This is a genomic window from Micromonospora sp. LOL_021, from assembly GCF_048060215.1.
Lineage (GTDB): Bacteria > Actinomycetota > Actinomycetes > Mycobacteriales > Micromonosporaceae > Micromonospora_E.
Map to the genome: position 1 here is coordinate 1 of NZ_JBHMIN010000030.1, position 57,105 is coordinate 57,105.

The window sequence follows — 57,105 nt, forward strand, 5'->3', positions numbered from 1 at the left end:
CCGTCAACACCGTCGGCTCCACATACGCGCCGCCGTCGCGGGCGTCACCGAACGACGGCACACCACCACCGGCCAGTACGTCGGCACCCTCGACGCGGGCCAGATCGTAGTAGCCGAGCACCTTCTCCCGGTGGCCACGCGAGATCAACGGCATCGTCGCAATCGACTCGTCGGCCGGCCAGCCGTACCGGACGTCCCGGGCCGCCGCCGACAGCCGGTCCACGAACTCGTCGAACACCGGCCGCTGCACGTACAGCCGCTCGGTGCACAGGCACACCTGACCGCCGTTGGTGAACGACGACCGCACCGAGCCGGCGACGGCGGCGTCCAGGTCGGCGTCGGCGAAGACCAGACCGGCGTTCTTGCCGCCCAGCTCGAACGACACCGCCTTCACCCCGTCAGCCGCCGCCCGCATGATCGCCGACCCCGTCGCCGACTCACCCGTGAACGTGACCGCGTCCACCCCCGGATGAGTGGTCAGCCACTCCCCCGCCGCACCCGGCCCGAACCCGTGCACCACATTGAACACCCCATCCGGTACACCCGCCGCCGCCATCACCTCCGCCAACAACGTCGCCGACGCCGGCGTCTCCTCCGACGGCTTCACCACGACCGCGTTACCGCACGCCAACGCCGGAGCCACCTTCCAGGTGAGCAGCAGCAACGGCAGATTCCACGGCACAATGACCGCGACGACACCGACGGGTTTACGGACCGCGTAGTTCAACGCCCGACCACCTGACGGCGTCACCGTCGTGAACGACTCCGTCGGCGCCGTCGCGGCAATCTCCGCGAACGCCCGGAAATTCGCCGCCCCACGCGGAACATCCAAACTCCGGGCCTGACTGACCGGTTTGCCAGTGTCGGCGACCTCGGCGGCGACCAGATCGTCGAAACGGCGGTCCAACTCATCGGCCACCGCCCGCAGCACCCCGGCCCGCTCCCGCTCACCCATCCCACCCCACGGCCCGCCCAGCGCCGAACGGGCCGCCGCGACGGCTGCGCCGACCGTCGAGGAATCGGCCTCAGCCACCTCGAACACCGTCTCCCCGGTCACCGGCGACACCTTCGCAAACCGCTTCCCCGCGTCAACGAACCGGCCGCCGACGAAACTGCGCAACAGGCCAGGGCCGCCGGCGGCCGGCCGGCCGGCGTACAGGTCGGGGTGCCACAGAGCGGGCGACGTCGGTGCGATGGCTGCCATGTTCAACCTTCCGTTGCCGGTACGGGGATGCGTCGGGGTCAGTCCGTGGTGGCGACGCCGCTGCCCTGGTCAGCGACCAGGGCCACGACGGCAGCGTCGACTGTCGCTTCGCCGGTCGCGGCGGCGGCTGCCTCATCCGTGGCGACCAGGACGGTGCTGCCGGTGCCGGCGTTCATCAGGTCGACGGCGACCCGCTGCGGCCCGTCCGGGTGCTCGCGAATCAGCACCAGGCGGCGGCCCTGAAGGGTCGCGACGATCCGGTCGGGCCAGACCTTGCCGAGCACTTCTGCGAGGATCATCAGCTGTCACCCTGCAGCGGCGCCATGACGGCCCGGATCCGGGTCGACTCGCCCTCCTCCAGCAGCGCCGAGGTGGCCGGATGCGGCTTGGGGTAGATCTGCGAGCTGCGCAGATCACCGTGTTGGCGGATGGCTGCCTCCCCGGCTGACACTGCCTGCCGTACGGCTGCCAGGGTGCCCTGCACAGCGGCGGCGAGATAGCCGCTGGTGACCCGTTCGACGGCGATGCACCGTACGTCCGCAGTCTTGATCATGGCTTCGATCCCTGCGGAGAGGGCGACGATGCCCCGGGTCTCCACGATTCCGATCGCCTTCTCTGAGGACATGACACTTCTCCTTCTGGCTGTGTCGCCGGCAGGGCCGGCTCAGTTGCCGACGAGTCCGGGGTCGATGGCCAGCGCGGTGACTGCGTCGCAGGGGCTGGCGAAGACGATGGACCGGACCGGGCGGCCGGTCTTGGCTCGGGCGGTCTCCTCGCCGATGTCGACGGCTTCTTCCACGGTGGCGAGGTCGCCGCGGACCGCCACGGCGACGATTCCGCCGCCGAGGCGTACGACTCCGGTTACTTCGACCTCGGTCGCCTTGACCATGGCGTCCACCGCGTCGAAGATCGGAATGAATCCTTCGGCTTCGACGAATCCCGCAGCGGCGTTACGCATCGGGTTCCTCCTGTCGTTGGTGTTTCGGGTGCCCGCTGGTCGGGCTGTCGGTCATGCGGTGCGGGCCGGCGTCGTTCACGCGGGTGCCGGCAGATTCCAGGACAGGACGGCAGCGCCGGTGCCCCACAGTGGTCCGTAGCTGTGCAGTTGCGCCGGGGCTGCGGCGACTCCGGTGCCGGCGAGGAAGGCGAACGCCCGGAACTGGCTGTCGGCCTGGGCCTGGCGGGCGTAGTCTTCGCGGACCGCGAGGACTTTGTCGGTGTCGCCGGCGGTCAGCATCTGCAAGATCCGTTCGTTCCACCGGTCGTGTGCCGGCTCGGCGATGCGGTCCTGGTCCGGCTCGATCCACTGCTGGATGAGGCCGGAGGACAGTCCGCTGACCACCACCACCGCCGCCCGGACACCGGCGTCACGGGCGGCTTCGGCGCCGGCGCGGCCGACCTGGGCCAGGGTGTCGGCGTCGGCGTACAGGTTGCACGACACCTGCGCCCAGCGCAGGGTGCGCTGCGGGTCGAGCAGCGTGGAGGTGACGATCGTCCCGGTGTCGATCGGGAAGCCCTGGTAGCGGGTGCGGCGGGCCTGCATGCCGTCGGCGTCCACCCGGGCCGCCCAGCGTTCGGTGAACTCGACGTCGAAGCGCAGGTCGTAGCTGAGGTGGCCGTAGTCGTAGGCGTACCAGTTCTCGTCGGTGTGCGCCCCACGCGGGTTCGGGTCGCACTGGAACTGGTGGCCGAGCACGGTGAACCACTGGGTGGACAGCAGCAGGACGACGTCCGGTTCGAGGGCGCGCAGCTGGTCGCCGACCGTACGGGCGGAGTCGGCCAGCGCCGCCCAGCTGGTGGCGGGCTTGTCGGCGAGCAGGTGCGGCATGCCGGGCAGCAGTACGCCGGCCTGGATTCCACGGTCAGTCATCGACGTTCTCCGGTGTCCACTCGACCACCGCGTTGCCGGTTCCGATGATCGTGCCGTAGCCGAGCACGTCACCGGCGATGTCCGGCCAGCCGAGCGCGGACAGCAGCCAGGTGAGGCTGCCGGCCTTCGTCTCGGACGCGGTGGCTTCGATGTGTTCGGGGATGAGTTCGCGCAGCCGGCTGGTCGGACCCTGGCGGATCGTCTCCAGCAGCTTCATGTCCCAGCGGTACTGGTGGTTGTTGTACGGGTGCTCGCGTTCCATGTCCTCGGGCAGCTGGGGTTCCTCGTGCCAGTGCAGGTGGGACAGGGAGTTGGAGGCGAGCAGCACGGCGCGTCGGCCGGTGTTCTCGATTGCCCGGCGGGTCGCCTCGCCGAGCACCTCCATCTGGCCGAGGGACGCCTCGGAGTAGAAGTACGGGTTGTTGTTGGCCGACAGCGACACCACTGGGATGTCCCAGTCGGGGTTGACCATGTGTAGTGCGCCGATGGTGGCGTAGTCGACCCGTACCCCGGGATCGCGCAGTTTGCTGGTGACCAGGCCGAGTTCGGCGGCTTCGTCGGCGATGGCCTCGGCGAGGGGTACGTCGGTGTGGAAGTCGTAGTGGTAGCGGAACAGATGCGGGAAGATCGGCTCGACGGAGACGCCCCGCGGGTTGGGTACGCAGTTCACGTGGTGGCCGACCATGGTGATCCAGTGCGGGGCGTGCACGATCAGCACGTCGGGCCGGTGCACGTCGCGGATCCGGCGGCGGAGTCGGTGGTACGCCCAGCGCAGCACTTCCCAGCCGCCTTGTGACCGGGGTTCGTTCTGCGGCGGGTTCTCGCCGTAGATCAGGTGCGGCGGGTGCGGGCTGAGATAGCCGGCGACGATACCGGGTCGGCGGCCTGCCGGGGCGGGGCGGACAGCGTCAGCGGAGTCCGGTTGCCGGGTACGGGTCGTGGTGCCCCGGGTCGGTGCGGGTAGTCGGAACACCTTGCTCATCGCGGTCCTCCTGTCGGGGTCGGGGCGTCGCGCAGGACCCGCAGCAGGCAGCGGTCACCGGGCTGGGCGCCGAGAATCCGCAGCCCGTCGTCGTCGAGCGCGGCCTGGTGCCGAGCGACGCCGGGGTCGTGGCGCACCCAGGCACGCAGCGGTGCGGGGTGGGTGCCGTGCAGTTCGATCAGCGCGTCGGCGGGCATGCCGTCGGCGGGGTTGGTGTAGACGAGACGGCGGCGGCCCCGCTGACCGGTGTAGGCCGGCTCGGCGGTGGTGGTGACCTGGTACCAGCGACGTGCGGCGCGGGCCTGGTCGCGGGCGGCACCGGTGGCCGCTTCGTCGAGAAGACCGGTGCCGTCGCACACCACGCCGTAGCGGTCGAGGGCCTGGTTGGTGGTGAGGTAACCGGCTGCGACGTCGGCGGCCACCAGGTCGGGGTCGCGGGTGAGCGGGTCGCCCCAGCCGCCGCCGCCAGCGGACTCCATCACCAGCACGTCGCCTTCGCGCATCCGGTGTCCGGCGACCTTGCCGGGGGTGTCGAAGTCGATCCGCCGACCGTCGCGGCGCAGGTAGGTGACGGTGGGGGCACCGGGCGCGCCGGTGCAGAGTCCGTACGGCGCGACGGTGGTGCGGTCGGTCTGCACCGAGTAGGCGCCGCTGCTGGCCAGCAGCCGGGTGGCGCGCCGGGCACCGAGGCCGCCGCGGTGCCGGCCGGCGCCGCCGGATCCGGTACGCAGTTCACACGCTTCGATGAGGATCGGGATCTCGGTTTCCAGCCGTTCGACGGACTGGATGGTGGAGATGTCGCCGAGGTCGACGGGGTTCATCGCGCTCGGGCCGTCGGAGCCGAGGAAGCCTCCGTTGCCGCCGGCCGGGTAGTCGTAGTAGAGGTACGGCTGGCCGGTGTGTTCGTCGACACCGCCGATCAGGTTCTGGAAGGTCGTACCGAACTGGTCGGCGGCGATCAGGTCCGGTGCGACCTGGCTGAGCGCGGCCATCACCGCGGAGATCACCCGCTTGCGGACCTCGCTGTGCGCGTTGGCCGGTGCCGGGTAGGTGACGTGTACGACGGTTCCCGGGTCGGTACGCACGGTCAGTGGCCGGAAGGCGCCGTGGTTGACCAGCCCGCCAGGATCCAACGCGGACTTGACGGCGATGAAGACCCCGGCGGTGGTCATCGCGAGCGACGAGTTGACGACGGCGGCGACCTGTGGAGAGGAGCCGCGGAAGTCGGCGACGAGTTGGTCACCGGTGATGGTCAACGCGCAGCGCACCAGCGCGGCGTCGTACTCGCCGTCGGTGTACAGGTCGAGGTAGTCCTCGTAGTGGTAGGTGCCGTCCGGCAGGTCGCGGATCTGGTCGCGTAGTCGCCGCTCGGTGCGGTCCATGTTGGCCTCGACGCAGCCGAGAATCAGGTCGCGGCCGTACCGGTCGACGAGTTCGCGTAGCCGGCGCTGCGCGGTGTGGCAGGCGGCGATGCTGGACTCCAGGTCTCCCTGACGTTCGTCGGCCATCCGGACGTTGGCGAACAGGATCCGCGTCGCGGCGACGTTGGGCTGGCCCGCGTCGACCAGTCGGATCGGCGGGACCCGCAGCCCTTCCTGCAGAATCTCGGTGGCCTTCCCGGAGACGCTGCCGGGTGTCATGCCACCGATGTCGGCCCAGTGCATGCGGACGCAGGGGAACAGGAACAGTTCTTCCTCGACGAACACCGGGCTGATCAGGGTGACGTCGTTGAGGTGGCTGCCGCCCCGGTACGGGTCGTTGACCAGATAGATGTCACCGGGCCGGAACTCGTCGCGGTAGTCGGCGAGGATCTCTTTCACCGATGCCGGCATGGCGATGACGTGACCCGGCATGTCACGGCCCTGGGCGACCATCTCGCCGTCCGCGTTGAACAACGCGCACGAGAAGTCCTGCGCGTCGGCGATCACCGGGGAGTGCGCCGTGCGGAAGATCGTCTGGCGCATCTCCCGCACGATCGAGATCAGCCCTTCGGTGACGATCTCGAGATCGATCGGGTTCAGGGACATGCGGGGCCTCGCAATGCTGACAGGGACGGGCACCTACTGATGGGCGGGACCGGGGTGGTTCTGGAGGTACTTCTCGGAACACCGGGTCAGATGGACCCACCCACCGGGTTGACCCGCTCATCGAATGGACCATCATGTGAGCCTTGTGTTATATTATGAACCTATCAACTTCAGGGATGGGAAGGCAAGATGTCGTCTGTCACCGACCCGGGCCGCGAGTCCGGCACCCAGGCACTCGACCGCGCGCTGGCCGTGCTGCTCGCGTTCCGGCGCGACACCCCCGAACGCAAGGTCAGCGACGTCAGCCGGGAGCTCGGGCTGCACAAGTCGACCGCCAGCCGGTTGTTCCGGGCGCTTGCCGACGCCGGCTTCCTGCAGCGCAACGAGGAGACCGGCGCGTACCGGCTGGGGGTCACCGTGTTCGACCTCGGCGCCCGCTTCCTGGCCGGGCTCGACATGCACGCCATCGCCCGACCGCTGCTGCACCAGCTGGCCGAGGAGCAGGGCGAGTCGGTCAACCTGGCCATCCGCGACGGCCTGGACGCGATCTCGATCGACCTGGTGACCGGGTCGCACAGCCTGCAGCTGGTCTCCCGGCTGGGCCGACGCATCCCGTTGTGGTGCAGCGCCGCCGGCAAGGCGCTGTTGATCGACATGGACGACGACCAGGTCCGTGAGCTGCTGGCCGATGCGGGCTGGACCCGGCTGACCCGACGTACGATCACCGACATCGACGTCTTTCTGGCCGATCTCGCCGGGGTACGGGAACGCGGCTGGGCGCTCAACGACGAGGAGAGCGAGGACGGTCTGCGGGTCGTCGGCGCGCCGGTGCGGGACCGGCTCGGCGCGGTGACCGCGTCGATCAGCGTCTCCGGCCCGATCTTCCGGCTGGACAGCCCGCAACGGGTCGCCGCGCTCGCCGCCGCCGCGGTCCGCACCGCCGACGAGCTGTCCCGCCAGCTTGGCCACGGCGTCGGACAGATCTGGGGGAGTTGACCGGCGACCGGCTCAGAAGTGCTGCTGCACGACATCCGGATCTACCTTCACGTGCAGCAGCACTGGCCCGGTCAACGGCAGCAGCGCGTCGAACGCCGCCGAAACGGTTGCCTCGTCGTGCGCCTGGTACGCGCTGACGCCGAGCGCGCCGGCCACCGCAGCCAGGTCCCGGTGCGGGAAGCGGGCGATCCCCGGGTCAGCGCCGGCCGGTCGCAGCTTGCGCACCTCCGCCCCGTACGCGCCGTCGTCGAGCACGATCACCAGCACCGGGGCGCCGACCCGGGCCAGGGTGTCCAGCTCACCCAACGCGGTCAGCAGACTGCCGTCGCCCTCGAACGCCACCACCGGGCGGTCCGGCCGGCCGAGCGCGGCGCCGATCGCGTACGCCACGCCGACGCCGATACTGCCGAACTCCCACGGCGCGACCAGCGACCGGTCCACCGCTGGCGAGTCCAGGTAGAGGTTGGGCCAGCCGCCGAAGTGGCCGACCCCGACGACCGTCGTGCGGGGCAGCGGCAGCCGACGGGCGCAGATCGCCATCAGCCGGCGGGGGTCGACGTGCCGGGCACCTGCGGGCTCCGGGCCGAGCTCGGCGAACGGGTCGGCGTCGCGAATCGCCCGGGCCAGTCGCGGCGTACGCCAGCCGTGCGGCTCCGGCCCGGGCCGCGCCGACTCCAGCGCCCCGGTCAGTGCCCGGGCCACCAGCGCCGCGTCGCCAACCAGCCCACCGTGCACCGGCCAGCGGGCACCGATCGCCGCCGGATCCCGGTCGACGCTGTACACCTGCGCGGCGTCGAACAGCTGTCCGTGGTCGGCGGTCCACCGGTTTAGGCCGGCACCGAACGTCACGACGAGATCCGCCTCGCGCAGCACGTCCCGGGTCAGCGGACGGGCCAGCCCACCGGCGACGCCGAGGGCGTACGGATGGCCCGCGAACAGGCCGGCGGCCATCAGGCTGGTGACCAGCACGGCTCCGGCGTGGTCGGCCAACGCGGTCAGCTCCGGTCCGGCGTGCACCGCGCCCCGGCCGGCGAGGATCACCGGGCGACGGGCCCGACGCAGGCGGTCCGCCAACCCGGCGACCGCCGTCGGGTCGGGTGCCAGTGGTAGTGGTCCGGCCGGCGCGACAGCGGCCCCGAGCGGTACGGCCGGCCGGTCCCCGGCCGGTTCGTCCTGCAGGTCCAACGGGATGTCGAGGACCACCGGCCCCGGTCGCCCCACGGCCTCGCGCACCGCGGCGGCGACGTCGCGCGACACCGTCGACGCGCCGGTCATCGACACGAAGGCACCGGCGGTGGCCAGGGCGAACGGCTGCTGCGGAAAGTTCTGCACGTGCAGTGGGTCACTCGCCGGGGTGTCCCCGGCGAGCAGCAGCAGCGGTGTCCCCGCCTGCCGGGCGATGGTCAACGCCGGACCGGCGGCTGCCAGGCCCGGCCCCTGGGTGACCGTGGCCACCGCGCACCGGCCGGTGACCCGCGCCCATCCGTCGGCCATCATCACCGCGGCGTTCTCGTTACGGGCCGCCACGAACCGGACCCCGTGCCGGGCGACCAGGTCGGCCACCAGGAACATGTTCGCGTCGCCGAGCAGGCCGAACACGGTGTCCACCCCGTGCTCGACCAACGCGTCCGCGATCGCCTGGTAGACCTTCACCGGTCCGCCTCCGGGTGCCGGTCCGCCACCGGACGGCGGTACGGGCCGGCGGGACGCAGCGCGACGCTCAGCGCACCCAGATAGGAGTCGGTGGCCACCGCGTCGAAGCGCGGGCCGGCCAGCCGGGCGGTCCGTTTGGTCATCGACCGGCCCAGCGCCGGCACCGCCAGCAGCCGGTGGGCCAGTTCGGTGCCGGCGTCGGCCACCCGGTCGGGCGGCACCACCTCGGTCACCAACTCCAGCTGGTGCAGCCGGGCCGCGTCGATCCGCTCGCCGAGCAGCAGCCAGCGTTTGGCCCGGTCGGCGCCGACCAGGTCAGCGAGGATGGCCATGCCGCCCCAGGTCAGCGGGATACCGAAGGCCACCTCGGGAAACGTGAAGAAGCAGGTGTCGGCGGCGAGGCGCAGGTCGCTGGCCAGCCCGAGGATCGCCCCGGAGCCGATCGCCGGCCCGTTGAACGCGGTCACCGTGGTCTGCTCCAGGCGGTACCAGCGCTCAACCAGCTCGGCGGTACGCCGCTGCACGCCCATCGTGATGGCGGCGTCGAGGGTGGCCAGCTCAGCCAGATCGGTGCCGGCGCAGAAGGCGGTGCCGGCACCGGTCAGCAGCACCACCTCGACGGTGTCGTCGCGGCCGAGGTCGTGCAGCACCTGTTCGAACTGCCCGAGCATGGCCAGATCGAAGCTGTTGCGCCGAGCGGTGCGGTCCAGAGTCACCACCGCGAGCCGCCCCGCACGCTGCAGGTGTACCGATGTCACGTCGCCTCCGATTGCAGTAGGGCGCGGTCGACCAGGGCCGCGGCGTGTCCGACGTAGCTGAGCGGATCGAGCAGCCGGCTCAGCTCCGCCGCCGGCAGAGCCGCCCTGACCTGCGGATCGGCGCGCAGCAGCTCGGCGAACGGCCGATCATGGTCGAGGCTGTCCCGCACGATCCGCATCACCAGGTGGTGCGCCTGTTCCCGGCCCAGTGAGCCGGCCAGGCGCAGCATCACGGACTCCGACAGCACCAGGCCGCCGGTGGTGGACAAGTTGACGCGCATCCGGGCGGCATCGACGCGGAGCCCGGCGAAGACCTCGTTGAGGCGCTGTAGCGCGCCCCCGACGAGGATGAAGCACTCCGGCACCAGCTTCCACAGCGCCATTCCGACGCCCATGTCCCGGTCGTCCTGGGACACCATCGTCTGCATCGCCAGCGGCACCTGTGCACGGACCGTGCCGGCCGCGGCGATGACCGCCTCGCAGCGGATCGGATTGCGCTTGTGCGGCATCGTGCTGCTGCCCACCTGGGTATCGCGCTGCGGCTCGTGTGCCTCGCCGATCTCGGTACGGCCGAGGAAGTACACTTCGCGGGCCAGCTTCTCGGCGGTGGAGGCGACCAGCCCGAGCAGGGTGAGACACTCCACCACCCGGTCCGGGGTGGCGTGCCAGGGGGTCGGTGCGACGCCCAACCCGAGCCGGTCGGCGACGGCACGTTCGATGTCGAAGGCCCGTGGCCCGTAACCGGCCATGGTGCCGGCTGCCCCGCCCATGCTGACCACCAGCAACCGGGGCCGGAGCTGGGCCAACCGCTCCCGGTGGCGCTGCAGCTCGCTCTGCCAGACCGCGCAGCGCAGCCCGAACGTGGTCGGCAGGGCCTGCTGACCGTGGGTTCGGGCCGCCATCGCCGTGTCCCGGTGCCGCAGGGCGAGCCGGCGCAGTACGCGGACCAGTTCGTCGATCTGCCGGCTGACGATGTCCAGTCCGGCTCGGGCGCGCAGCACGAACCCGGTGTCCATGACGTCCTGGGTGGTGGCGCCGAGATGGACGTAGCGGCCGCCGTCGCCGGCCGCCCTGGTCAGGGCCCGTACCAGTGGCACCAGCGGATGCACGGTGTCGGCGGCGTCGGCGGCCACCGCGGCCAGGTCCAGCGACTCGACCCGGGCGGCGGCGGTGATCTGCGCCGCCGCACCGGCCGGAATGACGCCAGCGTCGGCCTGGGCCCCGGCGAGTGCCGCTTCCACATCGAGCCACGCCTGCATCAGCTGCCGGTCGTTGAACACCCCACGCATCTCCGCGTTGCCAAAGAAGCTGGTCACCGTCAACGAGTCGAGGAAGCAGGAGCTAAGCGGGTTCACCGTGCCACCCCGTCGACCATGGCCGCGACCGCCCGCCGGTCCACCTTGCCCGACGGCAGCAGGGGCAGTTCGGTCACGACGTGCCAGTCGGTCGGCACCTTGTGCCGGGACAGGCTGCCGGCGGCGGCCGCGGCCAGTTCGGTGCGGTGCAGGGTCGCCCCCGGGGCAGCGACCACGACCGCGACCACCTCCTCGCCCCAGCGCGGGGACGCGACCCCGACGACGCACGCCTGCGCGACGCCCTCGCAGGTCAGCAGGAACGCCTCGACCTCGGCCGGGCTGACGTTCTCCCCGCCCCGGATGATCAGGTCCTTCACCCGGCCGGTCAGGGTCAGAGTGCCGTCGGCGGCGAGCCGGCCCAGGTCACCGGTGCGCAACCACCCCTGCGGGTCGTACGCCGCCCGGTTCGCCGCCGGATCGTCGAGATAGCCGGGGCTCACCGACTCGCCGCGGACCTGCAGTTCACCTTCTGCTCCGGCGGGCAGCGGCCGGGTCGACCCGCCGACGTCCACCGCGACGATGCGGGCCCGCAACCCGGGGAGTACCCGCCCGACGGTGGAGCCGTCCGGTGGGCAGCTGCCGTCGTCGGGGTCGACGCTGATGGTCGGACCGGCCTCGGTCTGCCCGTAGACGACCGCCAACCGCCGCAGCCGCAACGTGTCGCGTACCCGCGCGCGCAGTGCGGGCGGGCAGCTGGCACCACCGAGGAAGCCCAGGCGCAGCGCGGCCAGGTCCCACCGCCGGGGCTGCTCGTCGAGCCGGTCGGCGAGCATGGTCGCCATCGTCGGGACCAGTTGAACGACCGTGCACTGGTGCCGGTGCACGACGTCGAGCACGTCGTCGGGACGGAACCGCGGCACCGGGAACAGCTGCGCCCCGGTGACCGCAGCCAACACCACGCCGCTGCTGAGGCCGGCGGCGTGGGCGAACGGCAACGGACAGCAGATCCGGTCGACCGAGCCGATCCCGGCGGCCTGCGCCGTCCAGGTCGCGTTGCGGACCAGGTTCCGCCCGGTCAGGACGACCATTTTCGGGGTGCCCGTCGATCCCGAGGTGAACTGGACGTTCAGCGGGGCGTCGGGGTCGCGGGCCGGCTCCGGCGGCGGCCCGGCCCAACCGGGCAGGCCGGCGAGTGCGTCACCGGCCTGGTCCGCCGGCAGGAAGGTGACCGGCCCGGTCGCCGCGCGCCGGGCGGACGACGTCACGTCGCGGTCCCGGATTTCTCGCGCGGCGAACAGCCGGACCGGCCGGGTCCGACGCAACGCGGCGGCCAGCTCCGGCTCCGTCGCGGCGGGGTGCACGGTGACCAGGGCGGCTCCGCGCCAGGCCGCGGCGGCGAGCAGCACCAGCCAGGCGATGCTGTTCTCGGCCCAGACGGCGATCCGGTCGCCGCGGCCGACACCGGCGGCGGCGAGCACGCTGGCGGTCCGGCCGGCGAGCGCCGCGTACTCGCCGGCGGTGACGGCGGGCCGGCCGGCGACGGCGAACAGCGGCCGGTCCGGCTGTCGCCGGGCCTGTCGCAGCAGCACGGCGTCGTACGCCGGCAGATCGACAGGAGCCATCAGGCGCGCTCCAGCAGCAGGTTCCCGTGCGGATCCACCCGCCCCGACCAGCCGGCGCCGACCACTGTGGTGCTTCCGCTCTCCCGGACGACCGCCGGGCCGCTGACCCGTACGCCGGCGGTCAGCTCGCCACGCTGCCAGACGGCGGCATCGGTCCAGCCGTCCGGCCCCCACACCGGCATGGTGACGGGCTCGGGCGCCGGGCCGTCAGGTGGCGCGGCGAAGGTCACGGCGGGCTGTGGCCCGAACGCGGTGAGCCGGCAGTTCACGATCTCGGCCGGGTGCTCCGAACGCAGGTAGGCGTACCGCTGCTGGTAGGCGGCATGGAAGGCGCGGATCAGATCGGCGGGCTCGTCGGGCAGCTCGTCCAGCGGCACGGCCAGGTCGAAGCTCTGGCCACGGAAACGCATCCCCAGCGACAGCCGGAAGGTGACCTGGTCGGCCTCCACCGCGTCCTCGGCCTTGAACTGGTCGCGGGCGGCCGCCTTCAGCTCCTCGACCAGCGTGCGGGCCGTCGCCAGGCCGGCGGAGTCGGCGGGGACCAGCGCGGTACGGACGTAGTCGTGACGGGCCCGGGCGGCGACGAAGCCGAGCGCCGAGAAGTTTCCCGGTACCGGCGGAACCAGTACCCGTGGGATTCCCAGCTCGTCGGCGAGTGCGGTGGCGTGCATCGGTCCGGCACCGCCGAACGGCATCAGCACGAATTCCCGCGGGTCGTGGCCGCGGGCCACCGAGATCTCCTTGATCGCGCTGGTCATCTTGACCGTGGCCAGGCAAAGGATGCCGTACGCGAGTTCGGTCTCGGTCAGGCCGTCACCGAGTTCGGCGGCCAGCCGCCCGAGAGCGGCACGCGCCGCGTCGAGCTGCGGGGTGACCTCGCCGCCCAGCCGCCCGTCCGGGTCGAGATGGCCGACCACCAGGTGGGCGTCGGTGGTCGTCGGTTCCGCGCCGCCCCGGCCGTAGCAGGCCGGACCGGGATCTGAGCCGGCACTGCGCGGGCCGACCCGCAGCTCGCCGCCCCGGTCGCGCCAGGCGATCGAGCCGCCACCGGCACCGATCGTGTTGATCTCGATCTGGAAGGTCCGGTTCGGATGCCCGGCGATGGTGCCGTGGTTGGTCATCAGCGGCACGCCGCCCTTGATCAGACAGACGTCCGTGCTCGTGCCGCCGATGTCGCAGGTGATGACGTTGTCGAAGCCGGCCAGGCCGGCGACGTACGCGCTGGCCGCCACGCCGCCGGCGGGGCCGGACAACGCGAGGTTGATCGGCAGCCGGCCGGCCTGGTCGGTGGAGACCACGCCGCCGCTGCTGGTCATGATCGCCAACGGGTGGCGGTAGCCGCTGCCGGCCAGGGTCGAGCCGAGGCCCGACAGGTACTCGCTGACCGGACCTCGGACGCTGGCGTTGAGCACGGTGGTGGCGAACCGCTCGTACTCGCCGTGTTCCGGGACCACTTCGGCGGAGATGCTGCAGGCCAACTGCGGGTGGCGACGGCTGATCCGGTCGGCGGCGGCCCGCTCGTGCCCGGCGTTGCGGTAGGAGTGCAGGAAGCAGATCGCGACGGCGGTGGCCCCGGAGGCGGCCAGCCGGTCGGTCACCTCGTCGAGACCGGTCATGTCCAGCGGGACGGCGATGTCGCCGGCGGCGGTCACCCGTTCCTGGACGGTGTGCCGCATCCGGCGTGGGGTGAGCGCCGGGCGGGCGGCCTCCTTGACGCTGTACAGGCGGGGACGGTGGCCCAGGCCCATCTCCAACACGTCCCGGAAACCCTCGGTGGTGATTACCGCGACCGGTTCGCCGGCACCTTCCAGCAGGGCGTTGGTGACCCTGGTGGTGCCGTGCACGAACCGCTCGACGTCCGACAGGTGGACGTCGAGCTTGGTCAGGCCGTCGAGGATCGCCGCCGCCGGGTCCGCCGGGGTGGACAGCGTCTTGGCCTCGGCGAGCCGGCCGGTGGCCGGTTCGTACACGATGACATCGGTGAAAGTTCCGCCGATGTCGACGCCGATGCACAGCATGAGAGAACCTTTCGGTCAAATGGGTCACGTCACCGGGGCGGGTGCCGATTGCGTCGACCCGCGCCCGGAACCCGAACCGGTCAGAAGGTGACGCCGTAGCGGCGCAGGCTGGCGCGGGCGACCGTGCGCAGCACCCAGTCGAACAGGTAGCCGAGCAGGCCGAGGGCGATGATGCCGACGAACACCCACTCGGTCTTGGCGTAGTTGCGGGCGGTCCAGATCAGCGAGCCGAGGCCGCTCTGCGCCGCGACGATCTCCGCGGAGACGATGGTGAGGAACGAGTTGCCCATCGCCAGTCGGGCGCCGGTGACGGCGTACGGCACCGTGGCGGGCAGGATCACCGAGGCCAGGGTGCGGACCGGCCCGGCGCCCAGCGCCCGCGCCGCCCGCAGTTTCAGCTCGTCGACGGCGAGCACCCCGGCGAGGGTGTTCAGCGCCACGATGAAGACCGTGGTGTAGAAGATCAACGCGATCTTCGAGGCTTCACCCGGGCCGAGCCAGATGATCGCCAGGGTGACGAAGGCGATCGGCGGCACGAACCGGAAGAACTGGATGTACGGGTCGAGCATCAGCCGCAGCAGCCGGCTGCGGCCCATCAGCAACCCGACCGGCACCCCGATCAGTACGCCCAGCCCCCAGCCGCTCAGAATGCGCTGGCTGGACGCCCAGACGGAGTCCCACAGCGTCCCGTTGGTCGCCAGCTCCACCGCCCCCTGCCCGGTCAACCGGGGTGAGGGCAGGAAGAACGCGGTGTAGTTGCGGCTGACCAGATCCCAGATGAGCAGGCCGAGCAGCACCGACAGCACCGACAGCACGACGCGGGTGTGTCGACGCCGGCCGGCGAAGCGGCGTGGGCGGGGCCCGGCCGCCCGGGCCGCCGGTGGACGTTGCACGTCGACGGCCATCAGCCGCCACCTCCGTTCAGGCCGTGCCCGTCGTCCAGACCCTGGGCGCGCAGGGTCTGGGCGACCTCGGTGCCGATGTCCTCGCGCAGCGCGCGGAACAGCCCGGCGGCGGCCGGATCGGTCAGTTCCCGCGGCCGGGGCAGGTCCACCGGGTACACCTGCTTGATCCGGGCCGCCGGGCCTGCGGTCATGGTGACGATCCGGTCGGCGAGCAGGATCGCCTCGCCGATGTCGTGGGTGACGAACAGGATTGTGGGCCGGGACTGGCGCCAGATGCGGTCGAGTTCGGCCTGCATGACCAGCCGGGTCTGGGCGTCCAGCGCGCCGAACGGCTCGTCCATCAGCACCACCGACGGCTCGTTGGCCAGCACCCGGGCGAGCTGGGCCCGCTGGCGCATGCCGCCGGATAGTTGGCTGGGGAACCGGTCGCCGCTGTGGCTGAGGCCGACCATGGTCAGGTAGCGGTCGACGATCCCGGCCCGCTGCGCACGCGGCACACCCCGCATCCGGGGGCCGAACGCCACGTTCTGGCGTACGGTCAGCCACGGGAACAGGGCCTCGGCGCTCTGAAACACCACGCCCCGGCTGACGTCCGGGCCGGTGACCGGCTCGCCCGCGCACAGCACCTGCCCGGCGGCCGGCCGGACGAACCCGGCGATCGCGTTCAGCAGGGTCGATTTGCCGCAGCCGCTGGGGCCGAGCAGGCAGACGAACTCCCCGCCGGCGATGTCGAGCGTCGCCCCGGCGACCGCCTCGAAGTCGTCGAAGCGGATGTCGACGTCGCGGACCTGCACCGGGGAGCCCGCCGGCCGGGGACCGGATTCCGATCCCCGTCCGGTGGAGGTGGCTGTCCGCCCGGTCACGCCACGCCCCGGATCATCACCTCGGCCGGGTCGGCCGGGTCGGACACGATCCCGCTGTCCTGCTGGAACTGGGCGATCTCGGCGTAGCGCTGCAGGTCCTCGTCGGTGAAGTCGCGGACCTGGCACTGCACGCCGTCGAGCAGTTCGACGGCCTCGGCCGCGGGCACCTCGATGGCGTTCTCGGTGGCGGTGCCGGCGACCTGCGGATCGGCGGTGATCTGCTCACATGCCTCGCCGATGGTGTCCACCAGGGTGGCGGCGGCCTCCTGGTTGGCCTCGTACCAGGCTCCGTCCACCCCGATGATCAGGTTGTAGACGTAGCCGACGTCACCGCTGGTGAGCAGGATCTTGCCGCCGCCCTCGACCCCGCGCGAGGGCCACGGCTCCCACATGATGTAGCCGTCGATGTCGCCGCGCTGCAGCAGCGCCGGCATCTCCGCTGGCGAGGAGGTGACGAACTCGACGGCGTCGCGGCTGATGTCGAAGCTGTCGAGGATCTTGTTGGTGGCGTACTCGTTGACCGTTCCGGTCACCACGCCGTACCGCGAGATGTCTGCGACCTCGCCGATCTCGTCGCGGACCACGAGCTTGATGAAGTCCGGCGACTGGGAGAAGACCGCGATGCCCTTGACGTCTCCCCGGGTGGCCCGGTTGAGCAGGCTCGATTCGGTGCTCGCGGTGACCTGACCCTCGCGGGCGAGGATCGCGTCGAGGCCACCGGTGCCTTCCTGGTACTGCGTGACGGTGACGTCGAGGCCGGCCTCGGCGAACAGGTCCTGCTGATCGGCCAGGTAGATCGGCGAGTACGCGGGATCGACGCCGACCCCGAAGTCGATGGTCGTCGTCTCGGCCGGTGTGCCGGGTTCACTGCCCGGGTCCTGATTCTCGGCACAGGCCGCGGCGACGGCGGTGACCAGCAGCGCGGCGCCGACCACCCGCAAGGTACGCAATCTCATGGCTAACCCCAGTTCATTGCGACTCATATTGTGGTTCTAGGTTCTTAATCTGAGACGCTACTGGGCACCACGAGAGGCGTCAAGGGTGCGACCAGGCCGGCGAACGGAGCCCATCGACCGACGAAGGTCACCTCGAGTAGTCAAAAACGGGAAACAGATGCCCAGTTCAGGCCACGGCACGTCACAGAAACTCGACGGGCCACTACCGAGAGTACCTAGCCGGTGGAGATGTACCACCCAGCCTCGATGTGGAACCGGAGCTTCGGTAAGGCTACCCTTCATGGAACGCGGGACTCGCCGACCGACGCCGAGGAGCAGCCAAAATGACCGACCTCGCAGAACTGCCGGTGACTGTGCCCGGACCCGAACCGCGCGAAACCCGACCTACCGGAAATGCACCCCGGCTACGGACCAGGGCACTGCGGCTCGGGTACGGCCACCAGGTGGTCGTCCCGCACCTGGACCTGGACATCGTCGACGGATCGGTCACCGCGATCGTCGGGCCGAACGGCTGCGGAAAGTCGACCCTGCTCCGCGCCCTCGGCCGGCTGCTGCGGCCCACCGCCGGGGAGGTACTCCTCGACGGCGAGCGGATCCAGCGGTTGCCGACCCGGGAGGTCGCCCGCCGACTCGGCATCCTGCCGCAGGCTCCGACCGCGCCGGACGGGCTCACCGTGGCCGATCTGGTCGCACGGGGCCGCCAGCCGCATCAGACCTGGCTGCGCCAGTGGTCCCGGGCCGATGAGGAGGTCGTCGCCCAGGCACTGGCCTGGACCGGCCTCACCGACCTGGCCGAGCATCCGGTGGACACGCTCTCCGGCGGCCAGCGGCAACGGGCCTGGATCTCCATGGCGCTCGCCCAGGGCACCGACATCCTGCTGCTCGACGAGCCGACCACCTATCTCGACCTGGCGCACCAGATCGACGTACTCGAACTGGTGGACCGGCTGCACCGGGAGGGCGGCCGCACCGTGGTGATGGTGCTGCACGACCTCAACCTCGCCGCGCGCTACGCCCGACATCTGGTCGCGATGAAGGACGGACAGGTGCTGGCCAACGGCGCACCGGGCGAGATCCTGACTCCCGAACTGGTCCGGGAGGTGTTCGGGCTGCGGGTGATGGTCATCGAGGACCCGGCCAGCGGCACCCCGCTCGTCGTCCCACTCGCCGCCGGCGCGGCCCGCGCCTCCACCATGGATCGGAAATCTATTCCGGTGATTCGTGCCGTTACGCACTGACGGGTCGGGTCGAGGGTACTGTTTGGCCGGGAACGCGCACCGACCGAAAGAGAGACCCTCCATGGCATACCCCGTGGTCACCACTGGTGACGTCTCCCGGCTGCTGGACGACCTGGTGGACCGGGTGCCGCAGGCGCAACAGGCGGTGGCGCTCTCCCCCGACGGCATTCTCCTTGCCTGGTCCAAAGGGGTCGACCACGAGCTGGGCGAACAGCTGTCCGGCCTGGTGGCGGGCCTGCGCGCCCTCGCTGTCGCGGTCGGTCAGCACGCCGACACCGGCCGGGTTCGACAGATCGTCGTCCAGATGGGTACGGCGTTCCTGTTCATCGCCGCGACACCGGGTGGTGCGATCATCGCAGCCGTCTTCGACGCCGGCTCCGACATGGACTCGGTGGCCTACGAGGTGGCGCTGTTCGCCGGCCGGGCCGACCGTCACCTGCCGGCGTTTCCCGCACCGGAGGAGGCCCCCGAGACCGCCGTCCGCACCGCTCAGGCGCTGCTGCACGGCGGTCAACCGACGCTCGGCGCCCATGCCGCTGAACGACACGATCTTCCGACGCGCCGCTGAGCCGGCTCCGGCGCCGCTCGCCGAGGCGGCGCCCCCGCCCGGCGTTGGGGGGATCCGGCTACCGTCGGGTCACTGTGAGGTCGGCGACCCCGGCGGCGGCGTTGACGTCGTAGCGGTCGGTGGCCTCGTCCCAGTCCGTCGAGATCACCGACTCGCCGCCGGCGACCCCGTCGCTCCGTTCGCCGTCCAGGTCGACGCTGCCCGCGCCGGAGCCCAGCCGGATCCGCACCGGCGTCCGCTCCGGCAATTCGATCCGCCAGGTGCTGACGCCGCCGGACATCCGGACGACGACCGTGCCGGACGGCTCCGGCAGCGCCAGGTCCAACGTGCTGGCGCCACCTGCGACGTCCACCTGGGAGACCCGGGCACCGGCCAGATCGAGCCGGGTGCTGGTCGCCCCGCCCAGCACCCGGAGCGACCAGAGCAGGTCGCTGTGGACGGTGACCCGCAGCTCGCCGGCACCGTCGTGACCGGTATCGGTCAGCCCTACCCGGACCACGCCGTCGGAGGTGGTCACCTCCGGCGCGGCCGCACCGCCGACCGGGGTCTCCGCCCGCAGCAGCTGATCACCGAGGTCAGCGGCCACCACCTGAATTTCTGGTGCACCGTCGGGGATCTCCAGCCGTGCCTCGGTCCACCCGTCGCGCGGGGTCTGCACCGTCCACGCCACGTCGCCGTCGGTAGCCGGGCGTGAGCCCACTGCGTTCACCACCACCGCCACGATCGTCGCCGCGACCAGCAGGGCGGCGACCACGGCGACGGCGATCAACGCCCGGCGCGACGTCCCGGGTGGCGTACCGCCCGGCAGGTCGGTGGACGGTTCGTTGCTGGCTGCGGTTGGTCGCACGGCTCCCCACTCCAGTTCCTGCCCGCCGGTGGAGCGGCGGGGTCTCGCGGCCCGTCGATGCGGCGGACGGTGCCCCTGCTACCCGGTTGCGGGACGGGGCAATCCTAGGCCCGCCGGGCGGGCCTGGACCCGCTGCCCGGTCACCGGACCCGCCGGCCGGTCATCGGCCCAGCAACCCCGTCACAGGCCCAGCAGCCGACGCAGGTAGTCGGTGAGGAACCGCCCGTCGGGATCGAGTCGCTCACGGACGGCGAGGAACCGGTCCGCCTGCGGGTAGCGGGCAAGCAGGTCCCGACCTTCCAGCCGGTGGATCTTCGCCCAGTGCGGCCGACCGTCATGGGCCAGGAAGATCGGTTCGACGTCGGCGAAGAACTCGCGGTACGGCAGCGTCGCGTTCTGGTGCACCGAGATGGTGATGCTGTCCCGACCGTACGCCGGGCTGAGGAACGCCTGATCGGCAGCCACGTACCGATAGAGCACCCGCCAGGCGGCGTGCTGCCGGTGCCGGGTCCGGATCCGGTGCCGGACCTCCCGGAAACAGGCCGGACCGGCCGCAGCCGGAACGAAGTACTCGATCTCGTGGAACCGCAGCGACCGCCGCTTGATCAGCGCCGCGTCGCTGGAACCGGTCCGTTCCTCGGTGCAGCCGCTGCCGGGCAGCGTGTCCGGGCCGGGATCGTCGGTAACCGGGTTCACCGTCCGCAGGTGCGCGTCGTCGCGCCGCGGATACCAGTAGAAGTCGACGTTGCGGTTGATTTTCAGCAGCTCGTCGAACGTGGTCAGGCACGCCTCCACCGGCAGGCCCCACTCCCGTCGCCGGGCCTGGAACGCGGGGACCAGCCGGGTCCGCAGCGCGGTGAACACACCCAGCACGCCGAGCGATACCTGGGCGGCCGGCAACAGGTCGGGGTCGCTGTCGGCGTCGATCTGCACCAGTTGTCCGGCCGCAGTGACCAGTCGGACCCCGGTCACCTGGGCGGACAGGTTCGGCAGGCCCAGGCCGCTGCCGTGGGTACCGGTCGAGACGGCACCGGCGAACGCCTGGGTGTCGACGTCGCCGAGGTTCGGCATCGCGAGTCCGTGGTGGCGCAGTTCGCGGCCCAGGTCGTGCAGCCGGGTGCCGGCACCGACCCAGATCTGCCGGTCGTGCGGTGGTTCGAGCACTCCGGCGGGCAGCCGGTCCAGGCTGAGCAGGACGTCCCCGGTCTGCACGAGCGGCGCGGACGAATGCCCGGCACCCACCGGCCGTACCGTCGCCGCCTGCTCGGCGGCTGCACGCAGGACGCCGCACAGCGCGGCGACCGACTCCGGCCGGGCCACCGCGGCCGGCTCGAAGGTCAACCCACCGGACCAGTTGCGCCAGGTCGTGGTACCGGTGACGGGCGCCGACGTCACAACGCCGCCCGCAGCGGGTCGCCGGGGCGTCGGGTGCGGCGGTGCGGCCGGGCCAGGTCACGCCGGCCCCGGCCCAGCGCGTCCAGCAGCCCCCAGCGTCCCGGGATGTCATGCAGCTCGATGTGTCCCATTCCCTCCGGAACGGCCGGGTCGATGATCAGGTCGCCGTCGTACGGGTCCAGACCGAGCAGTACCCGAAGGAACAGCAGCGTCGCGCCGGCCGAGGTGGCATGCGGGCTGCCCGCGGCGGAGTACGGGACGGGGTACTTGGTCAACGACCGGTCGTAGCCGGCGAAGCACTCCGGCAGCCGGGCCCCGAAGTACTGCGACGCCTCCAGCACCGCCCCGGCCACCCGGGCCGCCTCCTCCCGGTAGCCGTACCGCCACAGTCCCCAGGCGATCAGCGAGTTGTCGAACGGCCAGACCGATCCGGTGTGGTAGCCGACCGGGTTGAACCGGCGCGCCCCGGTGGCGAGGGTGCGGATCCCCCAGCCGCCGAACAGTTGCGGACCCATCAGATGCCGCACGACCGACCGTGCCTTGGTGGGTTCGGCAATACCGCTCCACAGCAGATGACCGATGTTGGAGGTGAGCGAGTCGACCCGGCTGCCGTCGGCCTGCAGCGCATGGGCGTAGTAGCCGCGGTCGGCGATCCAGAAGTCCCGGTTGAACCTGTCCCGCAGCTCGGCCGCCTGCTGTTCGAGCCGGTCCGCGAACGCGTGGTCACCCCAGCAGACCCGGGCCAGCCGGGCGCCACGCAACCGCGCGTCGTACACGTAGCCCTGGATCTCGCAGGTCGCCTGCGGGAACGCCGCCTCCCGCCCGTCGTGGAAGCTGACCGCGCCCGGTGAGCACTTCCAGCTCTGGTTCAACAGCCCGGTGCGGGCTGGCCGGGGCCCGTACCAGACGTAGCCGGTGCCGACCAGGTCGGCGTGCCGATCGATCCAGTCCAGTGCCGCGCGGGCCTGGAACTCCATGTCGCATACCAGCGCGGTGTCGCCGGTCCACCGTTCGTACTCGTCGAGCAGCACGATGAACAGCGGGGTGGTGTCGGCGGCAGAGAAGTCCGAAGCGTGCGAGACCTCGTTGAACAGCGCGGCCTCGGCGTACCGGCTCTCCTGGGGGATCTTGCCGGGCTGCTCGGCCCGGAACGGATCCTCGCGGGTGCCCTGCGCCAATGCCATGATCGCCAACGCGGGCACCGCAGTGGCGGGCAGGAACGGTAGCGCCTGCAGGCAACTGATCAGGCTGTCCCGCCCGAAGAACGTCATGAACCAGGGCATCCCCGCAGCCGGCAGCATATCGCGAAAATTGACCCCTTTGTACCGCAGCGCCGCCAGGTCGACGACGCTCTGCCGGTACGCCTCCCGCAACGGTTCGTGGTCGCAGGTCAGTTTCGGTGCCCGGGCCATCCACTCGTCGAGTTCCCGGTGCACTTCGGGCTTGGGCCGCTCGGCGTAGCTGCGCAGGCTCTCGCGCAGGTCCCGGTTTCCGGCCCCCCGGACGAAGGTCTTCACCGTCAGGTCGGTGCACCAGGTGTCGTGGGCGTCGAGGGCCAGCTCGAAGGTCATGCCACCGGGATCGATGCGGGCCGGCACACTGCTGGTCAGGATCGTCTCACGGAAGTAGGTGCCCCGTTCGTAGCAGAACCGCAGCGCGTCGGGCTCGGCCGTGACAGCGATCTCGCGGTCGGTGTGGTAACCGTCCTTGACCTCCAGGACCTCGGCGAAGTCGGCCGCAGCGTCGATGCGCAGGCTCAGCCGGACCGGCTCCTCCCGGTGGTTGAGTACGGCGATCTGCTCGGTGAACGCGTCGCCGATCCAGCGGTGCCGGAACACCGAGATGGTGGCGTCCACGTAGTGCGTCGGCTCGCCCGGCACCTGGAAGAACCGCGACTCGAAGTACTGCAAATCGTCGATGGACAGGGTGTTCATCCGTTGCCCGTCGACGGTCAGCCGCCAGTAGGACAGGAAGCGGGTGTCGTAGAAGAACAGCCCGAACGGCGCGGACGGTACCGGCTCGACGTCTCCCCGCCGGTCACTGACCATGAACAAGTTCCCGTAGAGGATGCTGACCGGCTTCGCGGTGGCCGGGCGGGCGCCGACCGGCTCGGCGACCGGCCGGGCCCTCGACGCCGCACCGGCGCTGTCCGCGTGCACCGGCAGCAGCCGACGGAAGGTCAGGAACAGCGGCAGATCGCCCCGGACCGACACACCGTTACGCAGCAGCAACGAGATGGAGTTCTCCCGGCCGTCAATCAGTGCCCGGAAGGTCTCCTCCGAGGCGTCGATGGTGCAGTCGACCCGCTTCGGGTCACGTTCGAGTACGGCATGTCCGTCGCGGTACGTCACCGACCAGCTACGAACGCCTCCGTCCGGGGCGGTGAGGTTGAACCGGATGGTACCGCTGGCCGGTGGCGGTAGCCGACCGTCGCCGCGCGCCTGGAGACCGTCGAAGAACTGACCGATCACGTCGGTCATCGCGGCTCCCCTCAGTCGTCCTCCGTCGGTCCACCTGACGCCAGCATGACCCGTCCACCACCGGCGAGGGATCACCCAGGACGGGTGATCAGTGACCGACGGGAGACGGCCAGGAAACCCAGGATGCCGAAAGTAACCAGATGAGGCAGAATGACTACGGGCCGTATCGATGGCGCGGCATCTTGCCGAAGCGAAGGAGGCCAACGACGTGAGTCACAACCGCACAGCCGCCGGGATGCGCTACTGGCAGACCGGCCGCGGCCGACAGGATGTCCTGCTCGTACACGGGTGGTGCTGCAACCACCGGTTCATGAAGCCCCTCGCCGCCCATCTGGCCAGCTGGCGGCGGCGGATCATCTCGGTGGACATGCGGGGGCACGGCGCGAGCCCCGCCGGAGACCGCGGCTTCAGCGTTCCCGAACTCGGTGCCGACCTGCGGGACCTGATGGTCGAACTCGAGATGGACGACGTCGTGCTGATCGGGCACAGCATGGGCGGGGTCTGGTCGTTGGCCGCAGCCGCGCAGGCAACCGACCGGGTCGCGGCGCTGCTGCTACTGGACGCGTCGGTGGCCGTGCCGCCCGGCACCACGGAGCAGGTGGCCGCGCTGGCGGAGTCCATCCGCGGCGAGGACCCGCGCCAGGCCCGGATCGACATCATCCGGTCGTTCTTCGTTCCCGAGTCGGATCCTCGGCTGGTCGACTGGGCGATCGACCAGATGCTGCGGCCGAGTGACACCGTCGCCGCCGCCACCCTCGACGGTCTCGCCGATTTCGTCGAGGCCGGTGGCGACGCCGCGCTGACCGCGTGGGGACGCCGGCTGCTCTACATCGGTGGCCCGGCGCCGTTCGCCGATTACGGACGGCTGCGGGAGCTGGTTCCCGAGGCGGTGATCGGGCAGGTGGTCGGCTCCGGCCACTTCTTCCAGTTCGAGGTGCCGCGGCAGACCAACGCGATGGTCAGCCGCTATCTGCGGCTGTGGGGACCACCGTCGTGGTGATCCGCCAGCAGGGCCTTCACCGAGTCCGTCAGGTCGTAGCTGGGTGACCAGCCGAGCACCTGCCGGGCACGGCTGATGTCGGCGCACATCCAGGGGACGGCGGCGGACCGGTTCACCGTCGGGGAAAACTCCCCCGTACCGAGTTCGCCGCTGTGACCAGCGGCCCTGGCCAGACAGGTGACCGCGTCCCGGACCCCGACCGGCCGCCCGCTGCCCACGTTGAACAGCCGGTGCGGCAGGCGGGTGGCGAGCGCGGCGGCGCGGACCGCGGCGGCGATGTCGCGCAGGTCGACGAAGTCGCGTACGGTGTCCAGCAGCCGCACCGCCAGCGGTGACCGCCCGCCGTCGCGCAGCAGAGCGGCCGCCCGCCCCAGCGCACTGTCCACCGGTAGGCCCGGCCCGACCGGGTTGAACACCCGCAACGTGACGACCTCGACCCGTCGGTCGGTGCTGACCAGTTCGCCGAACTGGGTAGTGGCCAGGTGGCTGAACCCGTACGGGCTCACCGGCTTGGCCGGGTCGTCCTCGCGCACCGGGCGGCCACTGGGCACGACGCCGTACTCGGCGGCGGAACCGAGCCGCACCAGCCGGGTGCCGGGCACGACGTCGGCCATCGCCTCGGCGAGCGCGGCCACGGCCAGCAGGTGGATCCGGATCAGCTCTGCGTTGTCTCCGACGGTACGGCCGGCGCAGTTGACCACGACGTCCGGCCGGACGGCCGCGAGCAGCCGGGCGAGTTCGGTGACGCCCGTCGTGGCGAGATCACAGTCGGCCCGGGTTGGTGCGGACACCACCGCGTCCGCAGTGAGCGCCGCGTGGATCTGCCGGCCCAGCAGTCCGGTGGAGCCGAAGAGCAGGATCCTGGTCCGGCTCAACTGCGGCACCGGCCGGCCCGGTCACCGCCGGGTCGACGGGAGGTTGCTGCCGAGCCGTCGGGCGCGGCGGCCAAGACCGGGCTGGCTGGGACCGCACCGGCCGGGACGGAGTCCGGCGGCGTCGGGGTCCCGGTGAACTCGTGCCAGGTCACCGCCCCCGGCGCGGCGATCCCTTCCCGGCGCAGCACCACCCGGACGGTCTCGACCATGATCCGCAGGTCGAGCCGGAGACTGCGGTTGTCCACGTACTCGATGTCGTAGGCGAACTTGTCCTCCCAGTCCAGTTCGTTGCGGCCGCGGACCTGCGCAAGGCCGGTGATTCCGGGTCGCACCTCGTGCCGTCGGGCCTGCCAGGGAGTGTAGATCTCCAGGTACTTCACCAGGTGGGGACGCGGGCCGACCAGGCTCATCTCACCGCGCAGTACGTTCCACAACTCCGGCAGTTCGTCGAGGCTGGTGGCGCGCAGCCAGCGGCCGACCGGCGTCAGCCGGTCGGCGTCGGTGACCAGGCCGCGGGCCGGATCCACCTCGAGCATGGTGCGAAACTTGACCATCTCGAAGAGTTCGCCGTCCCGGCCGGGGCGTACCTGCCGGAAGAACACCGGCCGACCCAGCGTGACGAGGATGAGCAGGGCGACCCCGGCCAACAGCGGCGCGCCGACGACCAGGGCGGTCACCGCGCCCACCACGTCGAGCACCCGCTTGACCCGGTCGTAGCGGCGGGGACGACTGGTCGGAATCGTCGGTTCGGCTGCGAGGCAGGCCGCTGGCGAGGTCATGGACGGGCCTCCGGAAGTAGCTACTCAACTGACAAAAGCTTTGTAACAGAATGAATACGACTAAGCGTGTCGTTCACCGTAAATCGGAACATTGGTTGATCCGATACCGTCGGCTCGGCTGACGACGGGACCGGGCCGGGGTCGGTCGGTACGCTGATCAGCAGGTCAGCTGCACCGACCAGGCCGACAGAGGGAGGGACGCGTGCCGCTGCGACGCCAGGGTTTCGACGGGCCGGCCGGGCTGCGCGAGTTCAACTCCGCGCTGCGACACACCTTGGTGCAGCAGACCGTCACCATCCGCGACCCGAACCGGTTCCGGGCCCGCATCACCGAGGTGCCGCTGGGACGGCTGCGGCTCATCTCCGCCACGGTCGGCGCGCTGCACTCCTCGCGTCGCCCGCACGACACCACCGGACGCGACGCCACTGACGGGGTGTTCCTGCTGCTCGGCCAGCGAGCCACCGGCAGCATCACGCACCGGCGCGGCACCGATCCGATCGGACCGGACCGGCTGGTCGTCGTACCCGGCTCGGAGGCGTTCGACGTCGACTATCCGGCACCGGCCCACGTACTGTTCGTTGCGCTGCCCCGCGCACTCGTCACGGCCCGCTTCCCCGGCCTCGACGGACCGGTCCGCTCCGCGATATTGGACCCGGTGGGTCGGGCACTGTGCCGGCAGCTGCCGCATCTGATGAGCGCGGCCGCAGCCGCCGGCACCGGGCAGCGGCTGGAGGTCGCCAGCATGGTCGACACGGTCCTGACCGCCACGCTGCACGGCGCCAGCGTCGACGTCGAATCCGACCCGGTGGCCGCGCTGCGCGTGGCGGCGGAGCGGCTGATCGAGCACTCGCTGGCCGAACCGGCGCTGTCGGTGCCGTGGCTGGCCCACCGGCTGGCGGTGTCCCGACGACAGCTGCATCGTGCGTTCGCCGCCGGCGGCACCACCCCCTTCCGCTGGATCCGGCAGCGTCGGCTGCACGCCTGCGCTCTCGCGCTCGCTGGGTCCGACGTCCCGGTCGCGCAACTCGCCCACCGGTACGGCTTCGCCTCGGCGTCGCATCTCGGAGCGCTCTTCCGCGACCGGTACGGCGCCCCGCCCGCGCGGTGGCGCAGCGAACACCGCACCGGCCGACCAGCCGGCCATCTCGGCCCGGCCGGCCATGGCGGGCAGGATCTCGACAGCGATCTGGCGCGACGCCGATAACCCTCCGTACGCCGGCCGGCCTACCGTCGGGTCCACCGACCCAGACGGAGGCACCCGAGATGCGTTTCGTTCTCGTCCACGGTTCCTGGCACGACGGCAGCTGCTGGGACGGCGTCCGGCAGGCGCTCACCGCCGCCGGACACGAGGTCCACGCACCCACCCTGCCAGGCAACGGCGCCAACGCCGATCCGACGGTGACGTTCGCCCGGACCGCCGGCGCCGTCGCCGAGCTGATCCGGCGGGCCGACCTGCGGAACGTGGTGCTCGTCGGGCACAGCCTCGGCGGCGCGGTCGTACAGGCCGCCGCGGTCGCCGTACCGGACCGGCTCCGCCGCCTGGTGTTCCACAACGCGTACGTCCTCGCCGACGGCGACACCGTCTTCCAGCATGTGCCACCGTCGGCCGCCGCCGCCTTCACCAGCCTGGCCTCTCCGGATGGCACCCTGATGCTGCCGTACGAGGCGTTCCGCTCGTTCGTCAGCGGTGCCGACGAGCAGACCGCCCGCGCCGCCTACGCGCGGCTGACGCCGGAGCCGTTGGCCCGGGCCGCGGAACCGGTCGCGCTGCCCGGATTCGCCGACCTGCCGGTCCCCCGTTCGTACCTGTACGCGGTCGACGACGTCGCCTTTCCGCCGGACGAGTTCCGCTGGCATCCCGGCCAGTCGCAGCGGCTCGGCGAGTTCCGGCTGGTCGAGATGCCGGGTTCGCACGAGGTCCTGTTCACCGATCCGCAGTTGCTGGCGGCGAAGCTGGTCGAGGCGGCGGCGGACTGACCACCCGGACCGGGTGCGGAAGCGAACGGGAGGCGGGCCATGGAGCTGCTGGACGGGTCGATCACCGAGCTGGCCGCGGCCGTACGGTCCGGCCAGGTGCACGCCCGGGAGATCGTCGACGCGGCGGTACGCCGCATCGAGCAACGCGACACCGGGCTCAACGCGGTGGTGGCGGTCGACTCCGGGCCGGCGCTGCGTCGCCTGGCCGCCGCCGGTGGCCGACCGGTCGGACCGCTGGCCGGGCTGCCGTACCTGGTCAAGGACCTGCACGCCGAGGTCGCCGGCTTTCCGTTGACCCGGGGCAGCCGGCTGGCCGTCGGCCTGGCACCGGCCGGTACGAGCACGTTGCTGCGCCGGCTGGAGCAGGCGGGAGCGCTGATCATCGGACGGACCAACTCGCCGGAGTTCGGACTGAACATCACCACCGAGCCGGTGCTGCACGGGCCGACCCGCAACCCGTGGCGGCCGGACCGGTCCGCCGGTGGCTCCAGCGGCGGCGCGGCGGTGGCGGTGGCCGCGGGGATGGTGCCGGCGGCGCACGCCAGCGACAGCGGCGGGTCCATCCGGATCCCGTCGGCCTGGTGCGGCACCATCGGGTTCAAGCCGACCCGGGGCCGCAACCCGGCCGGGCCGTACCGGTTGGACGACTGGTCGGGGCTCAGCCACGAGCACGCCATCACCCGCACCGTCGCGGACGCCGCGTTGTTGCTGGCGGTCGGCAGCGGGCTCGCCGCCGGCGAGCCGTACCCGGTGGACGGTGTCCAGTGGACCGGTCCGGTCGGTCCGGCGGGCCCCGGCCGGGCCCTGCGGGTCGGGCTGCTCACCGAGGCACCCGAGGGCACCCCGGTGCATCCGGCGTACCGGGCTGCCGCCGAGTCCGTCGCCGCCGAGCTGGCCGCCGTCGGTCACCGGGTCGTCCCGGTCGGGCCGGTGGAGCCGGCCGGCCGGCTCGGGCCGGTACTCGGTGCGGTCATCGCCGGTCATCTGGCCGCCGCGGTCGACGAGATCTGCGCCGCCACCGGACGGTCCGCCGGGCCGGACACTCTGGAACCGGCGGTGCTCGACCTCGTCGAGCAGGGCCGACGGGCCGACGCCCGCACCCAGATCCGGGCGACCCTGGCGCTGCGCCGGCTCGCCGGTGAGCTGGCGGCCGTCCTCGACGGCGTGGACCTGCTGCTCAGCCCGACCACGGCGCGGCCGGCACCACCGCTCGGGCAGTTGCACACCGACCGGCCGGCCGGCGAGCTGTTCCGGGAGATCTTCGCGATCTCCCCGTTCGTGGGGATGTTCAACGTGACCGGCGGACCGGCGATCAGTCTGCCCTGGGGGCGCGACGACGCCGGAATGCCGATCGGGGTGCAGCTCGGCGCGCAGCCGGGCGACGACCTCACCGTCCTCGCCGTGGCGGCGGCGTTGGAGGCGGCCCGGCCCGACCTGGTCGGGCCCGGCCCCGCCCCGGCGGCCCCGGGTCACGGCGTCCCGGCCTGACCCTGGCCGACCGCCGTTGCCGGGCAGACCCTGGCCGACCCGGCGTTGCCGGTCAGGCCTACCCCATTCGCTGCGGCCGGCGCAGCCAGGCAGACAGCCATGTTCGGGTGGGCGACCGGCGGACGGCCGGTGGATGAGCGGATCCCAGCTGCGGCCGACTTACGGGTCCCGGAGCGGCACCGCCGGTTCCGCAGGTCAGCCGAGCGGTCAAGATCCAAATTCGTTCGACACCCCTCTTGACATCCAACAAAGCCGGGCGTAAACAAACCTGAAGCAAAACGAAACGGCGGTGAAACCACATGTACGCCGAGGAACGGCAGCAGGAGATCGTCCGGCTGGCGCGAGCCGACGGGCGGGTCGACGTGACCGCGCTCGCCGAGTCACTCAACGTGACCGCCGAGACGATCCGGCGCGACCTCACCACCCTCGAGCGGGCCGGCGTGCTGCGTCGGGTGCACGGCGGTGCGATCCCGGTCGAACGGATCGGCTTCGAGCCCGCGCTCGCCGCCCGGGACGCGGTGCTGACCACCGAGAAGGAACGGATCGCCAAGGCCGCGCTGGCCGAACTGCCCCACGAGGGCGCGATCATCCTGGACGCCGGCACCACCACCGCCCGGCTGGCCGCGATCCTGCCGGCCGACCGGGAACTCACCGTCGTGATCAACTCTCCGGCGCTGGCCACCGTCCTCGGTGCCCGCAGCAACCTCAACGTCCTGCTGCTGGGCGGCCGGGTACGCGGTCGCACGATGGCCACCGTCGACGACTGGGCGCTTCGTCCACTCGCCGACGTCTACGTCGACGTGGCCTTCATCGGCACCAACGGCTGTTCCGTCGAGCGTGGCCTGACCACACCGGACCCGGCCGAGGCGGCGGTCAAGCGGGCCATGATCGGCGCCGCCCGCCGGTCGGTCGTGCTGGCCGACCACACCAAGATCGGCAACGACTACCTGGCCCGGTTCGGCCGGCTCGCCGACATCGACACGTTGATCACCGACAACGGCCTCAACACGGACCTCGTCGCCGAGGTGGAGGCGGCCGGGCCACGGGTGGTGCGGGCATGATCCTCACGCTCACCCTCAACCCCAGCCTGGACCGCGCCGTCGAGATCGACGACCTGGTCCGCGGCGAGGTAATCCGGGCCACCGGCACCCGCCTCGACCCCGGCGGCAAAGGCGTCAACGTCTCCCGGGCGCTGCTCGCCAACGGCGTACCGTCGGTCGCCGTGCTGCCCTGCGGCGGCGACGAAGGCGGTCAACTCGTCCGGCTGCTGGCCGCCGAGGGGGTCGAGGTGGTCGCCGTGCCGATCGCCGGACGGACCCGGTCCAACATCACCCTCGCCGAGCCGGACGGCACCGTCACCAAGGTCAACGAGCCCGGGCCGACCCTGAGCCGGGACGAGTTCGACGCGATCACCGCCCGGCTGCTGGACACCGCGCACCAGGCCGACTGGGTGGTGGTCTGCGGCAGCCTGCCACCGGGGCTGCCGGTGGACAGGTTCACCGCGCTGTGCCGGCAACTGCTCGACGCCGGGCTGCGGCTCGCCGTCGACACCAGCGGCCCACCGCTGCGGGCCGCCGCCGAGGCCGGAGCCGACCTGGTCAAACCCAACCGGGAGGAGCTGGCCGAGGCCGTCGGGCGGCCGCTCGACGGCCTCGGCGACGTGGTCGACGCCGCCCGACAGGTCCGCGCCTGGGGCGCCGGCACCGTGCTGGCCAGCCTCGGGGCGCAGGGCGCCGTGCTGGTCGACGCCGACGGGGTGCGCACCGGCGACTCCCCCGTCGACCAGCCGCGCAGCACGGTCGGCGCCGGTGACGCGCTGCTCGCCGGTTTCCTCGCCGCCGGCGCCAGCGGGCCGGGCGCCCTCGCCGAAGGCCTGGCCTGGGGGGCGGCGGCGGTCAGCCTGCCCGGCAGCCGGATGCCGGGGCCGGCCGACCTGCGCCGGCACACCGTACGGCTGCACCCCCGACCGGACGACCTGCAACAACTCGTCACCCAAGGATGACCCGTCACCTCGATACCCCAGACCGATCGCCTACTCCCTACCCCCGCACATAGAAGGAGCAGCAGACCATGGCCACCGACTACACACCCCAGGTGCAGGGCACCGGGGTAAAGGCCACGATCCAGAGAATCGGCGGCTACCTCGCCGGCATGGTGATGCCCAACATCGGCGCGTTCATCGCCTGGGGTCTGATCACCGCACTGTTCATCCCCACTGGATGGATCCCCAACGCGACCATGGCCGAACTGGTCGGGCCGATGATCTCCACGCTGCTGCCGATCCTGATCGGCTACACCGGTGGCCGGCTGGTGCACGGCCAGCGCGGCGCGGTCGTCGGCGCGGTCGCCACTGTCGGCATCATCGTCGGTGCCGACGTACCGATGTTCCTCGGTGCGATGATCATCGGCCCGCTGACCGCGTACCTGCTGAAGCTCTTCGACGGCCTGGTCGAGGACAAGATCCCGGCCGGCTTCGAGATGCTGATCAACAACTTCTCCGCCGGCATCATCGGCGGCGGCATGGCGCTGGTCGGCATCTGGGTGATCGGGCCGGTGGTGCAGGCCGTCACCGACGCCGCCGGCTCCGCGGTGGACTGGATGGTCGGCCACAGCCTGCTGCCGTTCGTGTCGATCCTGGTCGAGCCGGCCAAGGTGCTGTTCCTCAACAACGCGATCAACCACGGCGTGTTCGGTCCACTGGGCGTCGCCGAAGCGGCCACCGACGGCGACTCGATCCTGTTCATGATCGAGTCGAACCCCGGGCCGGGCCTCGGCCTGCTGGTCGCCTTCCTGCTGTTCGGGCCCCGGCTGCTGCGGGCCAGCACCCCGGCGGCGATCATCATCCACTTCCTCGGCGGCATCCACGAGATCTACTTCCCGTACGTGCTGATGAAGCCGCGGCTGATCCTCGCCATGATCGCCGGCGGCGCGGCCGGTGTCTGGACCTTCATGGTCACCGGAGCCGGCCTGGTCGCCACCCCGTCGCCGGGCAGCATCTTCGCCTACATGGCGGTCACCCCGCGAGGCGGCTGGTTCGGCGTCCTGCTCGGCGTGATCATCTCCGCGGCGGTCTCCTTCGCCGTCGCCTCGGTGCTGCTCGGCTTCGGCCGCGGCGAGGGCAAGGAACCAGTCGAGGAGAACACCGGTCCGCAGGCCGCCACCACGGACACGCCCGCCGGTGCGCACGCCTACCACGCCACCTCGACCACCGGTACCCACCGGCCGACCGCCACGGAGGCATGACGATGGCCACCATCGACGCCCAGAGCATCCGCAAGGTCGTCGTCGCCTGCGACGCCGGCATGGGCAGCAGCGTCATGCTCGCCAGCCAGCTGCGCAAGCAACTCAAAAAGCAGCAGGTGACCGTCGAGCACACCCCGGTCAACTCCATCCCGGCCGACGCCGACGTCATCGTCTGCCACCAGGGGCTCGCCGACCGGGCCCGCACCAGCGCGCCCGGCAAGGTGGTCGTCCCGGTGCAGATCTTCCTCGGCGACCCGGCCGTCGCCCGGCTGGTAGCCGTGGTGCAGCAGGGCGGCCAACTCGATGGCTGAACCGCAATCGGACCCCGGCGCTCTGCTCGAGCGCCGGGCCGTCCGGCTGAACGAACAGGCCGGCGACCGGGTCGCCGCCGTGCGCCGCTGCGGCGAGGTGCTGGTCGAGCTCGGTGCGGTCACCGAGGAGTACGTCGCCGCGATGCTGCAGCGCGAGCAGTCCGTCTCCACCTACGTCGGGGAAGGTGTGGCGATCCCGCACGGCACCCTGGCCGGCAAGGAGGCGGTACGCCGCGACGCGCTCGCCGTGCTGCGCTTCCCCGACGGGGTGGACTGGGGCGGATCCCCGGTGACCGTCTGCGTGGCGATCGCGGCGCGCGGCGACGGCCACGTGGAGCTGCTCGCCGCCCTCGCCCAGATTCTGCTCGACCCGGAACAGGCCCGCGAGCTGCGTGAGGCCACCGAGATCGACGACGTGCTCCGGCTGCTCGCGCCGGTAGGAGAGGAGAGCTCCACATGAAGGTCGTCCGGTTCCACTCCCCCGGCGACGTCCGGATCGAGGAGGCACCGCAGCCGCAGCCCGGCCCCGGCGACGTGTTGATCCGCGTCCGGGCCTGTTCGACCTGCGGCACCGACGTCAAGATCCGCAACTTCGGTCACCACCACATCGCCCCGCCCCGGGTGATGGGCCACGAGATCGCCGGGGAGGTCGTCGAGGTCGGCGCCGAGGTCGCCGGATGGCAGACCGGCGACCGGGTCCAGGTGATCGCGGCCATCCCGTGCGGCACCTGCGGCGAGTGCCGGCGCGGCCGGATGACGGTCTGCCCCAACCAGGAGTCGATGGGCTACCACTACGACGGTGGGTTCGCCGAGCACATGGTGGTCCCGGCCAAGGTGCTCGCCGTCGACGGGCTCAACCGCATCCCGGACGGGATCAGCTACGCCGAGGCGTCGGTGGCCGAGCCGCTCGCCTGCGTACTCAACGGGCAGAACCTGGCCCGGGTCGGCCCGGGCGACGACGTCGTCATCATGGGCTCCGGACCGATCGGCTGTCTGCACGTACGGCTGGCCCGCTCGCGCGGCGCCGCCCGGGTCTTCCTGGTCGACGTCAACCGTGAACGGCTCGACCTGGCCGCCGCGCTGGTGCATCCCGACGCCACTGTCTGCGGTGCCGAGACCGACGTGATCGACGAGATCAAGAAGTTGACCGACGGACGGGGCGCCGACGTGGTGATCACCGCGACCGCCGCCGGCGTCGCCCAGGAACAGGCGTTGCAGATGACCGCCCGACAGGGCCGGATCAGCTTCTTCGGCGGTCTACCCAAAGACAAGCCGGTCATCGCCTGCGACTCCAACCTGGTGCACTACCGGGAGCTCACCATCGTCGGCGCCAACGGCTCCAGCCCGTCGCACAACGCCGAGGCGCTCGCCCTGATCGCCAGCGGTGCGGTACCGGTCGCCGATCTGATCACCCACCGGTTGCCGTTGGACCGGGCCCTCGACGCCTTCGACGTGGTCGCCCGAGGCGAAGCCATCAAAGTCACCATCGAGCCCTGACCCAGGAACCCATCGAGCCCTGACCCCCACCAGGGACAAAGGAGGCAGACATGCCTACCCGTACCGTCACCGTCGGCTCCGCCAGCGGGCTGCACGCCCGGCCCGCCGCGTTGTTCGTCGCCGCCGCCGCCACCGCGCCGGTGCCGGTGATGATCAGCACCGCCGGTCGGCCGGCGGTGCCGGCCCGCAGCATGCTCTCGGTGCTCTCCCTCGGCGCGAAGCAGGGGACCGAGGTGACCCTGGAAGCCGACGGTGACGGCGCCGACGCCGCGCTCGACGAGCTTGCCGCGTTGCTCGCCCGCGACCTCGACGCCGAACCCGAGGGCGACGGCGCCGGTGCCACGGCGGCCGGTCGTGGCTGAGCTGCACACCGGGCTCGGCGTCAGCACCGGGCTGGCCGCCGGCCCGGTGCACCGGGTGGCCGAGGCACCCCGGCTGTCCGCGCCGGTGCCGGTTGACGACCCGGCCGCCGAGGCGGACCGGGCGGTTGCCGCCCTGGTGGCGGTCGCCACCGAACTCGGTCGGCGGGCCGGCACCGCGACCGACCCGACAGCGGCGGAGATCCTGCGGGCGCAGGTGATGATGGCCGAGGACCCGGTACTGCACGATGCGGTACGGGCCCGCGTGGGCGAGGGCGCCGACGCGGCGCACGCCATCGACGCCGCGCTCGCCGAGCACCGGGCGGCGTTCGCCGCCGCTGGCGGGTACCTCGCCGAACGGGTCGCCGACCTGGACGACCTGCGCGACCGTGCGGTCGCGGTCTGCCTGGGCGAACCGATGCCCGGCGTGCCCGACCCGGGCGTGCCGTTCATCCTCAGCGCCCGGGACCTGGCCCCGGCCGACACCGCCGGGCTCGACCCGACCCGGGTGCTCGCCCTGGTCACCGCGGCCGGCGGGCCGACCAGCCACACCACCATCGTGGCCCGGGCGCTCGGGTTGCCGGCGGTCGTACGGTGCCCGGGCATTCTCGACGTGCCGGACGGCACCCTGGTCACCGTGGACGGCACCACCGGCGACGTCACCGCCGGGGTCGACGACGACACCGTCGCCGAGACCCGCCAGCGGGAACAGCACCGGCGGGCGGAACTGGCGGCGACCAGCGGCCCGGGACGCACCGCCGACGGGCATCCGGTGACCCTGCTGGCCAACGTCGGCTCCGCCGCCGACCTCGTCGACGATGTGGAAGGCGTCGGTTTGTTCCGCACCGAACTGCTCTACCTGGACCGCGCCGAGCCGCCCGGTCACGACGAGCAGGTCACCGCGTACGCGAAGGTGTTCACTGCCGCCGGTGACCGCAAGGTGGTGCTGCGGACCCTGGACGCCGGCGCGGACAAACCGTTGCCGTTCCTGCACGCCGGCGAGGAGCCGAACCCGGCGCTCGGCGTACGCGGGCTGCGGACCGCCCGGCGCCGCCCCGAGGTGCTGCGCACCCAGCTCGACGCGATCGCACAGGCAGCCGGGGCCACCGGCGCCGAGGTGTGGGTGATGGCGCCGATGGTGACCACGTCGGCGGAGGCGGCCGAGTTCGCCGAGCTGGCCCGCGCCGTCGGGCTACCCACGGTGGGCATGATGGTGGAGGTCCCGGCCGCCGCGCTGCGGGCCGAGGCGCTGCTGCGGCACGTCGACTTCCTCAGCATCGGGACCAACGACCTGAGCCAGTACGCCTTCGCCGCCGACCGGCTCTGCGGCGACCTGGCCGACCTGCTCGACCCGTGGCAGCCGGTCCTGCTTGAGCTGATCGCCGGCTGTGCGCAGGCCGGCGCTGCCGCCGGCAAACCGGTCGGGGTCTGCGGTGAGGCCGCCGCTGACCCGGCCCTGGCCGTGGTGCTGACCGGGCTCGGGGTGTCCAGCCTGTCGATGTCGGCCCGGTCGGTGCCGGCGGTGCGGGCCGCGCTCGCCGCGCACACCCTGGAGGACTGTCAGCGGCTGGCCCGGGCCGCGCTGGCCGCGCCGGACGCGGCGGCCGCCCGCGCGGCGGTCTCAGCCGGCCCGGCCGCCGGCTGACCGCCGGTCGACGTTGACGCGGCTGCGGGCCGGCCGCAGGATCAATCCATGAGTCGGACGATCGTGGTCACCGGAGCGCGACGCGGCATCGGCGCGGCCCTCGCGACCGGTCTCGCCGCGCCCGGGACAAGCCTGGTGCTGCACCACCTGGCCGCCGCCGACGAGGCAGAGGCCGTCGCCGCGCGCTGCCGCGCGGCCGGCGCGCGCACCCGGATCGTCGAGGCGGACCTGTCGGTCGCCACCGAGGTGCTGGCTCTGGCCGAGGCGGCCGGGCCGGTCGACGTACTGGTCAACAACGCGGCGCGGGCGTCCAACGTCTGGATCGACGAGTTGCCGCTGGCCGAATGGGAGGCGACGTTCGCGGTCAACGTCACCGCCCCGATGCTACTCAGCCAGGCCTTGGCGGCGGGGATGCGGGACCGTGGCGGCGGCCGGATCATCAACGTCACCTCGGCCACGGTCCGGCTCGGTGGCCCGTCCGGGCCGTCGTACGTGTCGAGCAAGGCGGCGCTGGTCGGTCTCACCCGTTCGCTGGCCCGCGCGTTCGGGCCCGACGGCACGACGGTCAACGCGATCTCGCCGGGCGCGATCCGTACTGAGGGCGAACGGGAACTCGCCGGCGACGCCCCGGTCGACGAGGCCGCAGTCGACGCCGCGATCCTGCACCGGCAGGCGGTGCAGCGCCGACTCGACCCCGACGACATCGTCTCCACCGTCCGCTTCCTCGCCAGCCCCGACTCCGGTGCGGTCACCGGCCAGGTGATCGAGGTCGGTGGCGGGCTGGTACACCGCTGACCCGACTGGGACAGGCGTTCATCCGCTGGTCAGCGTCCCTCGACGGTGCTGTTCACCTGTGCCGGCGATGCTCCGGCTCGTCGAATCCCCGCAGCGTGGAGGCATCGTGTCCAGACCGATCTGGCAGTTCACCGCGATCGTCGCGGTCCTGACCCTACTGATGGGCGCGGCGGCGCCGTCCGGGGCGAGCGCCGGCGCCAGCGCCGCCCCGGTCCTGCTCACCGAACCGTTCCTGCAGTCCCCAGCGAAGAACTCCGTCCGGGTCGTCTGGTTGACCGAGTTCGCCGGTCGGCACCACGTCGTGGTGGTCGGTCACCGGGCTGGCCAGCTCAACCGGGCCGAGCTGCGGGCCGCGGCCACCGGCGGCAAGATCCGGGGCGTACGGGTGTTCCGAGCCCGGACCGGCGAGTTGTCCCGGGTGGCGGAGGACGCCGCCTCGCAGATCCCGGAGCCGCCGACGCAGATCACCCGGCGGCACATCTGGCGGCACGAGGCGACCGTACGCGGGCTCGGCGTAGGCAGCCGGACGCCGTACCGGGTGGTGTCGATCGACCGTGGCGCGATGGTTGCTTCCGACACCTACACCCTGGCGCCGGCCGCCGCCCCCGGCCAGGCACAGCAGATCCTGCTGACCAGCGACCACCAGTCGATGCCGAACACCCCGGCGAACCTGCAGAAGGCGGTCGAGACCGTCGGCCGGATCGACGCGGTGTTCCTCGCCGGGGACCTGGTGAACGTCCCGGACCGGGCCTCGGAGTGGTTCGACGACCAGCGCGGCGGGGCGTTCTTCCCGGCGCTGCAGGGGCGGGCGTCACGGACGGTCAACGGGGTCACCTGGACCGGCGGTGAGATCCTGCAGCACGCGCCGATCTTCCCGGCGATCGGCAACCACGAGGTGCAGGGCCGCAGTGGGCTGCCGACGCTGAACGAGTCGTTCAACGCACCGGTGCCGCGTGAGGTGGCCGAGGCGGCGTACCGCAAGGTCGCCCGGCAGGTGAACCCCCGGAACAACCGCAAGATTAAGGAACGCTGGATCCTGGAGAACTCGTTCAACACCGAGACCTACGAGGAGATTTTCTCCCTGCCGACCAGCGGGCCGGGCGGGGAGCGCTGGTACGCGACGACCGTCGGTGACGTCCGGTTGATCTCGCTGTACGCCACCCGGATCTGGCGGGGCACCGGTATCGCCGCCGACCCGGCGAACTGGCAGCGGACCCGGTACACCGAGGCACCGGCGAGCACCGACGACCTGCTCGCCCAGGGCTGGGGTTCGCACATCTTCGAGGAAATCGGCGTCGGCAGCCGGCAGTACCGGTGGTTGCAGCGTGAGGTGGCCAGCCGGCAGTTCCGGGACGCGAAGTACACGGTGGTGATGCTGCACGAGGGCCCACACGGGCTGGGCGACAACGTCAACCCGCCGTTCACCGACCCGGTGCGCACCGAGCAGACCGACGCCGACGGCAACACCCTGGTCCGGTACGACTACCCACGGGCGGACAACGTGCTGACCCGTGACGTCGCCCCGCTGCTGGAGTCCGCCGGGGTGAACCTGGTGCTCAACGGCCACTCACACCTGTGGAACCGGTTCACCGCCCCCTCCGGTACCCACTACCTGGAGACCTCCAACGTGGGCAACTCGTACGGTGCGTTCCACCCGCTGTCGGGCCGGTCCCGGCCGGTCCCGCCGGCGCCGTGGAACCCGGACAACTACCTGGCCCAGGGCAACCCGGGCGGGCTGGAGCCGCAGGTGCCGACAGTCGCGCCGCTGACCGACCCAGCCGGTACGCCGTTGCCGTTCGTGCAGAGCAACGACTACTCGGTGTTCAGCGTCCTGGACACCGGCACCGGCGAGGTGACCAGCTACCGCTACGACATGCGTACCCCGGACGTCGCGCCGGTCGTGCTGGACCGGTTCCCGCTCGGCGCCTGATCGGCGGCGGTCCCGCCGTCGGTGGATCCGACGGCGGGACCGCAGGCCGTCCGGTTCAGTTAACAGCCCGCACGTAGGACCGACCGGCGACGGAGGCGTCGGTGACTGTCGCTGCGGCGCGGGCGAACAACTGGTCGACCCGGGCCGCCTCGGCGGCACTCGGATAGGCGTTGCGGCAGGACACCGGGGCGCTGCTGCCGGACATCAGGTCGGAGCAGAGCCCGGTGCGCCGGTCCGGCAGCCCGAGAATGTGTCCCCACTCGTGGGTGGCGATCCGGGTCCGGTCGTAGCCCTGGTCCGCTGCCTGGGTACCCATGTAGATGCGGCCGGCGCCCAGCCGGGTGACGTACGCCCGGGGCCAGCCGCTGTCGACGTAGATGACGACCGACGCCGGGCTGCCCGGCTGCAGCCGGACGTTGTCCACGCTGCTGTTCCAGATCTGCGCGGCCTGGGCGAAGTTGGTCGCGAACTGGCCGGCGCGGCTCGCGTCGTAGTAGATCGTGGTCACTGCGGCCGAGGCCGGCGCGGTGGCCACGACCTGGACACCGATCAGCGACAGGATGCCGGTGACCGTCGCGAGGATCGCCTGGACGGTGCGTTGTCTTGCCATGGCATGGCTCCTTGGAAACGGGCCGCGATACCGGCTGGCATCGACTGGCATCGCTCACCGTAGACCGGCTCAATCGACACACACCTATCACATTTCGCTCATAGCGCGTCCCACTGGCCGAGCCTCGCGGCGCACCCAGCAGGGCGGGCCCGACGTGACGACTCGCACAGCACGGACCCCCGGCGGCAAATGACGGCTTGAAGAAGTCTTCAATTGCATACATGTCAGTGCCGCTCTACCAGAAGAAGGCCGAGTTCTTCCGGATGCTCGGGCACCCGGTGCGGATCCGGGTGCTCGAACTGCTCGGCGAGCGCCCCCGCCAGGTCCGCGAACTGCTCGCCGAGATCGACGTCGAGGCGTCCAACCTGTCCCAACAGCTCGCGGTGCTGCGCCGGGCCGGGATCGTGGTCTCCAGCCGGGACGGCGCCGCGGTCACCTACGCACTGGCCGGGCCGGACGTCGCGGACCTGATGCGGGCGGCCCGGCGGATCCTCACCGAGATGCTGATCGACCAGACCGAGCTGCTGGCCGAGCTGCGGGAGGCGTCCCCCGACGCCGCCTCGGGCCGCCGGTGAGCGCCACCGCCGTACGCCGCCTGTTGCCACAGGTGACCGACTGGCGGGCGGTCCGCCGTCAGCCGGGCCGGGACCTGCTCGCCGGGCTCACCGTGGCGGTCGTGGCCCTGCCGCTCGCCCTCGGCTTCGGTGTCGCCTCCGGGCTGGGAGCCGCCGCCGGGCTGGTCACCGCCGTCGTCGCCGGCGCCCTCGCGGCGGTCTTCGGTGGGTCGAACCTGCAGGTCTCCGGGCCCACCGGGGCGATGACGGTGGTACTGGTGCCGATCGTGGCGCAGTTCGGGCCTGGCGGGGTACTCACCGTCGGGATGCTGGCCGGGCTGATCCTGATCCTGCTGGCGCTGGTCCGGGCGGGTCAGGTCGCCCGGTACATGCCGGCCCCGGTGATCGAGGGCTTCACCGCCGGCATCGCCGGGGTGATCCTGCTGCAGCAGATCCCGACGGCGCTCGGCGTGCACGTCCAGGGCGAGCGGGTGCTTGCGCTGGCCGGGCAGGCGGTGGCGGCGTTCGTCCGACAACCGCAGTGGCCGTCGCTGCTGATCGCCGCCGCCGTCGCCGCTGCGATGCTGGCCGGAGCACGGTGGCGGCCAACCGCGCCGTTCTCACTGCTCGCTGTCGCTGCGGCGACCGTGACGACGGCGATGTCCGGGTCGCCGGTGCAGACCATCGGCGTACTGCCGGCCAGCCTGCCGGCACCGTCGCTGGCCTTCCTCGACCTGGCGGCGGTGCCGGCGCTGGCGACCGCAGCGATCGCGGTCGCCGCCCTGGCCGCCCTGGAGAGCCTGCTCTCGGCCACGGTGGCGGACGGCATGTCGGTCGGGCAGCGACACGATCCCGACCGGGAACTGTTCGGCCAGGGCGTGGCCAACCTGGTTACCCCGCTGTTCGGCGGGGTCCCGGCCACCGCGGCGATCGCCCGAACGGCGGTCAACGTCCGAGCAGGCGCCGCTTCCCGACTGGCCGCGCTGTCGCACGCGCTGATCCTCGCGCTGCTCATGTTCGTGGCGGCTCCGCTGGTCAGCCAAGTCCCGTTGGCCGCGCTGGCCGGGGTGCTGATCGCCACCGCCATCCGGATGGTCGAGGTGAGCGCGCTGGCCGCACTGGCCCGAGCCTCGCGTTCCGACGGGCTGGTGATGGCGCTCACCGCAGCGACCACCGTACTGCTGGACCTGGTCACCGCCGTGCTGGTGGGCCTGGTCGTGGCCGGCGGGCTGGCGCTGCGCAGGATCGCCCAGGCGGTACGGCTGGATCGGGTGCCGCTGGACACCGGCGACCACCACGCCGAGGAGCAGGCGCTGCTGGCCGAGCACATCGTGGCGTACCGCCTGGACGGGCCGCTGTTCTTCGCCGCCGCCCACCGGTTCCTGCTGGAGCTGTCCGAGGTCGCCGAGGTACGGGTGGTGATCCTGCGGATGTCGCGGGTGTCGACCATCGATGCCTCCGGCGCGTTGGTGCTGCGCGACGTGGTGCAGCGGCTGGAGCGACGGGGCATCACCGTCTATCTGTCCGGGATCCGGGACGGACACCACAAGGCGCTCATTGCGTTCGGGCTGCTGCCTCGGCTGAGCGGACTCGGCCGGGTATTCCCCGACACTGCGGAGGCGATCGCCGCCGCCCGAGCCGTCCTCGGCCAGTTGGACAGGACCCGCGACGACAGCGTCAACCCTTGAGGCCGGTGTGTGCCAGGCCCTCGATGAACTGCCGCTGGGCGATGACGAACACGATGAGCACCGGGATCGCGGTCAACGACGCCGCCGACAGCTGCACGTTCCACATCGGCCCGCCGTACGCGTCGACGAGCTGGGTCAACGCCTGCGGCAGGGTGAACTCCCCCGGGTGGACAGGAACACGATCGGCTCGAGGTAGAGGTTCCAGCTGTGCAGGAAGGTGAAGATCGCCACCGCGCCGAACGCCGGGCGAGCCAACGGCAGCGCGATCCGCCAGAAGAACATCACCGAGTCGTCGTACGCCCGTTGCCCGGCGTACCCGACAACCGCCGATCGGCGGCGCCGGCGTTCGGCACCGACCGCGGCCGGTGGTTCATGTTACGAAGCCGGCCAGCGGGGCAGCACCAGGATCGCGGTGGCCGGGGCGATGTGACAGCCGTCCGGGGCGGCCGCTGGCTGGTGCGGTGAGGGGCGCCCCCGTTCCGCGCCCCTCACCGCACCAGCGGCATCGAGGTCGGCCACTCCAACGGGTTGGTCAAACCTCAAGTCGTGATCGTATACTGACTCGGCGTATGGTCGTCAACCGATATTAACCGACAACACCAACGTGGCTAATCTTAGCTGCCGTTCCCAACCAGATCTTAGCTGTAGTTCCCCAGATCTCAGCTGCACATCCGACGGAGGTAGCCGTGACGGGCGGCACCACCCCCCCTGGCGGATCGGGATCCAGCCTGGCCGACAAGCTCAACCTGCTCTTCGAGACGGTCCGGCCGGCCCGCCGCGACCCGTACACCTCGCGGGAGGTGGCCGACGCCATCCGGGACCGGGGAGGCTCCATCTCCGACGTGTACATCTGGCAGCTGCGCACCGGGCGGCGGACCAACCCGACCAAGGAGCATCTGGAGGCGCTCGCCGACTTCTTCGACGTGGACCCGGCGTACTTCTTCGACCGGCGCCGCTCCGGCGAGATCGAGCGGGATCTGCATGCGCTGCAGGCGATGCGCAACCTCAAGGTACGCGCGGTCGCGACCCGGCTGAGTACGCTGCCCGAGGCGCAACTCGACGCAGTCGGCGACATCCTCGACCGGGTGGTCCAGGCGCTTCAGACCCGCCACGCCGAGGGCGGCCCAGGCGGCGACGGACGGCAGGACCCGTGATCGTCATGCAGTGGCGACGGACGGACCAAGCTGAGGGAAGCACGGACATGAAGTCATCCCCGCTGCGCCGGACCTGCCGCGACCGGCTGCGTCAGCTCGAGGAACAGGGCCTGCGGATGCCCCGGCCGTTCGACGCGCCGCAACTGTGCCAGCGGGTCGGTGCGGTGCTCGGCCAGCGGATCACCCTGGTCGGCGTGCCGATGCCCGCCGGCGCGCCGTTCGGCCTGACCTTCTTCACCGACGCCGGTCACGTCGTCGCCTACGAGGAACGCACCAGCCGGGTGCACCGGGACCACATCATCGCCCACGAGATCGGCCACATCCTGCTCGGCCACCGCGCCCTCGCCCTCGACGACCAGCAGGCCAGCCAGCTGCTGATGCCGGCGCTGCGCCCCACCCTGGTGCACCGGGTACTCGCCCGGACCGGGGTGTACAGCCGGGGCGAGGAGCAGGAGGCCGAGATGATGGCGACCATCCTGCTGGAGGCCGCCGCCCGCGAGACCGACCTCGGATCGGCACCCGCCCGCGACGATGCCGGGCCGGTCACCGACGCCGCGTTGGAGGCCCGGCTGCGGCACGGGCTCGAACCACCGCCCCGGTGAGCGCCGATGGACACCCCGCTGTACGTGGTCTGCGCGGCCGCCGGCTGGCTCGCCTTCGGCTACAAACTGGGTGACCTGCGGCGGGACCGCGACAACCGGGTGCTGCGGGCGATGGTGTACGCATTCTGTTCGTTCGCCGCCGGAGTGACCGTCGCCGTCCGGCCGGTCGCCGAGGCGGTGGACCGGATCACCGGGCTGCCGAACCTGGCCAAGCTGCTGGCGCACGCCGGAGTGATGGGGGTCGCGGCCAACTCCGAGATCCTGCTGCTGTTCCTGGCTCTGCCGCCGGCGGTCGCGACCCGCCGGGTCCGGCGTCGGGTGATCGCCTCGGTGACCGCGTTCGGGCTGCTCACCGCGCTCTGGGCGACCACGTTGGCCGGTGCCGCGCCGGTCCGGTTGGTGGTCGAGGACGCCGGTCATCCGGCGGTCGCCGGCTATTTGGTCGTCTACCTGATCGTCTTCGTCTGCTACGCCGCCGACCTGGCCCGGCTCTGCTGGCGCTTCTCCCTGGTCACGCCACGCCGGTGGCTCCGTCGTGGACTGCGGATCACCGCGTTCGGCGCGGCCGCCGCACTGCTGTACTGCGCCACCAAGGCCGGTTACCTGGTCGCCTACCGGGTCGGCCGGGAACCGGCCGGCGAGCCGCAGATCGCGGCGGTCCTGGTGACCGTCGGCGCGCTCAGCATGCTGATCGGTCTCACGCTGCCGACCTGGGGTCCCACCGTGGACACCGGCCGGGGCTGGTGGCGGCGGCACCGGTCGTGGCACCGGTTGACACCACTGTGGCGGGCGGTCAGCGCGGCGCAACCGCACCTGGTCCTCGACGACCGGGCCCACCACCGTCGGGTGGCGCTGCGCGACATCGACTACGCGCTGCACCGCCGGATCACCGAGATCCGGGACGGCCGGCTGGCGTTGCGCCCGTACATAGACCGTCGGATCGCGCCGACGGCCGACCGGCTGGCCGCAGCCGCCGGCCTGGCCGGTCCCGACCGTGCGGCGCTGGTCGAGGCGGCGATGATCGCCGCCGGGGCGCGCCGGGCCGCGACCGGCGGGCCGGTGCGCGAGCCGGATTTCTCCGAGCCGCACGATCCGCCGAACGGCTATCCTGGCGAGGTCGCCTGGCTGGGTCGGGTGACCGATTGGTTCAGCCGCTCCCCGCTGGTCGACCAGGTGCTGGCCGCCGCCGCGTCGTCGCCCGAGCCACGGCCCGCGCCACCACCGCCACACCGATCCTGAACGGGGCCTTCGTGCAGCCGCACCGCTACGCCAACCTCCGGCGTAACCGATACGCCAACCTCCGGCGGATCCGCACCCTCGACCCGCAACGCGACTACCTCGAGATCTATCAGACGATGGTGCGCTACGAGTTCCCGTGGGACAGCAAACTCGGCCTGAACCTGGCGTTCAACCGCTCCTTCTCGCTGCCCCGGGTCGCCGCCGTGCACGTGCGCACCGGGGAGCTGCTGCACCGCACCCGCAAGCGGATCGACGACACCGGATTGCTGATGTACGAGATGATGCTGCACGGTCTGGACGCCCCGCGCGGTCGCGACGCGATCCGGCGGACCAATCAGATCCACCGCCACTACGACATCGCCGACGACGACTACCGCTACGTCCTCGGCTGTCTGGTGGTCGTCCCGATCCGGTGGCTGGAGCGGTACGGCTGGCGGCGGCCCTGCTGCCACGAACGGACCGCCACCTACCACTACTACCGCGAACTGGGTCGACGGATGGGCATCCGGGACATCCCGGGCTCCTTCGGCGAGTTCGCCACCTGGTTCGACGACCACGACCGGACGCACCTGCGCTACAACGACGACGCCGCGGTGATCGAGCGGGCCACCCGAGCGCTGCTGCGCGGGAAGATCCCACGGTCGCTCGCGCCGTTCGGTGACGCGTTGGTCGCCGCCATGTACGACGAACGGCTGCGGGCCGCGACCGGGGTGGCCACGCCGAACCCGGCGGTACGCGCGGGTCTGCACGGCGGGCTGCTGCTGCGCGCCGCGCTGCTGCGCTGGGCCGGCCGGCCGCGGCGGACCCCGTTGTTCGCCGACGGTATCCACACACCTACGTATCCGGACGGGTACGACATATCCCGGCTCGGCCCGGTCGCGACGGAACCCAGCCATCCCACCCACGGACCGCGGTAGTCGATCGAACACGCCGGGTCGATCGCGTCCGGTGGATGTGGTCACAGTCCGGGTACGGGTCCGACCATCAGCGCGACGCACCCTTAACATCCCGTGCATGACGGTGCCATCCGAGAGCCTCGACCCGGCCGCTGGATTTTCACCGGCCACGCCGGACGACTGGCGACGGCTCGCGCTCGGCGTCCTGCGCAAGTCGGGCGCCGCCGGCCCGGACACCCCGGCCGAACAGGTGGACGAACTGCTGGCCACCACCACCTACGACGGCATCCGCCTCGCCCCGCTGCACACCCGGCCGGCGGCCCCACCGGACATCGGGGTGCCCGGAACCGCACCGTACGTGCGCGGGGCCCAGGCCCGACGCGACGGCGGCGGCGCGGGCGGCACCGAACCGGCCGAGACGGTGGCCGGCTGGGACGTCCGGCAGCGGTACGCCGACCCCGATCCGAAGGCGGTCCGGGAGGCGGTGCTGACCGACCTCGCCAACGGTGCCACCTCGGTCTGGGTCGACCTGACCGCCGGTGGGCTGCGCGCGACCGACCTGCCGGAGGCGCTCGACGGGGTCCACCTCGACCTGGCCCCAGTGGTGCTCGACGCCGGCGCGGACAGCGTCGCCGCAGCCGAGGCGCTGCTCGCGCTCGCCGACGACCGGGGTGTCGAACGCGGTGCCCTGGCCGGCTGCCTGGGCGCCGACCCGCTCGGCTGGCAGGCCCGCACCGGCCAGCCCGGTGACCTCGCGCAGCTCGGCGTCCTCGCCGGGTACGCCGCCCGGTCACCAGGGCTGCGCGCGGTGACGGTGGACGCCACCGCGTACCACGACGCGGGCGGCAGCGACGCTCAGGAGATCGGCTGCGCCCTGGCTACCGGGCTGGCCTATCTCCGGGCGCTCACCGACGCCGGGCTTGACCTGCCGACCGCCTTCGGGCAGCTGGAGTTCCGCTTCGCCGCCACCACCGACCAGTTCGCCACCATCGCGAAGCTGCGCGCCGCTCGGCAGGCCTGGGCCCGGATCGGGCAGCTCTGCGGGGCGCCCGAGGCGGGTCGGCAGCGGCAGCACGCGGTGACCTCCGCAGCGATGATGACCGCGCGGGACCCGTGGGTGAACATGCTGCGCACCACGGTGGCCTGCTTCGCGGCCGGGGTCGGCGGGGCGGACGCGGTCACCGTGGCACCGTTCGACGCCCGGCTGGGGCTGCCGGACGGCTTCGCCCGGCGGATCGCCCGCAACACCCAGTCGGTGCTGCTCGCCGAGACGCACCTCGGTCAGGTACTGGACCCGGCCGGCGGGTCCTGGTACGTCGAACAGTTCACTTCGGACCTGGCGGCGACCGCCTGGGACTGGTTCACCGAGATCGAGCGGGCCGGCGGTGCCGCCGCCGCGCTGTCCGCCGGGCTGATCGCCGACCGGGTCGACGCCACCTGGCAACGCCGGGCCGACAATCTGGCGCACCGACGGGACCCGGTCACCGGGGTCAGCGAGTTCCCCGACCTGGACGAGCGGCTGCCCGCCCGTACCCCGGCACCCGTACCGCCCGGCGGCGGCCTGCCCCGCCGGTTCCACGCCGGGGCGTTCGAGGCCCGGCGGGACCGGGCCGACGCGTACCTGGCGGCCACCGGCGCCCGGCCGAGCGTCTTCCTGGCCACCCTGGGGCCACTCGCGGCGCACAGCGCCCGCGCCGGGTTCGCCGGCAACCTCTTCGCCGCCGGTGGGATCGCCACCACCCGGGGTGGCGACCCGGCCGACGACCCGGCGGCGATCGCCGCCGCCTTCGCCGCCGACCCGTCCACCGTGGCCTGCATCTGCGGCACCGACGCCAGCTACCCGGCGGCCGCCGGGCCGCTGGCCGCCGCGCTGACCGCCGCCGGGGCCCGACGGGTCTGGCTGGCCGGCCGGCCCGCCGGCCACGACCACGTCGACGGCTACCTGTACACCGGCTGCGACGCGACGGCCGTCCTCGACGCCACGTTCGACGACCTGGAGGTCCCCCGATGATCCCGGACTTCTCGCAGGCCACACTGCTGCCGCCGGACGGTCGGGGCGGCGTCGGCGGGTTGGCCGCGGCATCGGGGGCGCAGCCACCCGGTCCGACCTGGCACACGCCGGAGGGGATCGACGTCGCGCCGCTGTACACCGCAGCGGACACCGCCGACCTGACCTTCCTCGACACGGTGCCCGGCGTCCCGCCGTACCTGCGCGGACCGTACCCGACGATGTACACCACCCAGCCGTGGACGATTCGCCAGTACGCCGGGTTCTCCACCGCCGAGGAGTCCAACGCCTTCTACCGGCGCAACCTGGCCGCCGGGCAGAAGGGCCTGTCCATCGCCTTCGACCTGGCCACCCACCGGGGGTACGACTCCGACCACCCCCGGGTCGCCGGAGACGTCGGGATGGCCGGGGTCGCGGTGGACTCCATCCACGACATGCGGCAGCTGTTCGACGGCATCCCGTTGGACCGGATGAGCGTATCGATGACCATGAACGGCGCGGTGCTGCCGGTCCTGGCGCTGTACATCGTCGCCGCCGAGGAACAGGGCGTACCGCCGGAGAAGCTCACCGGGACCATCCAGAACGACATTCTCAAGGAGTTCATGGTCCGCAACACCTACATCTACCCGCCGGGGCCGTCGATGCGGATCATCTCCGACATCTTCGCCTACACCTCGGCGCGGATGCCCCGGTTCAACTCGATCTCCATCTCCGGCTACCACATCCAGGAGGCCGGAGCGACCGCCGACCTGGAGCTGGCGTACACCCTCGCCGACGGCGTCGAGTACCTGCGGGCCGGGCAGACCGCCGGGCTGGCGGTGGACACCTTCGCGCCCCGGCTGTCGTTCTTCTGGGCGATCGGGATGAACTTCTTCATGGAGGTCGCCAAGTTGCGGGCCGCCCGGCTGCTGTGGGCCCGGCTGGTCCGCGACGCCGGCGCCACCAACCCGAAGTCGTTGAGTCTGCGCACCCACTGCCAGACCTCCGGTTGGTCACTGACCGCGCAGGACGTGTTCACCAACGTGGTCCGCACCTGTGTCGAGGCGATGGCAGCCACCCAGGGGCACACCCAGTCGCTGCACACCAACGCCCTGGACGAGGCGCTGGCGCTGCCGACCGACTTCTCCGCCCGGATCGCCCGCAACACCCAGTTGCTGCTGGCCCAGGAGTCCGGCACCAACCGGGTGATCGACCCGTGGGGCGGCAGCTACTACCTGGAACGGCTCACCCACGACCTCGCCGGGCGGGCCTGGCAGCACATCCAGGAGGTGGAGGCCGCCGGTGGGATGGCCCGGGCGATCGACGAAGGGCTGCCCAAGCTGCGGATCGAAGAGGCCGCCGCCCGTACCCAGGCCCGCATCGACTCCGGCCGGCAACCGGTGATCGGCGTGAACCGGTTCCGGCCGGACGCCGACGAACCGATCGAGGTGCTCAAAGTCGACAACACGGCGGTACGGGCCGCGCAGCTGGACAAGCTGCGGCGACTGCGCGCCGAGCGGGACGGGCCGGCGTGCGACGCGGCGCTGGCGGCGCTGACCCGCGCCGCCGACGCCGGACCCGACGCCGGCGGCGACGGGCTGTCCGGCAACCTGCTCGCGCTGGCGGTCGACGCCGCGCGGGCCGGTGCCACGGTCGGGGAGATCTCCACCGCGCTGGAACGGGTGTACGGCCGGCACGCGGCGCAGATCCGTACCATCAGCGGGGTGTACCGACAGGAGGCGGGCGCGGTGGCCGGGATCGACCGGGCCCGGGCGGCGACCGACGCGTTCGCCGTCGCCGAGGGGCGCCGGCCCCGGATCCTGGTGGCGAAGATGGGCCAGGACGGGCACGACCGGGGGCAGAAGGTGGTCGCCACCGCCTTCGCCGATCTCGGCTTCGACGTCGACGTGGGCCCGCTGTTCCAGACCCCGGCCGAGGTCGCCCGGCAGGCCGTCGAGGCCGACGTGCACCTGGTCGGCGTCAACTCCCTCGCCGCCGGGCATCTGACCCTGGTTCCGGCGCTGCGTGACGAACTGGCCGCCCTCGGCGGGGACGACATCATGGTGATCGTCGGCGGGGTGGTGCCGCCGCAGGACTTCGAGGCGCTGCGCGCCGCCGGTGCGGCGGCGATCTTCCCGCCCGGCACGGTGCTGGCCGACGCCGCGGTGGACCTGCTCGCCGAACTGTCCCGTCGGCTGGGGCACGACACCACCGAGGCCGGATGACCGGCGTACGGCGTGGGCTGGCGCCGGTGGCGGACTACGTCGCCGGGGTGCGGGCGGCGGCACCCGCGTGGCTGGCCCGGGCGATCACCCTGGTCGAGTCGACCCGGCCGGACCACCGGGCACACGCCCAGCAGCTGCTGGTCGCGCTGGCCCCGTACGTCGGGCAGGCCCGGCGGGTCGGGGTGACCGGCGTACCCGGGGTCGGCAAGTCCACCTTCATCGACGCGCTCGGGTCCCGGCTGACCGGCGACGGGCACCGGGTCGCGGTGCTGGCCGTCGACCCGTCGTCGGCCCGTAGCGGCGGCAGCATCCTCGGTGACAAGACCCGGATGGCTCGGCTGGCCGCCGACCCGGCCGCGTTCGTCCGCCCCTCGCCGACCGCCGGCACGCTCGGCGGGGTGGCCCGCGCCACCCGGGAAGCGATGGTGGTGGTGGAGGCCGCCGGCTACGACGTGGTGCTGGTGGAGACCGTCGGGGTCGGACAGTCCGAGACCGCCGTTGCCGAGATGGTCGACACGTTCCTGCTGCTCACCCTGGCCCGCACCGGTGACCAGCTGCAGGGCATCAAGAAGGGTGTGCTGGAGCTCGCCGACGTCGTGGTGGTGAACAAGGCCGACGGCGCGCACGCGGCGGAGGCCCGGTCCGCCGCACGTGAGCTGGCCGGGGCGTTGCGGATGCTGCGCGGCGGGCACGACGACTGGGCCGTCCCGGTGCTCACCGCCAGCGGCCGGGACGCAACCGGGCTGGCCGAGGTGTGGCAGCAGGTGACCGCCCACCAGGACCGGCGGCGGGCCAGCGGTGAGCTGGACCGGCACCGCCGGCAGCAGCAGCTGCGCTGGGTCTGGGCGATGGTGCGCGACGGGTTGCTGGACCAGCTGCGCGGGCATCCGGCGGTGATCGCGCTGACCCCGCAGGCCGAGAAGCGGGTGCTCGCCGGGGAGATCACCCCCGCGCAGGCCGCGGCGCAACTGCTGGCGGCGTTCACCGGCCCGGCCGGCGGCGGCACCGACCGGTCGAGCGGCCAGGGCTGACCGGAAGCTGATCAGCCCGGCTGCGGGCCGGGCAGGATCCGGCGCAGCTGGCCGGGCACCGCCAGGCGGCGACGCCACTCCCGGGGGTAGCCCACCGACACCTCCTCGAAACGCACCCCGTCGTAGACGGTGGTGCGCGGGATGTGCAGGTGGCCGTAGACCATCACCGCCGCCCGGTACCGCAGGTGCCAGTCGGCGGTCCGGTCGGTGCCGCACCACATGGCGAACTCCGGGTAGCGCAGCACGTCCATCGGCGTCCGGACCAGCGGGTAGTGGTTGATCAGGACGGTGGGCAGTTGCGGTCCCACCTCGGCGAGACGCTCCTCGGTCTCCGCCAGCCGTTGCCAGCACCACTGCTCCCGGGTCGGGAACGGGTCCGGGTGCAGCATCGCCTCGTCGGTGCAGACGATGCCGGTGCGGTGCGCGTACGCGAGCCCTTCCGCCTTGGAGCCGGTGCCCGGCGGCAGGAAGCTGTAGTCGTACAGGGTGAACAACGGTGCCACCGCCGCCGGTCCGCCGGCACCCGACCAGATGAGGTACGGGTCCTCCGGGGTCCGTACGTCGAGCGACCGGCAGAGGTCTACCAGGTGCGCGTAGCGCTCCACGCCGCGCAGCTGCACCGGGTCGTGCGCGGTGGTCCACAGTTCGTGGTTGCCCGGCGACCAGATCACCTCGGCGAACCGCTCGCGCAGCGTGGCCAGCGCCCACCGCACGTCGGCGATCGTCTCGGCGACGTCACCGGCGACGATCAGCCAGTCCTGTGGCACCGGTGCCGCCAGGTCGGCGACGATCTGGCGGTTCTCCGGGTACGCGATGTGCAGGTCGCTGATCGCCCACAGCGTCGGCGACGACGCCGTGGCCTCCCCGTCGCCGCCGGTCTGCCGTACCGTCACCGTGTCCGCCCTCCCGTCCGCGTTCCGTGTCCGGTCCACCACCGGTGTCGATCATCCGGTACGCGGCCGCCGAGCGGTAGCCCGCCCGCCGATCGATGTCGGCGGGGGTCAGCGCGGCCCGGGGCCGCCACCCCGACCGGCGACGCCCGCGCTGGCCGCGACCACCACCCGGTTCTCGCCGCGCCGCCGGACGTCGGGCTCCGGCTCGGCGGTCCGGGTCGCCTCGGACCGTTCGGGTGTCTCGTCGCCGGCGGTCCGAGGGTCAGCCCGGCCGACCAGGTGCAGCCGGCCGTCCTCGTCGAATCGGCCCAGGTCCCCGCTGTGGTAGAGCAGCTCACCCGGGATCTCGGGGAACGGGTTGGCGACGTACCCGGCGGCGGCGCGCCACGGCGTGCCGTGCCGGACGGCGCCGACACCGGCCCCACCGATCAGGATCGCGCCGGTGGCACCGGGCGGCAGCAGCCGCAGCCGGTCGTCGGCGACGAGCAGGTGGCAGTTGTCGACCGGCTGGCCGACCGGGATGGCATCGCCGTCGGTCTCACCCACCCGGTGGTAGGCGACAGCGGCCGTCCCGACCGGACCGTACCCGGTGCTGACCTCGACCTTCGGCAGCAGCCGTCGCAGTCGGCGGGCACTGGCCGGCCGCAGCCCCGGACCCGGCACCACGACATGCCGCAGACTGGCGAGGCGCCCGGCGACTGCGGCGTCCCGCTCGATCGCCGCCACCATCGCGTCGAGCATGTCCGGCTCCGTGTCGATCATCGTCACCTGCTCGGCCGCGACAACGGCGACCATGGTGGACAGATCCGGCCGGCCGGTGGCCGAGGGCGGCAGTACCAGCCGCCCACCGGTGGTCAACGGCCAGATGAGGTTGCCGACCGCCGGCCCCGGCCCGGGGCCGCCCGGCAGCACGACCTCACCGCCGGTGGCGGCGAAGAAGCGGGTCATGAAGTGCACCCGGTCGGTCAGGGCGACATGCCGACTGACGGTGCAGTGCGGTACCCCGTCCGCGTCGACGGTGACCAGGGCGTGCACCGGATCGTCGGGCGCCGCGGTCGGGTCCGGGCGCCGGGGCGACGACCGGACCTGACCCGGCCGTACGTCGATCACGCGCACGCCGGACAACGCCGGGGCCCCGGGCGGCGCGGCGGCGAGCACGGGCGTACCGGGCACCGAAGCCAGCACAGACCGTAATCTGGCCGGTGACCAGCGCGGGTCGACGGTGACGTGGACGGCCCCGATCTTGAGCAGTGCGAGACTGGTCACCGGCAGCGCCGGGCCGGCGGCGAGCAGTACCGGCACCGGATCGCCGGGCCGGACGCCGACCTCGGTCAGGGTCGCGGCCAGTCCGTTGGCGGCGTCGTCCAGTTCGCGGTAGGTGAGGCGGCCTCCCGGGCCGCTGACCGCGACCCGCTGGGGATGCCGGTCCACCGCCTGCTCGACCAGCAAGGGCAGCGGACGGAACGGCCGATGGTCCACCCGACGACCGGCGTACCGGTCGAGCAACAGGTCACGCGAGGCACTGCTGATGCCGGCGGTACGCCAGCTGGCCTGACCGGGTTCGTCGACCAGTTCGCGCAGCACCTCCGCGTACAGCTCGGCGACCGCCGGCAGGCAGCGCCGCCACGGGTCCCCGCCGGGGCAGCTGGCGTGGATGGTCAGGTGATTCACGGTGACCCGCCAGTCGATTCGGGCCGTGGGTGGGCCGGGCGGAGCCGCCACCCCGGTGGTCGCCCGCACCAGCAGGGTGTCCCGCCGTTCCGGCAGCAGGTCCACCGGGCGCAGCCGCCGGGACAGCCAGGAGCGGACCGCCGGGCCGGCCAGGTGGCGCAGCTGCTCAGGGGGGTCGACCAGGTCGAGGCCGAGCGTCGTCGTGGTCGACCGGATCGGCACCGGCCGGTCCAACCGGGCGGCGGTCTCCAGCGCGGCGAGCGCTCCGAAGACGACCGCCTGGGCTTCGTCGATCGACGTCCGGGCGCCGGCACAGGACGTGCGGTAGGTCGCCACGGTCGGAGCCACCCGGGTGGACGCCGCCGTCCCGTCGCTGGCCTGGACACGTTCGGATGCCATTCCGCTGTCCTCCCCTGGCGACGGCGCGCCGCCGATCGACCACGAACGCAAAACTCACCGCGATCGGACCATCACCCAGAGAGGTTATGTCAAATAGGCAGAAGTGAAAACATCTAACTTTGCGTGACGACGATTCCCGACAACCGGCACGCCCGCTCCCCTACGCCGCATAGCTCCTATGCGGCACATGCCGGAAAGGTGGTGGGGTGCCGTGCCGACCTTCCGGTACGGCCCGTCACGGCACCCCATCGGCTGACGCGAATACTCCCGCTCGGTGGCTAATGCCGGCTTTCAGTGGGTCGGGAAGTCGTCCGCACTGCGAATCCGTTCCCGAATCCAGACACCTGCCTCCTTGAGCGGGGCGGTACCGGCGTAGGAGCCGCTGCCGCACACCCCGGTCCGGAAGACCGCCCCGGACCGGAAGTCGTCGGAATAGTTCCAGTTCACCCAGCTGATTTTGCGCGATTCCAGCAGATCGATCCACAACTGGGCGTTGACCAGATCGTTGGCCCCGTCGCCGGTGTAGGTCTGGATGCCGAATTCGGTGACGAACATCGGCAGCTGGTCCGCCGCCCGCGACAGCGCCGAGCGGTACGCCTCGTGATGCGAGCCGGCGTAGAAGTGGAAGGTGTACATGATGTTGGTCGCGTTCACCGGATTGGCGATGACCTCGGCCTCGCTGCCGCCTTCCGACACTCCCAGCGACGACCAGGCCCGGGTGCCGACCAGCACGACACCGTCCGGGTCGGCCGCCCTGATCACCGGGATGACCTGCTCGGCGTAGCTCTTGATACCGGCCCAGTCGACCCCGTTCGGCTCATTGGCGATCTCGTAGAGCACGTTCGGCTTGCCGGCGTGCCGCTGGGCGATCTCAGCGAAGAAGGTCTTTGCCCGGTCCAGATTGTAGTTGGGGTCACCCGGGGTCAGCATGTGCCAGTCGACAATAGCGTACATGCCGCGGGCGGTCGCCTCGTCGATCAGTCCGTGCACCCGGTCGGTGAAGCCGCGCGGATCGGTCTCGTAGCCGTCCTCCTGGATGTACATCGAGATCCGCAGGACGTCGGCCCGCCAGTCGGTGGCGAGCGTGTCCAGCGAGGCATCGTCAAGACAGTGGGCGTACCACTGCAGTCCGTGCGTGCTCATGCCGCGCAGCTGGACCGGGTGGCCGTGCTGGTTGCACAGGTTGACCCCGCAGACCCGCAACTGGCCGTTGATCGCGACCGGCGTGGTGCCGGTCGGCGGTGGCGTGGTCGGGGCCACGGTGGTCGGCGGCGGGGTGGTCGGGGCCGGTCCGCCGGCGCAGTCGGCCCCGTTGACCGTACAGTTGCCGGGTGTTCCGCTGCCGACGACGATGAAGCCGAACGTGGTGCTGCCGCCGGCCGCGATGGTGCCGTTCCAACTGGCGTTGTCGAACGTGTACCGGTTACCGACGGCGGCCGACCGCGCGTTCCACGACGAACTGATCCGGCTGCCGGTCGGCAGGTCGAAGCCGACCTGCCAGGAGGTGATGGTGCCGGCCGTGTCGTTGGTGACGGTGAACCGGCCCTCGTAGCCGCTGCCCCAGTCGTTGACCTTCACGAAGGCCGCGGTGGCGGCGCTGGCCGACGGTGCGAGCAGGGCCACCGCCCCGACGACGGCCGCCGCGAGCCCTCCAGCCGCGACGACGAATCTCCAACGGCGCACGACGCCCTCCCTCAGGTCAGCGGGGACAACATATCGACGTGCGACGTTAAACAAGATTGTCAATAAGGTCAACCGTCGAGGTAGGACCACCGGTCCAGCTGTCCCACAGCCGCCGGTAGTCGCCGCCGGCGGCGATCAGCTCGTCGTGCGTACCCGAGGCCACCACCCGGCCGGCGTCGAGCACCACGATCCGGTCGGCCCGCCGGGCCTGGGTGAGCCGGTGCGCGACGATCAGGGTCGTCCGACCGGCGGTCGCGGCGAACGCGGCCCGTTCCAGGTCCCGCGCGCCGGCGCTGCCCGCCTCCGCCGTCGCCTCGTCGAGGATCGCCACGTCCGGATCGGCCAGCACCAACCGGGCCAGAGCGAGCTGCTGCGCCTGGGCGGCGGTCGGCTGGTGACCGCCCTCACCGACCACACTGTCGACGCCGTCGGGCAGCGCCCGGACCCAACCGAGCGCGCCCACCGTGGCCAGCGCATCGGTGATCTCGTCGGTGGTGGCGTCGGCGCGGGCCAGCCGCAGATCCTCGGTCAGCGGACCGGCGAACACGTGCACGTCCTGACTGACCAGCGCGATCCGACCGGCGAGCCCCGGGTGACCGGCACGATCCGGCCCGGCGACCGGCACCCCGCCGAGCCGGACCGTGCCCGCGGTCGGCCGGAGCAGCCCGGCGACCACGCCGGCCAGGGTGCTCTTGCCCGCGCCGCTGACCCCGACCAGCGCCACCCGTTGCCCCGGCTCGACCCGCAGCGTCACGTCGCACAGCACCAACGGGCCGTCGTCGTACCGGTAGCTGACGCCGTCGATCTCGAGCCCGGTGTCGGCCGGCACGACCGGCCCGGTCACGGCCGGTGCCGGGGGCAGATCGGCCACCCCCACCAGGCGCGCCAGGCTGGCCC

Annotated in this window: 53 protein-coding genes (1 of these 53 only partly in view); 26 read left to right on the forward strand and 27 right to left on the reverse strand. The window is 72.1% G+C overall.

The features are described 5' to 3' along the window. The 7 genes from ACFHWT_RS19500 to ACFHWT_RS19530 form a co-directional block, all read right to left on the reverse strand. Positions 1–1,204: aldehyde dehydrogenase family protein (locus ACFHWT_RS19500; RefSeq protein ID WP_416596091.1), on the reverse strand; the 1,204-nt coding region annotated here is incomplete at its 3' end. A gap of 38 nt (positions 1,205–1,242) precedes the next feature. Then, on the reverse strand, positions 1,243–1,503 hold the full coding sequence (locus ACFHWT_RS19505; RefSeq protein WP_278169250.1) for a EutN/CcmL family microcompartment protein: 261 nt from the start codon (positions 1,501–1,503) through the stop codon (positions 1,243–1,245). Beyond that, a complete protein-coding gene (locus tag ACFHWT_RS19510; RefSeq protein ID WP_416596092.1) occupies positions 1,503–1,829 on the reverse strand; it encodes a BMC domain-containing protein in 327 nt (108 codons plus the stop codon). The genes ACFHWT_RS19505 and ACFHWT_RS19510 overlap by 1 nt, the downstream gene beginning before the upstream one ends. Positions 1,830–1,868: 39 nt before the next feature. Next, positions 1,869–2,162 (reverse strand): BMC domain-containing protein, encoded by a 294-nt coding sequence (locus ACFHWT_RS19515; protein WP_278169253.1) that lies wholly within the window; start codon positions 2,160–2,162, stop codon positions 1,869–1,871. A gap of 75 nt (positions 2,163–2,237) precedes the next feature. Beyond that, a complete protein-coding gene (locus ACFHWT_RS19520; protein WP_416596093.1) occupies positions 2,238–3,074 on the reverse strand; it encodes a 2-amino-5-chlorophenol 1,6-dioxygenase subunit alpha in 837 nt (278 codons plus the stop codon). Continuing rightward, positions 3,067–4,056 carry a tRNA U-34 5-methylaminomethyl-2-thiouridine biosynthesis protein gene (locus tag ACFHWT_RS19525; RefSeq protein ID WP_416596094.1) on the reverse strand — a complete coding sequence of 330 codons (990 nt, stop codon included), beginning with the start codon at positions 4,054–4,056 and terminating at the stop codon, positions 3,067–3,069. The genes ACFHWT_RS19520 and ACFHWT_RS19525 overlap by 8 nt, the downstream gene beginning before the upstream one ends. Beyond that, on the reverse strand, positions 4,053–6,083 hold the full coding sequence (locus ACFHWT_RS19530; protein ID WP_416596095.1) for a hydantoinase B/oxoprolinase family protein: 2,031 nt from the start codon (positions 6,081–6,083) through the stop codon (positions 4,053–4,055). The genes ACFHWT_RS19525 and ACFHWT_RS19530 overlap by 4 nt, the downstream gene beginning before the upstream one ends. Positions 6,084–6,272: 189 nt before the next feature. On the opposite strand from ACFHWT_RS19530, the gene ACFHWT_RS19535 reads away from it, so the two are divergent. Further along, positions 6,273–7,079: an IclR family transcriptional regulator gene (locus ACFHWT_RS19535; RefSeq protein WP_278169260.1), complete on the forward strand. Its 807-nt coding sequence runs from the start codon at positions 6,273–6,275 to the stop codon at positions 7,077–7,079. Positions 7,080–7,091: 12 nt separating this feature from the next. Here ACFHWT_RS19535 and ACFHWT_RS19540 read toward each other — a convergent pair whose 3' ends face one another. The 8 genes from ACFHWT_RS19540 to ACFHWT_RS19575 form a co-directional block, all read right to left on the reverse strand. Then, complete coding sequence (locus tag ACFHWT_RS19540; protein WP_416596096.1) at positions 7,092–8,732, reverse strand: thiamine pyrophosphate-binding protein; 1,641 nt, start codon at positions 8,730–8,732, stop codon at positions 7,092–7,094. Then, a complete protein-coding gene (locus ACFHWT_RS19545) occupies positions 8,729–9,490 on the reverse strand; it encodes an enoyl-CoA hydratase/isomerase family protein (protein ID WP_416596097.1) in 762 nt (253 codons plus the stop codon). Before ACFHWT_RS19545 ends, ACFHWT_RS19540 begins: the two co-directional genes overlap by 4 nt. Further along, the gene (gene purB / locus ACFHWT_RS19550; RefSeq protein ID WP_416596098.1) at positions 9,487–10,845 is read right to left on the reverse strand and encodes an adenylosuccinate lyase; all 1,359 of its coding nucleotides are present in this window, start codon (positions 10,843–10,845) and stop codon (positions 9,487–9,489) included. The genes ACFHWT_RS19545 and purB overlap by 4 nt, the downstream gene beginning before the upstream one ends. Further along, a complete protein-coding gene (locus ACFHWT_RS19555; protein WP_416596099.1) occupies positions 10,842–12,407 on the reverse strand; it encodes a class I adenylate-forming enzyme family protein in 1,566 nt (521 codons plus the stop codon). The genes purB and ACFHWT_RS19555 overlap by 4 nt, the downstream gene beginning before the upstream one ends. Continuing rightward, positions 12,407–14,425, reverse strand: coding sequence for a hydantoinase/oxoprolinase family protein (locus ACFHWT_RS19560; protein WP_416596100.1), 2,019 nt, complete (start codon positions 14,423–14,425; stop codon positions 12,407–12,409). Before ACFHWT_RS19560 ends, ACFHWT_RS19555 begins: the two co-directional genes overlap by 1 nt. A gap of 80 nt (positions 14,426–14,505) precedes the next feature. Further along, the gene (locus ACFHWT_RS19565; protein WP_278169267.1) at positions 14,506–15,330 is read right to left on the reverse strand and encodes an ABC transporter permease; all 825 of its coding nucleotides are present in this window, start codon (positions 15,328–15,330) and stop codon (positions 14,506–14,508) included. Next, positions 15,330–16,124, reverse strand: coding sequence for an ABC transporter ATP-binding protein (locus tag ACFHWT_RS19570; RefSeq protein ID WP_416596101.1), 795 nt, complete (start codon positions 16,122–16,124; stop codon positions 15,330–15,332). Before ACFHWT_RS19570 ends, ACFHWT_RS19565 begins: the two co-directional genes overlap by 1 nt. A gap of 65 nt (positions 16,125–16,189) precedes the next feature. Next, the gene (locus ACFHWT_RS19575) at positions 16,190–17,149 is read right to left on the reverse strand and encodes an ABC transporter substrate-binding protein (RefSeq protein WP_416596103.1); all 960 of its coding nucleotides are present in this window, start codon (positions 17,147–17,149) and stop codon (positions 16,190–16,192) included. 323 nt (positions 17,150–17,472) lie between these two features. Here ACFHWT_RS19575 and ACFHWT_RS19580 point away from each other — a divergent pair, with 323 nt between their 5' ends. After that, positions 17,473–18,387, forward strand: coding sequence for an ABC transporter ATP-binding protein (locus ACFHWT_RS19580; RefSeq protein WP_416596104.1), 915 nt, complete (start codon positions 17,473–17,475; stop codon positions 18,385–18,387). A 61-nt stretch (positions 18,388–18,448) separates the two neighbouring features. Beyond that, the gene (locus tag ACFHWT_RS19585; RefSeq protein WP_416596105.1) at positions 18,449–18,955 is read left to right on the forward strand and encodes a roadblock/LC7 domain-containing protein; all 507 of its coding nucleotides are present in this window, start codon (positions 18,449–18,451) and stop codon (positions 18,953–18,955) included. A 58-nt stretch (positions 18,956–19,013) separates the two neighbouring features. Here the strand turns inward: ACFHWT_RS19585 and ACFHWT_RS19590 are convergent, their stop codons facing one another. The 3 genes from ACFHWT_RS19590 to ACFHWT_RS19600 all read right to left on the reverse strand — a co-directional run bounded on the left by ACFHWT_RS19590 (position 19,014) and on the right by ACFHWT_RS19600 (position 23,677). Next, positions 19,014–19,802: a hypothetical protein gene (locus ACFHWT_RS19590; RefSeq protein ID WP_416596107.1), complete on the reverse strand. Its 789-nt coding sequence runs from the start codon at positions 19,800–19,802 to the stop codon at positions 19,014–19,016. Between the two features lie 180 nt (positions 19,803–19,982). Next, entirely contained in the window at positions 19,983–21,197 is a 1,215-nt protein-coding gene (locus ACFHWT_RS19595; RefSeq protein WP_416596109.1) for a D-arabinono-1,4-lactone oxidase, read from the reverse strand. Continuing rightward, positions 21,194–23,677: a glycogen debranching N-terminal domain-containing protein gene (locus ACFHWT_RS19600; protein WP_416596111.1), complete on the reverse strand. Its 2,484-nt coding sequence runs from the start codon at positions 23,675–23,677 to the stop codon at positions 21,194–21,196. Before ACFHWT_RS19600 ends, ACFHWT_RS19595 begins: the two co-directional genes overlap by 4 nt. A gap of 208 nt (positions 23,678–23,885) precedes the next feature. Here ACFHWT_RS19600 and ACFHWT_RS19605 point away from each other — a divergent pair, with 208 nt between their 5' ends. Continuing rightward, complete coding sequence (locus tag ACFHWT_RS19605; protein WP_416596113.1) at positions 23,886–24,677, forward strand: alpha/beta fold hydrolase; 792 nt, start codon at positions 23,886–23,888, stop codon at positions 24,675–24,677. Here the strand turns inward: ACFHWT_RS19605 and ACFHWT_RS19610 are convergent. Then, positions 24,644–25,552: an NAD-dependent epimerase/dehydratase family protein gene (locus ACFHWT_RS19610; protein WP_416596115.1), complete on the reverse strand. Its 909-nt coding sequence runs from the start codon at positions 25,550–25,552 to the stop codon at positions 24,644–24,646. The genes ACFHWT_RS19605 and ACFHWT_RS19610 overlap by 34 nt on opposite strands. Further along, complete coding sequence (locus tag ACFHWT_RS19615; protein ID WP_416596117.1) at positions 25,549–26,331, reverse strand: sugar transferase; 783 nt, start codon at positions 26,329–26,331, stop codon at positions 25,549–25,551. The genes ACFHWT_RS19610 and ACFHWT_RS19615 overlap by 4 nt, the downstream gene beginning before the upstream one ends. Before the next feature lie 202 nt (positions 26,332–26,533). On the opposite strand from ACFHWT_RS19615, the gene ACFHWT_RS19620 reads away from it, so the two are divergent. The 13 genes from ACFHWT_RS19620 to ACFHWT_RS19680 all read left to right on the forward strand — a co-directional run bounded on the left by ACFHWT_RS19620 (position 26,534) and on the right by ACFHWT_RS19680 (position 39,576). After that, positions 26,534–27,535: an AraC family transcriptional regulator gene (locus ACFHWT_RS19620; RefSeq protein WP_416596119.1), complete on the forward strand. Its 1,002-nt coding sequence runs from the start codon at positions 26,534–26,536 to the stop codon at positions 27,533–27,535. Positions 27,536–27,594: 59 nt separating this feature from the next. Then, on the forward strand, positions 27,595–28,308 hold the full coding sequence (locus ACFHWT_RS19625; protein WP_416596121.1) for an alpha/beta fold hydrolase: 714 nt from the start codon (positions 27,595–27,597) through the stop codon (positions 28,306–28,308). A 39-nt stretch (positions 28,309–28,347) separates the two neighbouring features. After that, positions 28,348–29,796 (forward strand): amidase, encoded by a 1,449-nt coding sequence (locus ACFHWT_RS19630; RefSeq protein WP_416596123.1) that lies wholly within the window; start codon positions 28,348–28,350, stop codon positions 29,794–29,796. A gap of 299 nt (positions 29,797–30,095) precedes the next feature. Further along, positions 30,096–30,857, forward strand: coding sequence for a DeoR/GlpR family DNA-binding transcription regulator (locus ACFHWT_RS19635; protein WP_416596124.1), 762 nt, complete (start codon positions 30,096–30,098; stop codon positions 30,855–30,857). Further along, the gene (gene pfkB, locus ACFHWT_RS19640) at positions 30,854–31,798 is read left to right on the forward strand and encodes a 1-phosphofructokinase (protein WP_416596125.1); all 945 of its coding nucleotides are present in this window, start codon (positions 30,854–30,856) and stop codon (positions 31,796–31,798) included. The genes ACFHWT_RS19635 and pfkB overlap by 4 nt, the downstream gene beginning before the upstream one ends. 68 nt (positions 31,799–31,866) lie before the next feature. Next, entirely contained in the window at positions 31,867–33,039 is a 1,173-nt protein-coding gene (gene mtlA, locus ACFHWT_RS19645) for a mannitol-specific PTS transporter subunit IIC (protein ID WP_416596126.1), read from the forward strand. A gap of 2 nt (positions 33,040–33,041) precedes the next feature. Continuing rightward, entirely contained in the window at positions 33,042–33,350 is a 309-nt protein-coding gene (locus ACFHWT_RS19650) for a PTS lactose transporter subunit IIB (RefSeq protein WP_416596128.1), read from the forward strand. Next, entirely contained in the window at positions 33,343–33,810 is a 468-nt protein-coding gene (locus ACFHWT_RS19655) for a PTS sugar transporter subunit IIA (RefSeq protein ID WP_123601682.1), read from the forward strand. The genes ACFHWT_RS19650 and ACFHWT_RS19655 overlap by 8 nt, the downstream gene beginning before the upstream one ends. After that, positions 33,807–34,847: a zinc-dependent dehydrogenase gene (locus ACFHWT_RS19660; protein ID WP_416596129.1), complete on the forward strand. Its 1,041-nt coding sequence runs from the start codon at positions 33,807–33,809 to the stop codon at positions 34,845–34,847. The genes ACFHWT_RS19655 and ACFHWT_RS19660 overlap by 4 nt, the downstream gene beginning before the upstream one ends. Before the next feature lie 50 nt (positions 34,848–34,897). Continuing rightward, positions 34,898–35,209: an HPr family phosphocarrier protein gene (locus tag ACFHWT_RS19665; RefSeq protein WP_416596130.1), complete on the forward strand. Its 312-nt coding sequence runs from the start codon at positions 34,898–34,900 to the stop codon at positions 35,207–35,209. Continuing rightward, entirely contained in the window at positions 35,202–36,851 is a 1,650-nt protein-coding gene (gene ptsP / locus ACFHWT_RS19670) for a phosphoenolpyruvate--protein phosphotransferase (protein ID WP_416596131.1), read from the forward strand. Before ACFHWT_RS19665 ends, ptsP begins: the two co-directional genes overlap by 8 nt. Positions 36,852–36,899: 48 nt before the next feature. Next, positions 36,900–37,646 (forward strand): SDR family NAD(P)-dependent oxidoreductase, encoded by a 747-nt coding sequence (locus ACFHWT_RS19675; protein WP_416596132.1) that lies wholly within the window; start codon positions 36,900–36,902, stop codon positions 37,644–37,646. Between the two features lie 106 nt (positions 37,647–37,752). Then, positions 37,753–39,576, forward strand: coding sequence for a metallophosphoesterase family protein (locus ACFHWT_RS19680; RefSeq protein ID WP_416596133.1), 1,824 nt, complete (start codon positions 37,753–37,755; stop codon positions 39,574–39,576). A 55-nt stretch (positions 39,577–39,631) separates the two neighbouring features. Here the strand turns inward: ACFHWT_RS19680 and ACFHWT_RS19685 are convergent, their stop codons facing one another. Then, positions 39,632–40,186: a snapalysin family zinc-dependent metalloprotease gene (locus ACFHWT_RS19685; RefSeq protein ID WP_416596134.1), complete on the reverse strand. Its 555-nt coding sequence runs from the start codon at positions 40,184–40,186 to the stop codon at positions 39,632–39,634. 221 nt (positions 40,187–40,407) lie between these two features. On the opposite strand from ACFHWT_RS19685, the gene ACFHWT_RS19690 reads away from it, so the two are divergent. After that, positions 40,408–40,761: an ArsR/SmtB family transcription factor gene (locus ACFHWT_RS19690; protein WP_416596135.1), complete on the forward strand. Its 354-nt coding sequence runs from the start codon at positions 40,408–40,410 to the stop codon at positions 40,759–40,761. Further along, the gene (locus ACFHWT_RS19695) at positions 40,758–42,428 is read left to right on the forward strand and encodes a SulP family inorganic anion transporter (RefSeq protein ID WP_416596136.1); all 1,671 of its coding nucleotides are present in this window, start codon (positions 40,758–40,760) and stop codon (positions 42,426–42,428) included. Before ACFHWT_RS19690 ends, ACFHWT_RS19695 begins: the two co-directional genes overlap by 4 nt. Here ACFHWT_RS19695 and ACFHWT_RS19700 read toward each other — a convergent pair. Beyond that, positions 42,418–42,567 (reverse strand): hypothetical protein, encoded by a 150-nt coding sequence (locus ACFHWT_RS19700; protein WP_416596137.1) that lies wholly within the window; start codon positions 42,565–42,567, stop codon positions 42,418–42,420. The two genes, ACFHWT_RS19695 and ACFHWT_RS19700, sit on opposite strands and share 11 nt — an antisense overlap. Then, positions 42,564–42,713, reverse strand: a complete 150-nt coding sequence (locus ACFHWT_RS19705; protein ID WP_416596138.1) for a hypothetical protein — start codon at positions 42,711–42,713, stop codon at positions 42,564–42,566. Before ACFHWT_RS19705 ends, ACFHWT_RS19700 begins: the two co-directional genes overlap by 4 nt. A gap of 401 nt (positions 42,714–43,114) precedes the next feature. On the opposite strand from ACFHWT_RS19705, the gene ACFHWT_RS19710 reads away from it, so the two are divergent. The 7 genes from ACFHWT_RS19710 (at position 43,115) to meaB (ending at position 51,562) form a co-directional block, all read left to right on the forward strand. Beyond that, complete coding sequence (locus ACFHWT_RS19710) at positions 43,115–43,582, forward strand: helix-turn-helix domain-containing protein (RefSeq protein WP_416596139.1); 468 nt, start codon at positions 43,115–43,117, stop codon at positions 43,580–43,582. Between the two features lie 47 nt (positions 43,583–43,629). Beyond that, complete coding sequence (locus ACFHWT_RS19715) at positions 43,630–44,184, forward strand: hypothetical protein (RefSeq protein ID WP_278169321.1); 555 nt, start codon at positions 43,630–43,632, stop codon at positions 44,182–44,184. A gap of 6 nt (positions 44,185–44,190) precedes the next feature. Beyond that, complete coding sequence (locus tag ACFHWT_RS19720; protein WP_416596141.1) at positions 44,191–45,423, forward strand: MAB_1171c family putative transporter; 1,233 nt, start codon at positions 44,191–44,193, stop codon at positions 45,421–45,423. Between the two features lie 11 nt (positions 45,424–45,434). Beyond that, the gene (locus ACFHWT_RS19725) at positions 45,435–46,340 is read left to right on the forward strand and encodes an oxygenase MpaB family protein (RefSeq protein WP_416596142.1); all 906 of its coding nucleotides are present in this window, start codon (positions 45,435–45,437) and stop codon (positions 46,338–46,340) included. A gap of 97 nt (positions 46,341–46,437) precedes the next feature. Then, positions 46,438–48,330 (forward strand): methylmalonyl-CoA mutase subunit beta, encoded by a 1,893-nt coding sequence (locus ACFHWT_RS19730; RefSeq protein WP_416596143.1) that lies wholly within the window; start codon positions 46,438–46,440, stop codon positions 48,328–48,330. Beyond that, positions 48,327–50,531 (forward strand): methylmalonyl-CoA mutase, encoded by a 2,205-nt coding sequence (gene scpA, locus ACFHWT_RS19735; protein ID WP_416596144.1) that lies wholly within the window; start codon positions 48,327–48,329, stop codon positions 50,529–50,531. Before ACFHWT_RS19730 ends, scpA begins: the two co-directional genes overlap by 4 nt. Then, the gene (gene meaB / locus ACFHWT_RS19740; RefSeq protein ID WP_416596145.1) at positions 50,528–51,562 is read left to right on the forward strand and encodes a methylmalonyl Co-A mutase-associated GTPase MeaB; all 1,035 of its coding nucleotides are present in this window, start codon (positions 50,528–50,530) and stop codon (positions 51,560–51,562) included. Before scpA ends, meaB begins: the two co-directional genes overlap by 4 nt. 11 nt (positions 51,563–51,573) lie before the next feature. On the opposite strand, the gene ACFHWT_RS19745 is transcribed toward meaB, so the two are convergent. The 4 genes from ACFHWT_RS19745 to ACFHWT_RS19760 all read right to left on the reverse strand — a co-directional run. Then, on the reverse strand, positions 51,574–52,455 hold the full coding sequence (locus ACFHWT_RS19745) for a metallophosphoesterase family protein (RefSeq protein WP_416596146.1): 882 nt from the start codon (positions 52,453–52,455) through the stop codon (positions 51,574–51,576). A 108-nt stretch (positions 52,456–52,563) separates the two neighbouring features. Beyond that, entirely contained in the window at positions 52,564–54,525 is a 1,962-nt protein-coding gene (locus ACFHWT_RS19750; protein WP_416596147.1) for an AMP-binding protein, read from the reverse strand. Positions 54,526–54,816: 291 nt separating this feature from the next. Then, the gene (locus ACFHWT_RS19755) at positions 54,817–56,208 is read right to left on the reverse strand and encodes a cellulase family glycosylhydrolase (protein ID WP_416596148.1); all 1,392 of its coding nucleotides are present in this window, start codon (positions 56,206–56,208) and stop codon (positions 54,817–54,819) included. Positions 56,209–56,254: 46 nt separating this feature from the next. After that, on the reverse strand, positions 56,255–57,105 hold the final stretch of the coding sequence (locus ACFHWT_RS19760; protein ID WP_416596150.1) for an ABC transporter ATP-binding protein. The gene runs 949 nt beyond the window's last position; the window shows 851 of its 1,800 coding nt (coding positions 950–1,800); its start codon lies off the right edge, out of view; its stop codon occupies positions 56,255–56,257.

What these genes read in the sequence shown, in the direction of transcription:
- ACFHWT_RS19565 (WP_278169267.1), bottom strand. Translation starts at nt 15,330, where the DNA reads ATGGCCGTCGACGTGCAACGTCCACCGGCGGCCCGGGCGGCCGGGCCC.
- mtlA (WP_416596126.1), top strand. Translation starts at nt 31,867, where the DNA reads ATGGCCACCGACTACACACCCCAGGTGCAGGGCACCGGGGTAAAGGCC.
- ACFHWT_RS19690 (WP_416596135.1), top strand. Translation starts at nt 40,408, where the DNA reads ATGTCAGTGCCGCTCTACCAGAAGAAGGCCGAGTTCTTCCGGATGCTC.
- ACFHWT_RS19580 (WP_416596104.1), top strand. Translation starts at nt 17,473, where the DNA reads ATGACCGACCTCGCAGAACTGCCGGTGACTGTGCCCGGACCCGAACCG.
- ACFHWT_RS19720 (WP_416596141.1), top strand. Translation starts at nt 44,191, where the DNA reads ATGGACACCCCGCTGTACGTGGTCTGCGCGGCCGCCGGCTGGCTCGCC.
- ACFHWT_RS19560 (WP_416596100.1), bottom strand. Translation starts at nt 14,425, where the DNA reads ATGCTGTGCATCGGCGTCGACATCGGCGGAACTTTCACCGATGTCATC.
- ACFHWT_RS19525 (WP_416596094.1), bottom strand. Translation starts at nt 4,056, where the DNA reads ATGAGCAAGGTGTTCCGACTACCCGCACCGACCCGGGGCACCACGACC.
- ACFHWT_RS19530 (WP_416596095.1), bottom strand. Translation starts at nt 6,083, where the DNA reads ATGTCCCTGAACCCGATCGATCTCGAGATCGTCACCGAAGGGCTGATC.
- ACFHWT_RS19600 (WP_416596111.1), bottom strand. Translation starts at nt 23,677, where the DNA reads ATGACCGACGTGATCGGTCAGTTCTTCGACGGTCTCCAGGCGCGCGGC.
- ACFHWT_RS19650 (WP_416596128.1), top strand. Translation starts at nt 33,042, where the DNA reads ATGGCCACCATCGACGCCCAGAGCATCCGCAAGGTCGTCGTCGCCTGC.
- ACFHWT_RS19685 (WP_416596134.1), bottom strand. Translation starts at nt 40,186, where the DNA reads ATGGCAAGACAACGCACCGTCCAGGCGATCCTCGCGACGGTCACCGGC.
- ACFHWT_RS19615 (WP_416596117.1), bottom strand. Translation starts at nt 26,331, where the DNA reads ATGACCTCGCCAGCGGCCTGCCTCGCAGCCGAACCGACGATTCCGACC.
- ACFHWT_RS19750 (WP_416596147.1), bottom strand. Translation starts at nt 54,525, where the DNA reads ATGGCATCCGAACGTGTCCAGGCCAGCGACGGGACGGCGGCGTCCACC.
- ACFHWT_RS19635 (WP_416596124.1), top strand. Translation starts at nt 30,096, where the DNA reads ATGTACGCCGAGGAACGGCAGCAGGAGATCGTCCGGCTGGCGCGAGCC.
- ACFHWT_RS19535 (WP_278169260.1), top strand. Translation starts at nt 6,273, where the DNA reads ATGTCGTCTGTCACCGACCCGGGCCGCGAGTCCGGCACCCAGGCACTC.
- ACFHWT_RS19715 (WP_278169321.1), top strand. Translation starts at nt 43,630, where the DNA reads ATGAAGTCATCCCCGCTGCGCCGGACCTGCCGCGACCGGCTGCGTCAG.
- ACFHWT_RS19730 (WP_416596143.1), top strand. Translation starts at nt 46,438, where the DNA reads ATGACGGTGCCATCCGAGAGCCTCGACCCGGCCGCTGGATTTTCACCG.
- pfkB (WP_416596125.1), top strand. Translation starts at nt 30,854, where the DNA reads ATGATCCTCACGCTCACCCTCAACCCCAGCCTGGACCGCGCCGTCGAG.
- ACFHWT_RS19675 (WP_416596132.1), top strand. Translation starts at nt 36,900, where the DNA reads ATGAGTCGGACGATCGTGGTCACCGGAGCGCGACGCGGCATCGGCGCG.
- ACFHWT_RS19575 (WP_416596103.1), bottom strand. Translation starts at nt 17,149, where the DNA reads ATGAGATTGCGTACCTTGCGGGTGGTCGGCGCCGCGCTGCTGGTCACC.
- ACFHWT_RS19585 (WP_416596105.1), top strand. Translation starts at nt 18,449, where the DNA reads ATGGCATACCCCGTGGTCACCACTGGTGACGTCTCCCGGCTGCTGGAC.
- ACFHWT_RS19505 (WP_278169250.1), bottom strand. Translation starts at nt 1,503, where the DNA reads ATGATCCTCGCAGAAGTGCTCGGCAAGGTCTGGCCCGACCGGATCGTC.
- ACFHWT_RS19625 (WP_416596121.1), top strand. Translation starts at nt 27,595, where the DNA reads ATGCGTTTCGTTCTCGTCCACGGTTCCTGGCACGACGGCAGCTGCTGG.
- ACFHWT_RS19555 (WP_416596099.1), bottom strand. Translation starts at nt 12,407, where the DNA reads ATGGCTCCTGTCGATCTGCCGGCGTACGACGCCGTGCTGCTGCGACAG.
- meaB (WP_416596145.1), top strand. Translation starts at nt 50,528, where the DNA reads ATGACCGGCGTACGGCGTGGGCTGGCGCCGGTGGCGGACTACGTCGCC.
- ACFHWT_RS19630 (WP_416596123.1), top strand. Translation starts at nt 28,348, where the DNA reads ATGGAGCTGCTGGACGGGTCGATCACCGAGCTGGCCGCGGCCGTACGG.
- ACFHWT_RS19665 (WP_416596130.1), top strand. Translation starts at nt 34,898, where the DNA reads ATGCCTACCCGTACCGTCACCGTCGGCTCCGCCAGCGGGCTGCACGCC.
- ACFHWT_RS19520 (WP_416596093.1), bottom strand. Translation starts at nt 3,074, where the DNA reads ATGACTGACCGTGGAATCCAGGCCGGCGTACTGCTGCCCGGCATGCCG.
- scpA (WP_416596144.1), top strand. Translation starts at nt 48,327, where the DNA reads ATGATCCCGGACTTCTCGCAGGCCACACTGCTGCCGCCGGACGGTCGG.
- ACFHWT_RS19655 (WP_123601682.1), top strand. Translation starts at nt 33,343, where the DNA reads ATGGCTGAACCGCAATCGGACCCCGGCGCTCTGCTCGAGCGCCGGGCC.
- ACFHWT_RS19510 (WP_416596092.1), bottom strand. Translation starts at nt 1,829, where the DNA reads ATGTCCTCAGAGAAGGCGATCGGAATCGTGGAGACCCGGGGCATCGTC.
- ACFHWT_RS19660 (WP_416596129.1), top strand. Translation starts at nt 33,807, where the DNA reads ATGAAGGTCGTCCGGTTCCACTCCCCCGGCGACGTCCGGATCGAGGAG.
- ACFHWT_RS19515 (WP_278169253.1), bottom strand. Translation starts at nt 2,162, where the DNA reads ATGCGTAACGCCGCTGCGGGATTCGTCGAAGCCGAAGGATTCATTCCG.